Here is a 57,671-nt window from a genome sequence, read left to right as displayed (position 1 = left end):
GGGACCGACCTTGACGCCTATGTCGGTGCCGCGCTCGGTGGGGTGACCATGGCGGAGGCGCGGCACCAGCTCGACGCGCTGTACGACGCCCACATGATCGACGAACATCCGGGAAGCCGGTACCGGCTTCATGATCTGTTACGTGATTTCGCCCGTGGTCTCGCCGACGAGGGAGACAGCAGTATGGAGCAGACCCAGGCCGTTCAGCGAGTGTGCCTCTACTACCTGGCCGCTCTCGCCGCCGCGAACCGGCACCTCGTCCGAAGAGGCGCGGTCGCACCGACACGGCCCGACGAAGCCGCTTCGGTGGAGACCCCGCGCATGGAGTCCCGTGCGGCGGCCCTCGGCTGGCTGGAGAACGAGCGGGCCAACGTCCTCGCCTGCATTCGGCGCGCGAGCGGTCTCGCCCTGCACGAGCTCGTCATCCGCATGGCCGCCGCCATGGCCCCGTTCCTGCGGCAGGCCGGCCCGTGGGACCAGGCCGTCGGGCTCCATCGGACAGCCGCCGACGCCGCCCGGCATACCGGCGACCGTAAGGCCCGCGCCGGGGCGCTCGCCGAGCTTGGAGTCGTACGGCGCTTCATGGCCGCCTACCCCGAGGCGGTCGAGGCGCTCAACGAGGCGGTGGAGGAGTACGAGGCCGCGGGCGACCGGCGCGGCAAGGCCGACGCGCTGAACCAGGCCGGCATCGTCTGGCTCATGACCGCCGACAACGAGGCTTCCGCACGTGCCCAGACCGAGGCTCTCGCTCTCTACCGCGAGGTGGGCGACCGGCTCGGGCAAGCCAACGCGCTCGCGGATCTCGGCATGGTGCGCCGGCAGACCGGACGGTTCGACGCCGCCGTGGAGGCCCAAAGCGAGGCGCTGTCGATCTACCGGGAGCTCCACGACCGGTACGGGGAGGCGAATTCCCTCAGGGACCTCGGCGTCGTGCACCGACTCACGGGCGAGTACGAGCAGGCGGAGCGCCGACACCGAGAGGCGTACGACATCTACGTGGAGCTCGACGACCGGACCCACCAGGCGTACGCGCTCAACGAGCTGGGCGTCGTGAGGAGGCTGACGGGCGACGTCGTCGGCGCCCGGGAGGCGCACGACCAGGCGCTGGAGCGCTTCACCGAACTCGGGGAGCGGTTCGGACGCGCGAACAGCATCCGCAACCTGGGGGCGCTGGAGCGCGTGTCAGGGAGCGCCACGGAAGCGGTCCGGGTACTGGAGGAGGCTCTGAGCGCGTTCCGCGATCTCGGCAGCCGCGGTGGGGAGGCCGCCTCCCTGAGCGAGCTGGGTGCCGCCCGATGGATGCTCGGCGAGTGGGATGAAGCCATTGAGGCGTTCCGGCGCAGTCTGGACCTCCACCGGGAGCTGGGGGACCGGTGCGGCGAGGCCGAGGTACTGAACCACTGGGGGCCCTTGGTACGCGCCTCAGGGGAGGCGGAAATTGCGCGGGAGTACTTCGAGGAGGCCCTCGTCCTGGCTCGAGACATCCGCTCTCCGCTGGAGGAGGCGCGGGCCCTGGAAGGGATCGGCCGCTGCGACTTGATCACGGCCGGGGTGACGCGGGCCGAAGGCTATCTGCGGAACGCGGCCGCCCTCTACCGGCGGCTTGGAGCCGGCGCGGCGGCGCAGGAGCTCGAAGAGCTGCTCGCCCCACGAGCCGGATAGCCCGGTCGTCACCTGGCCGGAATCCGTATGCCGCCGACGACAACAGCACTGCTACGGTGCCGAGTCGGTCTGTCGCTTCAACCGCCGTCGCACGGTGCCGGTCCGCTATGGGCACCACCACCCCGAGGAGCGTTGAATGTCGTCACGTACGCCTGTGCTCGCGCCGCCCACCTGCCCTGACTCCATCCACGGCAACGCTGTCCTGGAACGGATCGCCGCCCGCGTACAGCAGCGACTCGACGAGGAAAAGTCCGAGGCGGACGGCTTCGCCGAAGGGCCTCACGCGGCGTCTCTCATCTGGCCCTGGTGGTTCTGAGCATCGACTCTCGATGACCTCGCTCGAAGAGACCGCCCCTTTTCGGACCTTCATCCTCAAGGTCGCGAACCGCTGCAACATCGACTGCGACTACTGCTACGTATTCAACTCCAAGGACCAGTCGTGGCGGCACCTGCCCGTCCGGTTCGGCGTGGACGTGGCGAGGGAGGCAGGCTGGCGCATCGGCGAGCACGCCACGGCGCACGGCCTGCCGGCCGTCCATGTCGTCCTGCACGGTGGGGAGCCGATGCTGGCCGGCCGCCGCCACGTGACCGAGCTCATCGACGCCGTACGCGAAGGCGTCCCGGCGGAAGTGAAGGTCCGCTTCGAGCTTCAGACCAATGGAACGCTCCTCACGAAGGCGTGGCTCGACCTGTTCGAGAAGTACGGGGTGGTCGTCGGCGTGAGCCTCGACGGGCCCCCGACCGCTAATGACCGGCACCGACTGACCCACACCGGTCGGTCCAGCTCGGCGGCCGCCGTGCGCGGCATCGAGCTGCTGCGGGAGCGGCCGCACCTCTTCGCTGGTCTCCTCGCAGTCGTGGACCTGGCCAACGACCCTGTCGAAATCCACGACTACCTGGCGTCCTTCGAGCCGCCGGTCATCGACTTCGGTCTACCGCACGCCACCCACGACGACCCGCCGCACCGCGACAACCTCGACGTGCCCGAGTACGGGCTCTGGATGAGCCGGGTGTACGACGCCTGGCTCTCCCGGCCCGAGCACCGGCACAGCATCCGGATGCTGGAGGACATCGTGGCGCTCAGCTCCGGCGTGCGCGGTGCGGTGGAGACACTCGGCCTGGCCCCGCCGACGAGTGTCGTGATCGAGTCCGACGGAACGATGGAAGCCGTGGACACCCTGCGCTCCGTCGAAGAGGGCGCCTCCCGGCTCGAGCTCGACGTCTTCCAGCACTCCTTCGACGAGGCGTCGCGTCACCCGAAGCTCCTGCACCGGGCAGACGGCAGGGCTGCGCTCGCCGAGAAGTGCCAGAGCTGCCCTCTGGTGGAGGTCTGCGGAGGCGGCTACCTCCCGCACCGCTTCAGCGCTGCCCACGGCTATCGGAACCCCTCTGTCTACTGCGCGGACTTGGAGTACCTGATCCGCCATGTCCAGGACTCGCTGCGCGCGAGCGGGTGGGACGCGTACGCGCCGACCGCGCAGTCTCCATGAGACGGCGGGCCGTAGCGCCGCTGAGGCGTCGAGCGTTGGAGCAGGTGAGCGAAGTGAACGACGATCGAGGAGTTGTACATGACGGTGACGATCCGACCTGCCGAGCAGCGGGACGTCCACGCGGTGGCCGAACTGATCGAGGAGATCGAGCGGTTCTACGGATCGACCGAGATCCAGCCCTTCGAGGAGCGGCGCGCGCAGGTGGAGGAGGCGCTGTTCGGCGCCCCGCCGCTGGCCTCCGCCCTCCTGGTCGAGGACGAGGCCGGGGACATCGTGGGGCTCGCCGCATACTCCTTCCTGTGGCCGGCGGCCGGCTCCACTCACTCCCTGTTCCTCAAGGAGCTGTACGTTCGCGACACCCTGCGCCGCCAGGGCATCGGTGCCCAGCTCATGGACGAACTCCGGGCCCTGGCTGCCGCGCGCCCGGGGTGCGGCCGTGTCGAGTGGATGACGGACCGCGACAACCCCGTCGCCCGCGCGTTCTACAAGTCGCTCGGGTTCGCCGAGTTCGATGGGAAGATCGTCTACCGGATCGAGACGACCGGCACGGCGTAAGGGGACGCGGGGCTGTGAAGGAAGAACTCTGCGAACGATGCGAGCTCATCGTGGGACTGGGCTGCTGCTGCCCGGCGAACGGCGCCGCGCCCAGGGCGGAGCGGCCCGCGTCGCCGATTCGGCGGGAATGGCGGGGCTTCCCTGCGGACACCATCCTGATCTCGCCCACGCGGTACGCGCACCTGCCAGGGGCTTGTACTCACCTGGAGGACGAGTACATCAAGGCACCTCGGTGGGGATGGATTCCGGACCCGCCGTCCGGGCTCTGGGACCGGCTGAACGTCACCCATCCGGCGACCGCGACAGCGGGCAACACCGGCCGGCAGGCTGTACAGAGGTGCAGCTCATGCGAGACGGCGGTGTCGTAGCGGCTCCGCCGTGGACGGTCACCGGGTTCGACTCTGTCGCTGATCTTGTAATGGCCCCTGGATCCTGCACGATCACGCTGGGTACGTTGTCGCCATGCTCCCCGAACCGCGAAGCCGTGAAGAGCTGGTCACCTTCCTGCGTGACCTGCACGAAGAGTTCCGTGCCCGTGGCCACGAGTGGGAGAACAACACTCTTGACGACTTCCTCGAAGCACTCGCAGCGTGGGTGAACGACTCCCCAGGTGCGTACCGCCAAGGGGGAGAGCAGATCCCCCTGACGGAGACTGGACCTTCATCGCCCGAGCCCTCCACGCAGCCACCAGCTACGAGTAGAGCGGGGCTCCGCGGCTCTCCAGCGTCGCTCAGGGCCTGGTGGCGATAACCACCTCGGTCCGGATCACCTCGTCGAACCGTCCGGACGGGGCGAAGTCGAGGAGGGCCACGCGCAGGTCCCGCTCGAAGGCGTCCTTCTTCTCGCCGAGTTGGGCGGGGCTGGAGTAGGAGAGGCTGAAGACCCAGCCGATGACCTCGCCCACGGTGCGGGTCAGGGTGTGGTCCCAGCGCGTGGTGTCGACCCGGGAGAACGGGCTGCGGGCAAGGACGTCCTGGTGGCGTTCCTTGGGGTGGGAGTAGGTGCCGGAGCCGGCGCGGCGCTCGGGGCCGAGGTAGCGCGTGCGGACCTCATCAATGACCTGTCGCCAGGGGGCGGGTTCGAGGTCGCCGGGGGCGCCGCCGGAGGCGAGGACGATCGCTCCGCCGGGCTCGATGATCCGGTCGAGGTCCCGGGCGACCCGGTCGCGGTCCATCCAGTGATACGCCGCGCCCATGACGGTGAGGAGAACGGGCCCGATATCCATCGTCGGGAGGGTGGTGGAGTCGCCCTCGCGCCAGGTGATGTTGGTGATACCGCGCTCGGCGGCCAGACGGCGGCCCTCTTCAAACATGCCCTTCTCGGGGTCGACGGCGATGGCCTCGCCGACGAGCGGAGCGAGTTCGAGGGCGATGATGCCGGGGCCGGCACCGAGGTCGAGCACGCGCTGGGTGCCGTTGAGGCCGAAGCGCTTGGCGAGCAGGTTGTAGAGCTCGGGCGCGTAGCGAGGCCGGAAGGCAGCGTAGTACGGCGCGGTGGACGCGAACAGCTCTTCGGGCGTGTAGGAGGGGGTGGAGGAGGTCACGGGTCCAGTCTCTCGCGGGGGTGCGGTCAGGGGCGGGTGATCAGTCAACGAGCCGGGGAGGCGCTCAGGTGCTCCCACCAGTCGGCGACGGGGCGGGCGCCGGAGCCCTCGCGGGCGACGGAGCCATCAGGGTTTCGGTCGCGGGTGCCGAGGAGCTGCCGCTCGACGGCATTCAGGTCCGGCCGGTCGAGAAGCCCGGGGGCGGAGTCGTCGACCGCGTTGAGCCACCGGTAGCCGTACTGCATCATGACGGCCAGCCGGTCGTGTCCGGAGCGGTTGAGGCCGCCGGCGTGCCAGGTGCGGTTCTCGAAGAGCACCACGTCATACGGGCCGATATCCGGAGTGATCGCGCCGGGCGGGTCGATGTCCCCCTCGGGGACGGTGACGGGTCCGGTGCGGCTGTGGCTGCCGGGCACGAACATCGTGAGCCCGGCGTCCGGGCCGGGGTCGGTGAGGAAGTACGCCACCTTGATCGCCAGGCGGGGCGTGTGCTCGACGCCGAGGTCGGCCACGGTGGAGGACATGTCGCGGTGCCATCCGTGCCGAGACGGCACGCGGATGGTGCGCTGCTCGTCGGACAGGGACGGCATGGCGATCAGGTTGCCCGACATCAGGTGGATGTTCGGGCTGAGCAGGCCGACGAGGGTGGGCAGCACGGCCGGGTTGGCGACGAGCGGCAGGAAGGCGTCGTCCAGGGCGACGACGCCGCGGAAGCCGTCCTTGCCGTCGACCGAGCGGTCCCGGCCCACAGTGCGGTCGGTGGCCAGGAGCTGTACGGCGGCCTCGGCCGCGCGGTCGCGGACCTCGGGGGCGAGGGCGCCGCGCAGGATGAGCAGGCCGTCGCGGTCGAAGGTGGCCAGCTGCTCCGGGTTGGGTGCGAGCGGGGTGGTCATCGCGGCTCCTTGAGCATCGAGAACGCCTGGGCCGTGAGCGCGGTGGCGGACATGCCGCAGAGCTCCAGCAGGTCGGCGGACGACAGGGGGCGGCCGGGGTCGAGGTAGCCGACCACCCGGACCCGGGCGGCTTCGCCGCGGGCGGCAAGCAGGGCCCGTACGGCGGGTGCCTGCGTGACGGTGGCCAGCAGTACGGGAACGCCGGCCGGGAACAGGCGGGCGAAGGCGCCGTCGGGCAGCGCGGCGGGCCAGGTGTCGGGTGTGCCGAGGACGGTGAGGTCGTTGATGTGCACGTACTGGATGCGCGTGTCCGGGCGGGCGGCGGCGATCTGGTCGGCGGCGGCGGACAGCTCGCGCGCCGCGACATCGCCGGCGGAAGCCAGGACGAGATCCGGGCCTCCCGGACATGAGCTGCTGAGGTGTGGCCAGATCGCGGCGCCGTTCGTCATCTCCTCGCGGAAAGTATCCGGCGGGAACGTAAGCGTGTGGTGCTTGTCGGCGATCAGGAAGTTCGCCCGGTCGCGTCCGGTGAGCATGGCCGTGAGGGTCGCGGCCGCGCGGGTGGCGTCGGCCGGGGTGTAGACGTGCACGGTGGGGTTCTCGGTCTCCAGCATCGCGGAGACGAGCCCAGGGTTCTGGTGGGTGTAGGTGTTGCGCCAGCCCAGCGAAGTGATCAGGTAGTTGATGTTCGGCAGCCCGCCCATGCCGGACGCGGTCCGCGTGCTGCGGTGCTTGAGATGCTGGACGAGCAGGCTGGTGTTGACCGCGGCGAACGCTTCGTACGTGGCCAGCAGCGCGTCGCGGCCGGTCTCGGTGTAGCCCTGGAGCCAGGCGTGGCACATTTCCTCGTTGAGGATCTCGCTCGCCCATTCCGGCATCCCGCCGTCCCCAGCGTCGGCCAGGCAGAGTCGGTTGGAGGCGGCCTCGTCCGGGCTGAACAGCCGGAACGAGCCAGCGGCGGCGCGCTCGCGGATCACGGCGCTGACCAGCGGCCACGCCTGTTCTCCGCGGACAGTGAGCGGCTCTACCGGTGAGGCGGGGCGGGGCCGGAGCGGCGGGTGTGGCAGGGCCTGCCGTACGAGGTCGGACGGCTGCCCGCGGTCGGTGAACAGTTCGGCCGGCTCGTACGAGGCCAGCCAGGAGGCGAGGGCGTCGAACTCCTCCTGGTTGCGGGCGGGGTCCTTCAGCGGGGTCTTGTGGACGGCCGGGGCTCCGGCGATCTGGCGGCCCGCGACCTGCTCGGGGCCGGTCGCGCCCTTGGGTATGGTCAGGACGATGACCGGCTGCGGCCGGGCGACACCGAGCGGCCGCAGCCTGGCGAACACCTCGGCCAGGACCGTCCGGAAGCCGGCCATGTCGGAGCCGTCGTGGAGGAACGGCTCGTACCCCAGGCCGGTGAAGTACGCGCGCAGCTCGTCCTCGTCGAGCCCGGCCAGCACCGACGGGCCGCCCATCCGCAGGCCGTTGGCCAGCACGACGGGCAGCACCGCGCCGTGCAGCCCGGACCCGAGCAACGCGCGTCGGGCCGTCCACGCCGCAGCGGCGGCGCCGGTCTCCAGCTCCCCGTCGCCGAGCAGCGCGACCACCAGGCGGCGCGGGGCGTCCAGGACCATGCCCTGCGCGACGGCGAGTGCCGGCCCGAGCTGGCCGCCGGTGTAGCGCACGCCGGGGATCAGCGGAGTGATCTCCCCGCCGTAGGCCCGGGTGTGCGGGAAGCCCGAGGCCAGCGCGCGCATGTCGGCCGCCGACCAGCCCGGGCCGTTGCCGGTCAGGGTGAGGGTCTTGGTCAGGTACGCGTGAGCCAGCGCCGACGGCCCGGCGTGCCCGGCGCCGTGGACGACCAGGACCTCGCTGCCCGGGGGCCGTCCGGCGGTGAGCGGCCCCAGGTGCGCGAGCATGAAGTTCACCGGTGGGCACACCCCCCAGTGTCCGCTCGGCGCCTCCTTCACGTCCTCCACTCGGAGCGGCCGGGCGGGAAGCACGTTGTCGTTCAGGTACAGCTGTGCGGCGCACAGGTAGTTCAGCGCCCGCCACGCGGCCGTCACGGCCGCGTCCGGCACACGGGCCACGGCGTGCGCGGCGGCCTGGCTCCAGTCGGGGAAGTCGCCCGGGCCCGTCACGGCGGCGGGCCCGGGGAGCAGGGCGGTCTTGGTCACCGTGCCGCCCCCTTCCGGGCGGCGACCGCGTCCACGGCAGCGGTGACCCGCCCGGCCCGGATCTCCTCCGTGCCGGCCTCGGTGATCAGGTGGAGGATCTGCGCCTGCTCGTGAGCGGGCACCGCGCTCCAGTCCAGCCCGGTCCGCTCCAGGGCAGCGGCCAGGTCCTCAGGCACGCTGCGCGGGGTGCGGTCCCGCACGCCTCGCACCGTCAGCGGCACTCCGGTCACGCCGTCGGTGAGGGCCGCGTACGGCACCGCGGCCTGGCCGCGCAGCGCGTAGGCGACGACGGTCTTGGAGCTGCCGGTGGGGAAGGTGACGCGCAGCTGGGCACCGCGCTGGCCGACCGGCCCCCGACAGGGCAGCAGCAGGAAGTCCCGGCCGCCGATCCGCTCCGGCCGGGCCACGACACGCACGACGTCGGACGCGGCCGGCAGCGGGAGCAGGACCATCGGATCAGACCCCGCCTGGTCGGACTCGGACAGGAGGGGCGGTCGGGTGACGGCGATGATGCCGCCCTGGCCGCCCCCGGCTCGCCGCGCCGCCTTGTGCGTGAACAGCGTCCGGTCCACCGCCGCGAGCAGGGCGTCGGTGAAGGCGTGCTTCCAGCTCCGTTCCCGCTCGGCGGGCAGGTCGTCGGCGGTGACGTACATCAGGGCGAAGGAGACCGTCACCGGCAGTACGGCGCCGAGCCGGTCCCGCAGCACCCCGAGGGCTTGGTGGAACTGGGTGGCGTCGTCCACGACCGCGGCGAGGATCACCTCGTCGCCGCCGAAGGTCGCCGCACATCCGGAGTCGAAGGGCTGCTCGCGGAACCACGCGCGGGTCGTGGCCCCCACGGTCGCCATGACCTCGTTGCCGGCCAGGTGCCCGTAGGAGGTCGGGTTGGTGGAGTTCGTCCGCTCCACGTGGTCCTTCAGCCCGTCGACGTCCCCGATCGCCAGCGCCACCAGCCGTCCCTCGTCCAGGGCGGCGGTCAGGCAGCGCGGGATATGGCTGTGGAAGTCGGGGAACGCGACGAGGCCGGTGACCGCGTCCTCGCGGCTGCCCTCGCACCAGGTGCGCAGCGGCATCTGACTGGGGTCGAACAGCGGCACGGACGAGGTCAGCGGATCGTGGACAGGCGGTGCTGCCGGGTGGGGCGTACGGGACGGCTCCATTAGCCGGCCACCTCCGATGTGATCGTTTCCGCCGCAGCCCGGGCGGGCAGCAGCAGCGGGAGGGTGTTGAGGGAGTGCAGGCGCGGCGTGGACGCGGCTGGCATCTGTGGGCCAGTCATGTGCTGCCGGTCCAACCAGGCCGTGTGCCAGCTGGCCGCCGTGGCCCCGCGTACGTCGGCGCTCATCGAGTCGCCGACGTGCAGCAGTTCCTCCGGCCGCAGCCCGCTGGCGTGCTCGACAGCGGCGAACGCCTCGGGCTCCGGCTTGATCGCGCCGGTGCGCGCCGAGTAGAAGATGCCGTCCAGCAGCTCGCGGAACGCGGGAGGATCCTGCTCGGGCACTGAGGAACCGAGCGCGTTGGTCATGGCGTACAGGGCATAGCCCCTCACCCGCAGCTCGGCGAGCATGTCCGGCACGTCCGGGTACAGCTGCGGCTCCTCAGCCCGGCGCCGGGCCCGCTCCAGCACCTCGGTGAGCGGGCCGGTGAGCCCGGGCCGCCCGAAGTCGGCCGCGATCTCGTGGGCGAGGTCCCACGGGGTGACCAGGCGCCGCTTGGCTCCCTTGCCCATCAGGGCGCGGGCCTCCTCCAAGGAGATGCCGAGGACCTCGGCGACCTGGCCGGTCGTCGCCACCGGCTCCGGGCGCACCAGCGTGCCGCCCAGGTCGAAGCAGACCGCCCGCACCCCGGACCACATCACCCGGCCGTTCACGACCCGATCTCCCACGTCGGGAGCGGCGAGGAGGTGACCGGCAGCGGGGCGAGCCCGGCCCCGGGGCTCGACGGCAGCAGCCCCGCCTCCACGACGGCGGCCTCAGCGAACACCTGCTGCCGCAGCGGCTCCAGCGTCAGATGCCACTCCACCGCCGGAATCTTGTCCCGGCAGCACGCCCCGGCCAGCGCAAGCGCCGCCCACAGCCGGTCGCCGTGCGGGAACGTCGCCATCCCCAGATCGGCGGCGACCTCGGTGGTGTGCAGGGAGCGGGCCAGCCCGCCCGACCAGCCCGGGTCGGTCTGCCACACGTCCACCGACCCGCCCGTCAGCAGCCGCATCTGCTCGTGCTCGTCGACCGCGTGCTCACCGGCCGCCATCGCCACCCCGGCCCCGGCCGCCCGCAGCCGGGCCCAGGCGAAGCCGCCCGACTCCAGCAGCTCCTCGGCGAACGCGACATCCAGGTCGGCCAGCACGGACATCAGGGCCAGCGCCTCGTCCAGCCGGCATCGGCGCAGCCCGTCGACCATGAACCGGCCGTCGCCCGCCGCCTCCCGCAGCGCCCCCAGCACCCGGCCGACGACCCGCGGCCCCTGGCGCAGCAACTCCTTGGTGAGCGGCCACTTCTGCCCCCAGAACCCCTGCTCGGCGATCCACGCCGCCGCTTTCACCGCCTCCGGACGGCTCGGGTCCAGGCCGAGCGCGGACGCGTACACCGGCACCCGCTCCCGTACCGTGCCGCCCAGCAGCTCCGGCACCGACCGGCCCGAGGCCCTCGACGCCAGATCCCAGCACGCCAGCTCAACCGCCGACACGGCCTGACGGGCATGCGCACCCTGCTGGTGCCGACCCGCCCGCGGCCGGTAGACGAGCTTGCGCGGCGCCGCCGCATCGTGCCCGACGAGCACGTCGGCGAGGGTGTCCACGACGAGCCGCGCCACGCCCTCCCCGACGGGCGCGTGCCAGCCCGAGACCCCGTCGCCGACCACCTCGATCGCGAACCGCGTCCGGTGCTCCGGCCACGACGGACCCGCCGGCGCCACCGCCACCGCGGCCACCGCGTCCGACAATCCCTCCGGCAGACCGGCCGGCTGCCCGGCCACCGGCCACACCCGCACCGCCCGCACCACCGTCACGGCCCCGCCGTCCCGCCCGGCCATCAGATCCGCGCCCCGGTCAACTGCTCACCGGCGAACGTGTACGCCCACGGCGAGCGGTAGTTCTGCCACCACTGCGGCCGCAGCCTCGTCTCCGCGAACAGCTCCTCGACCGCGCGGCGCATCGTCAGGTTCCACTCGATCGTCTCCGACCCCGGCGTGCGGTAGACGTCCATGTACGGGTTGTGGGCCTGGTACGTCTGGAACCGCGGGAACGTCGTGGTCACTGGCACCAGCCGCTTCAAGTTCTCCACGGCCTCCTCGATCGGGTCCAGGCCCACGATGTACGTGAAGTCCGTGGTGATGCCCCGCTCCTTCGCCGCCCCGAGCGTGGCGACCATCTGGTCGATCGTCAGCACGGCCTTGGACTGCTTGAGGATGTTCGCCCTGTTGGTGAAGCACTCCACCGTCAGCGTCAGGTGGAACGGGCCGAGCTCGGCGGCCCGGTCCAGGCCCGCCTCGCTGGTGAGGACCGACGACAGGAAGTGCAGCGTGCCCTCGCAGCCGGTGCTGCGCATCGCGGCCCGCACGCCCTCCAGGTGCTCCAGGGCCAGGTGCTCGTAGAGGAAGCAGCCGGTGCACACCGTGACGGTCTCGACCCCCGACAGGTCCGCCATGCCGGAGTTCGCCGCGAGTGTGGCGAAGTAGCCAGGCAGGTCGAGCTCGCGGATCGCCGGGTCCGAGGCCCCCTCCAGGGTGTTCGGACAGAACGTGCACCCCACGCACTGGGAGCGCTGGTTGGAGTTCAGGGTGAGCATCTTGGTGCCGTTGCGCCAGTAGCCCAGCACGGCGTCGTCGTCCTCGATGCCCGTAACCGCGCCGACCCGCTCGCCGTGCAGCCGCAGCTCGCGCTCGTCGATCTCGAACGGCGAGTCCTCGCGGCCCAGGGAGAGGATCAGGTACGACGGGTCGGCCGGCCGCGAGTCCAAGGCCAGCTGGAACCGCATCCGCGGCTTGTCCAGCGGCGAGCGTGCCCCGCAGCTGTTCAGCGCGAGGAGCAGTACGTCCTCACGGTTGATCTTCCGCTCATGGGCCACCTCTTCCAGGTGGCTAACGGATTCGAGCATCGGCTTCCCTCTCTGGTGTCTGGTGTCTGGTGCTGCGATCCCACCCGCCGTGACGGTCGTCATGCCATGACCTCCGGCGTCGCCGTGTGCCGCGCCTGACCGCGGAGGAAGATCTGCAGGAGGAGGCGGCGCTCGTCCTCGGGTACGTCCTCCTGGCCGCCGCCGAGGGCCTCGCGGCCGTGGCAGCACAGGTGCTGGTTGGCGATGAGCAGGTCGCCTCGCCCGAGCAGGAACCGGCGCTTCCCGGTGATCAGTTCGCGTTCCAGGGCCCGGGCCGCCTTGATGTACGGGTCGGCGGGATCGGTGTCCGCGAGCATCTTGGCCGTGAACCGGACGAAGCCCTCCGACGGCGGCAGGCCGTCGAGGATCGGGAGCGGCTGCCGCTCATCCCCGACGCCCGTGAGCTCGAAGAACGACCCGTCGACGTACTGGGGGTGGGTCAGCAGCTCGGCGTCTGCATAGCCGAGCCGGTCTACGGCGCGGCGGATCTGCGAGACCAGGCTGTGGCCCTGGCCTCTGGGATCGGGGCGGACGCACAGCTGGGCGATGTAGTCCGACGGGAGGGTGGAGTTCACGACGTCGATGTGCATCGGGTCGATGGCGGGGTTGGTGCCGAGCGGCTGCCACAGCGGCCAGTGGTCGAAGGCCCGCAGCGGCGTCGCGATCAAGGAGAGCAGCGCGGTCACTGCCCGCAGGCCGGCCTCCTCGGACTCAGCCGCGTCGAGCAGCTCGGCCAGCTCTAGGACCGCGAAGCCGTCGCCGTCGGGGGCGCCGAGCAGCTGGTGGCAGGTCGTGGTGAACTCGGCGATGCGGGGCAGGCCAGCCAGCACCCCGTGGTACCGCGCGGCGGTCTCGGGCGAGAGCAGCCCGTCGTTGCCAAGCCGCCACTCGGGGAGGCCGGTGGCCTGCCGGGCAAGGTCGGCGACGAGCTCCTTGGGCAGGGTCACCCGGTACTCGGGCACGGAACGGGAAGTCATGGAGCACTCCTCGTGGGAATCAGCGGGTGGGCTACGGATACGGGAGGTCGGTGCGGGCGACGGCGACCCAGATGATCAGCAGGACCGGCACGAAAAGGACCGCGAACTGGAACCAGCCGAAGCCGTAGCGGCGGAGCAGCCGGACGGGGTGACGAAAGGCCCAGCGCGACCGGGCGAACGGCCGACGGGGGATCGTGGCTCTGGGCGCCGAAATCACCGCGTCTGCGCTTCGATCCGTGTACACGACGACCCGGGTGCCTGGCGAGACTCGCGACGGTGGGTTCTCAAACGACTCGCTCATGCCGCCCGGCCCCCGTTCATCGGGGAGGTCTCCCGCGTGATCGGAAAGACGCACCAGGCGACCGTGCCGTCGTCGGCGAACCCCCAGCTGCCGCCGAGCTCCGCCACGAGCGCGTCCACCAGCCATAGGCCGCGCCCCTGCTCCGCCTCGGCCCTGGCCTGCCGGGGTCTCGGTACCTCGGACGGCGAACCGTCGTCGACCTCCAGCCGGACTTCGTCGCCCACGCGGCGCATGCGCAGGCCCACGGCCTCGCTCGTCCCGTGGACGACCGCGTTGCCGACCAGTTCCGAGATCACCACCTCGGCGGAGTCGACCCGCGCCTGCGGCACCTGGCACAGGGCGCGCAGCCAGGCCGTTCCGATGCGCCGCGCCTGCGAGACCCGCGAGGCGTCGCTGACGAAGGAGACGTCCACGGGCGACGGCGCTATGCGCGCGCTGCTGCCGGCCGTGGGGACGCCACGGCAGCCCGTGAGGCTCGCACTGATGATCGAGGTGGCAACCGAGGACGCCATCGCCCAACCCTTCCGCATGTCCGATCCTGGTGGCGAGACGTGGCCGGGAGGCCGCGCCGTCGCAGTCCCCGAACGATGACGGCGGGCCGACGGACTTTCCTACGGCCCCGATCTCGTCGTTCTGGCCCCCGGTTGGTCCTGCCGTGGTCTTCTGGGACTCGAGTGCGTCCTGCCGGGCCGAAAGGTGGGCAGGTGATCGACAATCGCCGCGTACAGGCGAAGGGGCCTGACGGCGTCCATGCGAAGGGGGCACGGTGGGCGACAGACAGCTGACGGTGTTCGGCGGACTCCTACGGGAACGCGGCTGGGGATACGCGCGGTTCAGCCGCGAGTTCCGGAAGGTCTGCTCCGACCTGCGTCTGGACGACGTCACGCCACAGCGCAAGCAGTACGACCGGTGGCGTACGGGGCAGATCAAGGGCGTGCCGCGCGCCGAAGCGTGCGAGGCACTCGAGGGCATGTTCCCGGGCTGGACGGCCGAGAAGCTGCTCGCCTTAACGGACTCCTCGCCGCTGGTCGCTGCCGACGACGCCACACCGACACGCACCGAGCAAGAACCGGAGCGCGCCGCCGAGGCAGGGGCGAACGTGCTCCTGGAGGAGGACGAGATGAAACGGCGAACCCTGATTCGCGGGCTTGTCGTCGGAACGACCCTCGGCATCACCGAGGCGGCCCTGGAGGTCATGGCCGCCGCACGGCAGCGCATGGACCTCGCGCTCGAATCGTCGGCCGTCGGGCCAGCGACTCTGGAACGCTGGGAGACCACGGCCTTCGAGTACGCGCATGCCTACCAGACGGTGCCACCGCACCGGCTTCTCGCCGATGTCCTCGCCGACTTCACCGAGGTGGAGCGACTGCTGGAACAGCGGCAGCCCATCCGCTACCGCCAACGCCTCTGCCGGGTCGCGGCCCAACTCGCGGCCCTGGCCGGGATCTTCACCTCCGCCCTCGGGGCCCACCGCGAGGCCCGAGGCTGGTTCCACACCGGACGCCTCGCCGCCTCAGAGGCGGGGGACAACCAGCTTGAAGGCGCGCTGACCGTACGCTCGGCCATCGTCTCCCTCTACTACGGCACCCCCGCCTCTGCCCACGAACAGGCCGCCCGCGCACGCCACATCCTGGGCGACACCATCGGCCCCGCCACCACTCGCGGCCTCCTCGTCGAGGCCCGGGCACTCGCCCGCATGGGACGTGGGGATGCTGCTGCGCCAGGCAGAGGACGCGTTCGGCCGGCTGACCGCCGAGGACCGCGACGACCCCGCATTCGGCCACACCGAGCGGCAGTTCCTCTGGCACCTCGGCAACGCGTGGACGCACCTGGGACGCAACGAGGACGCCTGGCAGGTCCAGCGCCGCGCCCTCGACCTCTACCCGCCCACCGAGTACCTCGACCCGACCCTGATCCGCCTGGACCGCGCGACCTGTCTCGCCCGCGGAGGTGAGCCGGAGGAGGCGTACCGCACCGCCGCACAGGCCCTGACGGTGCTGCCGGACGAACATCGCACCGGCATGGTCATGAAGTACGCGACCGACTTCAGCCGCGCGGCTGGACACGCCCAGCTGCCCGCCGGCAAGGAGTTCGCCGAGCTGCTGCGAGCCTGAGCCGAGCTACCGGCCGATAACAGGATTGGCGAGGGAGCCGATCCCGGAAACGTGCACCGCAACCTCGTCGCCGGGGACGACCGGGCCCACCCCGGCCGGCGTGCCGGTCAGGAGCACATCACCCGGTTCCAGCGTGACCGCCGCCGTGATGTACGCCAGTAGGGATGCGACCGGATGCAGCATGGTGTCCGTACCGGCCGACTGCCGCTCCTCGCCGTTCACCTCGCAGCGCACGACGAGCTTCGTCGCGTCGAGGTTGGTGGTGATCCACGGACCGAGCGGGCAGAACGTGTCGAACGCCTTCGCCCAGGATGGCTGCCCGTCCTCCCGTTGGATGTCCCTGGCGGTCACGTCGTTGGCGCAGGTGTAGCCGAAGACGTACTCCAGCGCCTGCTCGGCGGGGACATCGCGGGCCGTACGGCCGATGACCACGGCGAGCTCGGCCTCGTAGTGCACCTCGTGTGACTGGTCCGGGTAGCGGATCGGCTCCCCGGGGCCGATCACGGCGGACGGCGGCTTGAAGAAGAGCCGGGGGGCAGCTGGCGTGTCCAGACTCAACTCGGCGATGTGATCGGCGTAGTTACGACCGACCGCCACGATCTTCCCGGGGCTGACCGGGGCGAGCAGCCGTACGTCGTGGAGCGGGACGCGGCGGCCGGTGGGCTTCGCCGTTCCCCTCGCCGGATCGGCGCTCAGCACCTCCAGGACGTCGCCCCCGTCCTCGGCGATGAGGCGCCCGTGAAGGACGTCGCCCTTCCACTCGAACCTGGCCAGCCGCTGCGATTCACCCGTCAGCTTCATGCCTGAACCGTACCTTCGCGCCCGGGTATGGCAGCCTTTCTCGGACAGGCCCGGGGGGCCATCAGCCCGGTCGCGGTCAGAAAGCGCGGAGGTACACCCGGGCTTGCTCGGAGTCCAGGTTCTCGATGTAGATCTCCATCCACGCGACGTCGCGACGTCGGTAGTCCTTGACACACGGCGGGCAGACACCCGCCCAGAGGGCGTCTTTGAGCGTTTTCGGCTCTGCGAGTCCAAGGTGCTCGAAGAGTTCGGACTCTTGTACCGACTTGATGCCCCATGGCGCCAGCGGCTCTTCCGAGTGCAGGTCCTTGGCGACCTGGGCTGCGGTGGCCTTGCCGGTACGGAAGGAGAGGATGTACTCGTCTTCGCGGGGGTTGACCTGCACGGCACCCTTCACGTCCGTGGCGCCCTTGGGGATCTGAATCTTCATGAACGCGGCCGCTTCGGTGGCGCCGGCACCCTTCTCCCAGTACGGATAGGTGCTCTCGCGCGTAGCGCTGCCGGGGGTCCCGGTCGAGCAGGACGTGAGAACCAGCGCGGAGATCAGCGCGACGAAGAGGCTTCCGCGCGTCTTGTGTCGCATGTTCACCGGTTCTCCTCGTCGCCCCGCGAGACGTCCCCGCGGCCGCCCGATCGGCCAGGGTCGGCAGGGTTCACTGTAGGGCTCGCGTCGCCGTTCAAGTCGTGGGTGAACGTCGAGCTGCTACCGCGCATGTCGAACTCCTGGGCGATACCGACGGTGTGCAGATGGCCCATATCGGCATCCTTGATGGAGATCCCTCCATAGAACGGAGTTTGCTTATCCTTGTCCCAGTTGTACCGGTCCCATACGTTGACCTGGTAATCCAGTGACACCTCAGGCTTGCCACCCTCGCCCGGCCTTACTGTGACCATGCCTGAGATGGTCTGTTGGTGTGACCCCAGGGCGTGGTACCAGTCGGTGTCCTTGGTGAACGTACCGCCGTACTGATGGCTCTCCACTGGAATGGTGACGGGTTTGTCGCCCCCGGCCTTCTCGAATTCGGCCAGCGCCCTCCTGCGCCACTCTTCCTGGTTTCGCGCGATATGGATCTCTTCGATGTCGGACCGGAACTTGGAGTCCTCGTGCAACATGCGGTTCACGTCGACGTCCAGGGTTTCACCGGTGCCGCGCAGGTAGTGCAGCATGTTCCGGGATGCTCCGGTTTCGCCGGTGATGTCGCCAACCGTAGCGAGGCCGAGGGCCAAGGCATGGAAATTCACGTCGCGTGGTGTGGGGTCTTCCACGTTGAAGGGGCCGGAGCCCGGGTCGGCGGCATGCCACTGGTACTGCGGGTCCATGATTCCGGCCGCTCGCAGTTCGTCGCCCTTCTCCTTCAGCAGGATGCCGCGGGTGACAGGGTCGAGGCTGCGCCACCAGTCGGGGATGTCCTTGCGGTCCTTGGGCATGTTGGCGGCCTTGCCGGCCTCCTCCAGGGACGGGTAGGGGCTGGCCTGGGGGTTCCGGTTGAAGCCGTTGAAGGTGCCGTCCATGGGGTCGGAATCGAGGACGACGGCATCGAGGGCCACGCGGATGCCGTCGTCGGCGTCGGTGACCGCCTTGACCGCTTGAACGAGCCTTTCGGCCCACTCGTTCGCCCGGGTACGGGCGGTCTGCTGGAAGTCGGGGTCATGGACGTAGGCCGTGCGCTCGGCCTGGGCGAGCCGCTCCATGTCGAAGGCAACCGTGCCCTGGTCGGAGACACGCATGCCCGCCTTGACGGCGTCGTCACGGATCGCCTTGAGCCGGTTGCGCAGGTCGGTGAGCTGGGTGTGCGCGTCACGCAGGATGCGTGCGACTGCCTTCGCCTCCTTCTGCGCTCCTTGGAGTTCCTTGAGCGTGACGGTGAACCTGGTGTTCGCGGCGTTCGCGCTCAGCCCGATCCAGGACTCGCCGAGCGAGACGCCGTGGACGTCCTTCTCGTACTGGCCCTCGAGCGTCTTGAACTTGGCGGCCATCTCCTCCCACTTGCCCGCGGCGGCGGTCAGCGTGGACAGGTCGGTGCTCATGGCTTCGTGATAGGTCGGCATGACTCCCCCGAGACCGGTCTGCCGGCCCGTCAGATGCCTTGGATCCGCGACTGGCGGGCCAGTCGCGCGGCGATGTCGAGTTCGTTGTTCTGCATGCTGATGCCGGTCGCGCTGAGGGCCTGCTTCTCCGAGGACAGGCGACCGAGCAGCATCTTGACCTGCTTCTCCCACGTCTCGTGGGCTCTCTTCAGCGCACCGGAGGTGTCCCAGCCGTGGCCATCCTTCGCCCCGAACGCCTTGACCGCTGCATTCGTGGTCTCGGCCGCGTGCTTGCCGTCCCTCGTGACCCCCGGCTCCAGGCCGTCGTCGATCGCCTTCGCCGCCGCCTTCTTAGCCGCGGGGTTGGAGGCCAGGTCTGGCTTGCCGGCACCGCCACCTCCCGCAGTCGGCGCGAGCTGGTTCAGTCGCATCGGCGTGGACTGCCGGGCTGCCGTGTTCGCCTTGATCTGCTCCCATTCGTCCCAAGCCATGCATCTCTCCCGTTGATAGTCCCTCAAGTAACTTACGGAACGGGGACCGCGTACAGAAAGTCAGATCGGGTCAGAGGGCGTTGGAGTGGCTGAATCGCGCTGCGGCTGGCGCACGCTCCTGAAACTGTGCGGGTCGCGGGGACAGGACCGAGTTGAAGTTTCCCCGTGATCTTGGACGCTCGACGGTTATGCCGCAAGGGTGTGTTGGTGCCGCCGCCTGGTCCCGTCCGGCGTGAGGTAGCGGAAGATTTCGTGCTTGCGCAGGCGGCGGCGGTTTAGAAGGTCTCGATGAAGGTGAAGACCTCGGCACGGGCGGTGGCCCGGTCGGGCCAGGTTCGGGTTCCGATTTCCTCCTTGAGCAGGGCCCAGAAGCTCTCCGCGGCAGCATTGCCGAAACACGATCCGGTGCGTTCACCGTTCTGCCGCAACCCCAACTCCCGTAACTGATTACTGAATTCGGTGAACGTGTACTCGCTTCCGCGATCACCGTACGTCACAACCCGGCTCGTGTGCCATGTCGAGACCGTCGACGACGAGTTCGGCGCGGTGGCGGTCCGGCCATGGTGTAGCCGACGACCTCGCGGGTGGCCAGGTCGAGCCAGCAGGCGAGGTAGAGCCAGCCCTCGGCGGTGGGCAGGTAGGTGATGTCACCGACCAGCTTGGTGCCGGGGCGCTCGGCGTGGAAGTCGCGGCCGATCAGGTCCGGGGCCGGCCTCGCCTTCGCATCCGGCCGGGTCAGCGAGCGGTGCTTGCGTCGGGTGACACCGCGGATGCCGCGCTCACGCATGACGCACGCAATGCGCTTGCGGTTCACCCGCTGCCCCAGACGCCGCAGCTCGGCGTGGATGCGCGGGACGCCGTAGGTCTTGCGGGAGGCGCTGTGAGCACGGTGATCTCGTGCCCGAGTGCGTCATCGGCCGGCCAGCGGGCGCCCTCGCCCTCGCCCTCACACCAGGCGTAGTAGGAGGAGCGGGCCACGTGCAACACCCGGCACAGCAAGGCGATCGGGTAGTCCGCCTTCTCCACATGGATCAACCGACACAACTCGTTCACCGGTCATTCTCCTTCACGAAGAAGGCGGTCGCTTTCTTCAGGATCTCGATCGTCTGCTGCTCTCGGTTCTCCCGCCGCAGCCGCTTGAGCTCCTCGCGCTCAGCACTGCCCAATTCGCCGGGAGTGCCCTCGCCCCGGTTCCGCCCACCGCTCCAGGAAGGTCCGCGACTGGCTCGCCGCCCACCCCGACGCCATCGAGTTGCACTTCCTGCCGCCGTGCTCGCCTACACACGCCAAGATAACCCCGTCACGCTTCACCGTCATTCACAACCCCGGATAAACACACTGGATCCAGCTCCAAGGAATTGACGATCGCTAAGAAGACCACCCGACACCACGGAGAAATCGGCAACAATCACACTCGACCGAAGTCCCACACTCGGTCACGCATGGAAGTCGACGAAGACTTCACCCTCTCAATTTCAGCTTAAATATGCACATTTCGCCCATCCCCTTGTCACGGGGGCTTCACGGGATCTAGCCTTGCATCGCTCACTGCGGGCCTCCCCACGCGGCCACTGTGGCCAGCAAGGATGCCGCTGCACCTTCGAGCCGACGCTGCAATCACGCAGCCCCGCGCGTAGCCGTCCGCGTCCGCACGCGGTGCGCAGCTCCTACTTCACACTCATCGAACATGATGTCGCCCCTGACGCTTCAGGGCGAAGGAGTTACCGCACACCATGCAGGCGTCCGAATCCCACTTGCTTGATGTCATAACGGCCGTACGTGAGTTGTCACAGCGCAGTCTGGACGTCTATCGAGCCGATCCCCGGCACGTACTGGAACATGCGAACCTGGAACGCGATATCTCCAGAGGTGGTTACAGTGACCGGCAGATCTACGAACTCGTTCAGAACGGCGCCGATGAAATCCAGAGTGACGGCGAAGGACGCATCCAGGTCGTCTTGACTGACACCCATCTTTATTGTGCCAATACCGGTTCCCCCGTTTCCCCTCACGGGGTCGACACGATTCTGCACATGAGTTCTTCGGCCAAGCGTGGTGGGAAGATCGGGCGTTTCGGCGTGGGCGTGAAGTCCGTGCTCAGTGTCTGTCACACCCCTCGCTTCTTCAGTTCCACCGGAAGCTTCGGTTTCGACAAGGACTGGTCTTCCCAACTGATCCGGAGCACCGTGCCGGTTCCGGAGGATCAGGAGACACCGGTCCTTCGCATGGCCCAAGTGCTGGACGAAGTCGCGGAACGGAAGGCGGACCACCGACTCGACTCTTTGTTGGAGTGGGCCTCCACTGTGGTGGTGCTTCGTCTGAAGCCGGGTGCGGCTGACCGACTCGGTGGGGACCTCCACAATTTCCCGGTCCACTTCCAGTTGTTCTCCCCTCACGTGGGCACCGTGATCCTCGAGGACGCGCGAACCGGCCGTCATCGCCTACGCGTCATCGGCCAGGAGGCCTCCGATGACGTACACACCATCCGCGAGCAGTTGGACGGGAAGCAGGTACGCACGGAGCAGTGGCGCGTGTTCTCCCGCGATCACTCGCCCTCGCCGGAAGCGTTGGAGGCCGCGGGCGACCAGCACGGCAGGCCGACGATCCGCATCTCCTGGGCGGTTCCCGGGAAAGGCGTGAAGAACCGCTCCGAACGCGGCGAGTTCTGGGCCTACTTCCCCACCCACTACAACACGACCCTCACCGGCGTGCTGAACGCGGCCTGGCAGACGAACCCCGACCGTCAGAACCTTCAAACGAGCCCTTTCAACACCGAACTGATCCGAGCGGCGGCGGAGCTGATCCTCGATTCGGTGTCCAAGCTGGTCGAGGCGGACGATCCCGGTTCGTACCTCACACTGCTCACCGCACGCGGACGCGAAGCCGCCCAGTGGGCCGATCGGCAGCTCAGCACGGACGTGTTGGACGCCGCGGTAGCGCGTGCATCCGTACCGGACCAGTCGGGTGTCGTGCGCAAGCCGAAGGAACTGCGCCTCCACCCTGAGAATCTGCAACCGGAGTGGTTGCGGCTGTGGTCCGAACACCCCGGTCGCCCGACGAACTGGGTGCATCACAGCATCGAGACCCGTGAGCGTCGCTCCAGGGCACGCGACATCATGGAACGGGCGGACAGGCCCGTCGAGTCCGTCAAGAGCTGGCTCGAGGCGCTGGTGTCGGACGCCAGCCCCGGGGCGAGCGCCCTCGCTCTGCAGATCGCCGCCGACATGAAGTCCAGGGGTTCCGCACACGCCGCCGAGGCGGTGCGGGCAAGAATCCTGCTGACCGAGGAGGGCGAGCTTCACGAACCCCGTCCGGGAAGCGTGTATCGGCGCGTCACGTCGTCCGGCGTGCTCCACGACGGTCAGAGGTACGTGCATCCCGAGGTCGTCCTCGACCCTGAGGCCGCTAAAGCCATGTCCGTCCTGGGCATCACCGAGGCCAGCGCCGTGGGCCGCCTCGAGGCCGTCCTGGACATCGGATTCGAGCGGTACAAGGACGGTGACTGGGCCGAGTTCTGGGAGCTGTCGCGCCAGGCCGGTGGCGCCCCGTCGGTGACGGCGATCCAAGCCCGGTGCCCGGAGTACCGAAGGACGATCAGGGTTCGTTGCTGCGATGGTCGCTTTCGTCCTCTGAACGCGTGCCTCCTCCCCGGTCGTATCGTCCCCTCGGACCTGTCGCGTGACGCCCACGTGGCAATCGATCCGCGATTCCACGGCCCCGACATGACGGTGCTCGGGGACCTGGGGGCAGCGGAGATACCTGCGCTGGCACAGGTCGACCAGGAGGCAGCGTGGTTCGCCGACTACTTCGAATATGCGCTCGGTGAGTTCAACCGCTCTCTTCCCACTGGTGCCAAACACGTCGGCGCCAAGGCGATCAAGGTCGACGGCTCCGACACCGCGGGGCCGTTGGAATTGCTGCTGGGTCTGTCCGAAGAGGGGCGCGCCTCCTACGTCCACGCCCTCCCCCGCCACGGGGTCCCGCATCACTGGACCGTGCGCCGCCCCAACACGGGCGCGCAGGTCACCGTCGACTCACCCATCGTGTGGCTGATCCGGGAACGAGTACACCTCCCCACCGGTCAGGGGCTGCGCCGCGTCACCGAGTCCGTCGCCCCCGGGCTTCACTCACACGGCGACCTGCTTCCCGTCGCCGAGATCGATTCGGAGCTCGCCACGGCGCTGGGTCTGGCCTCGAAGGTCCACGACGTCCCGGCCGGTGCCTGGCACACCCTCTTCGAACGCCTCGAATCCAGTGACGACGACAGTGTCGTCGGCCGTGCCTATGCCCTCCTTGCGGAGGCCGCGGAGGGAGACGCCGAGATTCCCTGGCCGAGTCACGAGGACACGCGGTGCCGGGTAGGTGAGGAGTGGGCATCTCGGCCGGACGGCGGCATCTTCGTGACCCACGATTCGGCCAAGTACCGCACTCTTAGGGCTCACCGACTGCCCGCGCTGCTGGTGCCGACTGCTGCGGACGCCGAGCGCATGCGTGGTCTGTGGTCGATGCAGGACGCCGAGCTCGCCATCAAGGAGGAGATCGAGCACGTACCCGCCGGTGACCCGACACCTCTCTTCGACGTCTATCCGCGGCTGAAGCAGCGTCTTCCACACGACACGGACCTGCGGTTGGTCCACTGTTCGTCACTCGCGCGGGTGCTCACCACGAGAGGCCATGGTCGTGAGGAAGAGCCGCTGGCCCAAACGCGCTCAGGGTCCGACATCCTCCTGTGCGGCCCCGACGACGAGTTGTCGGTGCTCATGGCCGTGGTCTCCGCGCTGGGTCTTCGACTCGACGAGTCCGCGTGTCGAGCCCTGTTGGCGCAGCAGGCCAAGGACCGGGAGAACGAGAAATTCGTCGCGGTACGCCGGGAGCCCGACGTCGCCCGGAAGCTGCTTCTGGCCGTCGGAGTCGACCGGTTGCGGGACCGGCTCCCCGCAGGCCTCCTTCTGACCGACGAGACAGTGCGAGGAGTCCAGGCCGACGACCTTCGCATCGCGCGCCTGGTGATGGCGTCCTACGGGGACGACGTCCTGCGCACCCTCGCCCCGGCCTTCCGCGAGGCGGGATTCGACGACACACCGACCCAGTGGGTCGGCGGGTCCATGACTCGTTCGTTCCTGAGGAGTTACGGCTTTCCCGCCGCCTGGGCCGGCGACCCGGACGATGTGCCACCACCCACGAGCTTCACCGTCATGGGTCCTCGAGCCCTCGCCGACCTGCACGAGTACCAGACCAAGGTCGTTTCCAACATGTACCGGCTCCTGGTCCAGGACACCCCGCAGCGGGCTATGCTCAGCCTGCCTACGGGAGCCGGCAAAACCCGTGTCGCGGCGGAGGCGACCATGCGCGCCATGCGGGACGGCCATTTGGTCGGGCCGATTCTCTGGATCGCGCAGAGCGAGGAGTTGTGCGAACAGGCGATCGCGACGTGGGAGTTCCTATGGCCGCACCTCGGTGACGCGTCGCGACTGCACATCAGCCGCATGCGGCAGGGGCACTATCCGGAGCCGTTCAACGATGGCCACCATCTGGTGGTGGCCATCGATGACACACTCGTACGGCGACTTGCCGACGATCGGTACTCGTGGCTTCGCTACGCCGCGGCAGTCATCATCGACGAGGCCCATTTCGCCGTTCCCAAGACCTACACCAGGATCCTGGACTTGCTGGGCATCGATCAGCACCAGGTGTCCCGCCCTCTCGTAGGTCTCACCGCGACCGCCTATCGCGGCAAGAACGACGAGGAGACCCGACGTCTGGTGAAGCGCTTCGGTGAGCGTCGTCTCGACTTCGGCGCATTCGACGGGGACGACGAGAACGCGGCGCATCGACACCTGCAGGACCTCGGAGTGCTGTCGAGGGTCGAGCAGCGCGAGCTTCCCGGACGCAGTATCACCTTGTCGCCACTCGAACTCCAAAGAGTCCTGCAGAACAACAGCATGCGGATCCCCGACACCGTCGTGAAGGAACTCGCCGACGACGCGTCTCGCACTCGGCGCATCATCGAGGAGATCGAGAGGCTCGATGAGGACTGGCCCGTCCTCGTCTTCGCAACCTCCGTGGAGCACTCCAAGGTGATCGCCGCGCTCTTGAACGACCGCGGTGTTCCGTCCGCCTTCATCGATTCGAAGACCAGGGCCAGCATCCGAGCCCGAAGGATCGAGGACTTCCGCGCCGGCAGGATCCGCGTCCTGACGAACTACGGAGTCCTCACTCAGGGGTTCGACGCACCCAAGGTCCGTGCGGTGGTCGTGGCGCGGCCCACCTACAGTCCTAACACCTACGTGCAGATGATCGGTCGTGGACTGCGCGGCCCCGCCAACGGCGGTGAGCCCGAGTGCCTGATCCTCAACGTCCGCGACAACATCGACAACTTCGGACGCGATCTGGCGTACACGGAGTTCGAATACCTGTGGAAGAAGGCGTACTGATGGAAGTGCGTGGGGCGGACAACCCTCTCACCACAGAACAGACGGCCGTCGTGGAACAGCCCGCCGACTCGTTGGTCCTGGTCACGGCCGGGGCCGGGGCCGGAAAAACCTATACGCTCGTACGGCGCCTCGACCGTCTCCTCCAGGACGAAGGACTGAACACTGGAGAAGTGCTGGTGCTCACCTTCTCCCGGGCAGCCGTGCGGGAACTCAGAGGGCGGATCCTCTCCCAGGGAGGCGAGGACGCCCGGCAGATCAGGGTCATGACCTTCGACTCCTGGGCGCTCGACGTGCTCACCTTGATCGATCCCGCGACCGATTGGCGGAGCCTCTCGTTCGACGAACGCATCGAGCAGGCCGCCGTCGCCATCGCGGCCGGCCGGGCGGACGCCCTGTTCGAGGAAGGTCTTCGGCACGTCGTCATCGACGAGGTTCAGGACCTGACGGGAGAACGCAGCGCACTGGTCGAGAACCTGCTGGAGCGCTACGACTGTGGGTTCACGGTCGTCGGCGATCCCGCCCAAGCCATCTACGCCTTCTCGGTCAGTGGCCAGAAGAACCTGGCCCTTGAGCCAGGACGCTTCTTCCGATCCCTGCAGACCCTCTTCGGTGAAGACCTCCTTCATCTCACTCTCAGTCGTAACTTCCGTGCCCGCACGGACGACGCGCGTACGGCTCTTCGGTTCGAAACCCGTGTGCGCGACAGCGGTGACCTCGACGCGACCGGCGTTGAGACCCTCCACGCGGAACTCCGCGATGAGTTGCTGGCGGCCAACGACTTCGGCGACCTCGACGAGCCCTACTTCCGCGACCTGCTGGGTGACCGGGATCGTTCCACCGCACTTCTGTGTCGCACCAATGGTCAGGCACTGCTGGTGTCCGAGCAGCTGCACACCCTCGGGATCGACCATCAGTTGCGGCGGGCCGCCCGGGACCGTTCCGCTCCCGCATGGTTGGAGACCCTGCTACGGGAAGTCGAGGGTGCCTCGCTGTCCCGTCGGGTGTTCGACGATCTTCAGCACGCCGGGCACGTGTTTCCCACGACACAGGACGGTGACCGTCTGTGGCGGCTGTTGCGTGGGCGCTTCGGTGACCCGACCGGGCGCACCGTCGCCCTCGACCGTCTACGGGACGCACTGGCCGGCGAGCGGCTCCCGGACGAGTTGACGGCTCAGCCGGAGCATCATCTGCTGGTGTCCACCTTCCACCGCGCGAAGGGACTGGAGTTCGACCGCGTACTCGTCGTCGATCCCGGACCGCTGGACGCATCACGTTTCGACTCCCTCACCCTCGCCTCGGAGGAGGTTCGAACGCTGTACGTCGCTATGACCCGGCCTCGTGAGGAGCTCTACCGCCACCCCTCACCCGATGTCCTCCACGTGCGTCGCTGCCCTGCGACCCGGCGGTGGGGTCGCTACGACTGGACGAAATGGAAACGCAGAGGCATCGAGGTGAAGGGCGGTGACGTGCACGTCACCCATCCCGCGGGCACGACCGGATTCACCGGTGACGTGATGGACCTACAACGCCTCTTCCGGGAGGGACTACTCTCAGGCACCCCTGTCACCCTGGAGAGGATCGACGCCCCGCTCCGTACCGGTGATGAGAACGCTTCCGGTTTCATGTCGCCCTCCTACCTGATACGTACCGACGACCGTCCGATCGGTCTCGTGTCGGACTCCTTCCGCAAAGACCTCTATCGCTACCAGCGGCGTGGGCCGAAGCACCACCCCTCCGCGTGGCCTGCCAGGATCACCGGGGTCCGCGTCGAGTCCGTCGAGACGGTGACCGGCAGCACCGCCGCCGGCATCGCCGCGGGACTGGGTGATCACGGCGTCTGGCTCGCCCCGCGCCTGGGCGGACTGAGCCGCTTCCACTACGACAACACGGACGGCGTGTCGGAGGGCAGCCATGATTGACCATCGCGAGCACTATCGGTTCCGGGAGGAGCTCGTCGAACGGTTGCGTCGCGATCTCCTCGGTCCCACGGGGTCGGACGCCGAATCGACGGAGACCATTCGCGACTGGCCCGCGACCAGTTACGCCCTCGCTGTGCTCTTCCCGCGTACGCGGGACACCGACGACCTCACAGCCGCGACCCGTGAACTCGACCACGACGACGCCGACTCCACCCTGACCGTGGACGAGGTCCCCGACACCGGTGTGACCTTGGCGAGAGTTCGCAAACCCTCGGCCCTGGGGCTCACCTTCGCGGTCGACCCCACGGTCTGCCGGAACATCGTCGTCACGGCCACCGCCGCCGTGTACGACCCGATCGACGAAGCCGGCGTCCCGACCACGGCCGAGCGTGCGGAACGGCGGACGACCGATGAACAGGGTCTCCACTGGCGGCGGCGTCCTCTCCCCCTCCCACCCGTACAAGTGGACGTCACCGAGCTCCACCAGGAGCCACGCAACCTCGCCCCCGGCCTCGTACTGCGTGTCAGAGTGCGCCGTCCCAGCGGCCCCCGCGGCGTGGTGGCCGTGACCACGACCCTGGTCAACACCCACGAGATCGGAAAGGGGCAGATCCAGGACACCTTCTGCTTCTTCCAGGCGGGAATCCGTGTCGATGTCGCCGACGGCTCCCCCGCTCTGGTCGAACGGCCCGCGCCGTCGAGTACGGACGACGAGGTGGTCTTGAGTCGACTGCTCCACCGGCACGCACCCAACTTCGCCACGGGACACGGCTGTGCGGCGGACTGGGAATGGCTGCCCCCCAGGCCACGCGACCTACGCCCGGAGGACTGTGCGCCGGCCGCGACGTCAGCGGTGTGGAGCGAATTCGCCCCCTCCTACGAGGTGTTGTTGGCTGACTCCAACCGGGACATCGATGAGGCGTCGCTCGGAATGCGGCGACTGGCCGACTCCGACGACACCGAGGTCGTCAGGTCCTTGCGGGATCTGGCCAGTGCCTACGGCGGCTGGATCGCGGATCGCCGTGTCGACGCCTCGACGCTGCGCACCCACCATCGTGCGGACAGCGAGTTCGCCCGGACCCTCGACCGACAACTGGCACTGTGCGACCGGGCCCGCGCACGCATGGACTCGGGTATCGATCTCCTGGAACGCGATCCCCAGGCCATGCAGGCCTTCCGCATGGCGAACCGCGCCATGGCCGCGCAGCGCGCCCGGACGTCTTGGATCAAGAAGGGGGGAGCAGGCGAGCCGGTCGAGGACGGAGCCTGGCGTCCCTTCCAGATCGGATTCCTTCTGCTGTGTCTCAACGGCATCGCGAACCCCGACCACCCCGACAGGGAGACCGCGGACCTGCTCTGGTTCCCCACAGGCGGTGGCAAGACCGAGGCGTACCTCGGTCTCATCGCCTTCACCACCTTCCTGCGTCGCCTACGCCTAGGTGACCGTGGTGCAGGCGTGACCGTACTCATGCGTTACACGCTCCGCCTGCTCACCCTGCAGCAGTTCGAGCGTGCCTCAGCCCTCATCTGCGTCATGGAGAAGATGCGCCGTGAGGAGCCCGAAGCACTCGGAACGGAGCCGATCTCCATCGGCATGTGGGTGGGCAAAGCCGCCACCCCCAACTACCTGAACGCCAAGACGGACAAGGAGAAGTCCGCGGAGACGGGTCTGCGCAGGTTGGCCGAGGGAAAACCGCTGCACGAGGCCAACCCCGTGCAGCTCAGGTCCTGCTCCTGGTGTGGGACCGCATTGGACCACCACGCCTACAAGGTGGAAGCGGAGGACCGACGCCTGGAGATCCGCTGCCCGAACGCCGACTGCGAGTACCGCACAGGCCTCCCCGTGCACCTGGTGGACGAAGCGGTCTACCACCACCATCCCACCCTGGTGATCGCGACCGCCGACAAGTTCGCTCAGATCGCCTGGCGCGAACAGGTGGCGGCGATCTTCAACCGAGACCTCGAAGACCTCGGTGTCCCGTCACCCGAACTGATCGTCCAGGACGAACTGCATCTGATCTCCGGTCCGCTCGGGACCCTCGCCGGACTCTACGAAGCGGCGATCGACCTGGCCTGTGACCGCCCGAAGATCATCGCGTCGACGGCGACCATCCGTCGTGCACAGGACCAGGGGAAGGCCCTCTTCGACCGCACGGAGGTAGCCCAGTTCCCGCCCGCGGGCATCGACGCCCGGGACTCCTGGTTCGCCGTCGAGGCGTCCGCGGACAGGAAGGCGACCCGCCGCTACGTGGGGCTTCTCGCCCCCGGCACGTCTCAGGCGACACTGCTGGTGCGCGCCTACGCGGCGCTGCTGCACCACGCGAGCCTCATCGAGGGGAGTGAGGAGACACGTGACGCCTACTGGACCCTCGTGGGCTACTTCAACAGCCTTCGGCTCCTCGCCGCCGCCGAGCTGCAGGTACGAGACGACGTGCATCAACGTCTGGAGCTCTTGGCCGGGAACGACGACCTGCCGGACCGTCGTGCGCGAGAGGTGGAGCAGCTGACCGAGTTGACTAGCCGTGTACCGTCCAGCCGCATCCCAGACAAGCTGAAGGAGTTGGAGGCCGGTCTACCGAAGGCCGCCTCCGACGTCGTCCTGGCCACGAACATGATCTCCGTGGGGGTGGACGTCGACCGCCTGGGCCTCATGGCGGTGCTGGGACAGCCACAGACCACTGCGGAATACATCCAGGCGACCAGTCGGGTGGGGCGTCTCCACCCCGGTCTCGTCGTCACCCTCTTCAACTCGGCTCGGTCCCGGGACCGCTCACACTACGAGGGGTTCATCCCCTATCACTCGGCTTTGTACCGACAGGTCGAGTCCACCAGCGTCACGCCGTTCTCACCACGAGCGCGCGACCGTGCCCTACACGCCGCGTTCATCGGACTCGCCCGCCTCACCATCCCCGACGCCCGTCCCAACGCCTCCGCCGGGAGCGTCAAGCGGTACGCCGACCGACTCCGCGGTCTGAGGACCGCGCTCGTCGCCAGGGCTCGGAACATCGATCCGGTCGAGGCGGACCACGTCGCACAGGAGATCGATTGGATCATCGAGGACTGGTGCGCATACGCCGCCGACAATCCGTGCCTGGTCTACGAGGCGCCCCGACGCAGACGCCCCGGTGAGAAACGCGACGCGGACACCGCACTGCTCCGCGCGCACAATGACGACGACCTGACCGAAGCCATTGACACCATGTGGAGTTTCCGCGACGTGGACGTAGAATCCGACCTGTACCTGGAGGCCTGAGATGGGACTTCGTTCGGGGAGCCGACGACGCCTCGAGCAGGAGGGCCGGGCTCAGCCCCAGGGCCAGGGGGTGCTGGGGCGTCTCGGCGCGGTGCGTCGCGCCCAACAGATCACCACGTACGGCGTCGGCTCGATGGTGGCTATCGGTGACCAGTCGTTCCTGGTGAGCGGACTGGACAGCTGGAAGATCGGCCCGGATTTCGACATCCACGAGCCCAGGCTCGAAAGCGACCTGGGCGTACGGGGTTTCCATCTCCCACCGGCCTCCGACCCACCGGCCGGTGACGGAGTGCGCGTCCGACGCTTCCCGACCACGTACTCATGCCAGGGGTGCGGCGCACTGAGGCCCTACAGCGGTTTCAATTCCCCCAAAGGCCGGGGGCATTGTGGGGAATGTGACCGGGCGGTGACCCCTTCCCGCTTCATCGTGGCCTGCTCGAAGGGACACCTGTCCGAGTTCCCCTACTGGGACTGGGCCCATCGGCGTCACGAACCGACGTCCCCCGGATCGACCGACCGGTGCCGGATGAAGCTCATCTCCACCGGGCGTACCGCGTCCCTTCGCTCCATCGTGATCCAATGCAGCTGCGGCAGGAAGGCCTCACTTGAAGGTGCCTTCAGCCGCAAGGCGATGGACCGACTCGGGATCACCTGCAAGGGCCACCGACCTTGGCTCGGAGCCGAGGCGGCGCAACCGGGCTGTGGGGAACCCCTCCAGGCACTGCAGCGAGGTGCCTCCGCGGCATGGTTCCCCGTGGTCCGCTCCGCACTGACCATTCCGCCGTGGCACAAGACGTTGATGCAGCTCGTGCTGCGGCGCGAGCACCGCAGACACCTCGTCGGCAAGGACGATGCACGCATCGTCGAATACGCCTCGGACGAAGGCTGGCTGGCCGACGACCGCTACACGCCCGCGGACGTCGTCGACGCCGTCCGAACCCTCGAGGCCGCCGAACGCGAGGAGGACTCCGACCCAGAGAACCCGGACGCCCTGGAGCTGGCGGACAGACTGCGCACCGAGGAGTTCCGTCAGCTCAGCTCCACCACCGAGGACACCCCTGAGAACCAGCACTTCGTGTGCGTCCCGGCGGAGACCACGGTCGACTCTCCCACGGTGCCCGGTGTCGAGCAGACGATGCTGGTCAAGCGTCTGCGTGAGGTGCGGGCCCTGAAGGCGTTCACGCGGGTTACCGCCCCGATGCCGTCGGACCCACCGGGTCGGCGTGCCTCGCTACATCTGGGCGGGGTTTCCTGGCTCCCCGCGATCGAGGTGATCGGTGAGGGGGTGTTCGTCCGGCTGGACGTGGACCGACTGCGCGACTGGGAGTCGAAGGTGGAGTCAGGGCCGGGCGGTGCTCGTGTGAAGGGCTTGCGGCAGCGGCACACCGAGGCGCTCCGCGATCGCGGCGACGCACAGCCCCGGTCACCCGTGTCCCCTCGGCTGGTCCTGGTGCACACCCTGGCACACGCACTCATCAACGAGTGGAGTCTGGACTGTGGTTATCCCGCAGCCGCCCTGCGTGAGCGCCTGTACGTCTCGGACGAGATGGCGGCCTTCCTGCTGTACACGGCGACCAGTGACTCGGCCGGCAGTCTCGGTGGCATCATCGCCCAGGGGAAGCCCGACCGGCTCGCCTCCTCGCTCGACTCGGCACTGCGCCGCATCTCGTGGTGCTCGGCCGATCCGCTGTGTATGGAGGCCGACGCGAGCGGCGCGGACGGACTCAACCTCGCCGCATGCCACGCGTGCGTCCTGCTTCCGGAGACCAGCTGCGAGTTGAACAACACCCTGCTCGACCGGGCTCTGCTCGTGGGCTCCCCGGAACTGGGTATCGCCGGCTACTACTCCCACGTGTCCGAGTGATCCGTTCTTCGACGGTGCCTCGGTGACCCGCCCTCGTGCAGCGCTCCCGTCCTGCACGAGGGCGTCCGTCGGTATCGCCGACGCCACGAGCCAGATGGTGATGCGGGGCGACCACCTTCAGCATCCCCGAGGGCTAGCACAGTGCGACCCCGGCCAGAAAAGGATCAAGACTTCATCTCAGGCCCCGTGACACCGGGAGATCCTCACTCGAGGAGGATCTCCTCCGGCCGGCGGTTGGTGACGTCGATCGTCTGCTGGTCGATGACGTGCTCGATGCAGGCTATGAGGTCGCCACCGTGGTCGTCCCGTGCCATGGTGCGGAGTTCACGGACGAGCTCCCGTCCGTTGAGGAGCATGATGGGGTATTGGTCCTCCACCATCTCCAACTGGGCGGCCTCCGAGAAGACACCGGTGGTGACGTATGCCCCGATCCAACCTCGACGCAGGCGTGCGACGACTCTGGCGATCTGTTCGGCGGAGACGCTACTTCCGGGCAGGATGCACATGGCCTGCCCCAGCACGACGAGGCTGGTGCCGGCCAGACCGCTGCCCAGGTCGAGGCGGCCGACGAAGTCGGCTCCCCCGTCGCCGGACCTCCGGGTGAGCCATCCCTCCAGGTAGCCGTGACCATTGCGTCGGAACCTGCGGGCCGCCACGGCGGAGGCGAGACCCTCGAAGTCGTGCTTGCGGCCGTCGAAGTGCCGATGGATGAGCCGGAGGTCTGCCTCCTCCGGGCTTCCCGGCTCCGGTTGTTGTTCCCGGACCTTGGTCACGCGAGCGCGGGCGACTCGTCGTCGAACCCTGGGCAGCGCCGCGTGACCGTGCCTGACTCACTCTCGCCAGGCCTTCGGAGCGAGTTCCAGTGCCTTGTCGTCGGGCGTCCCGGGATCGCGTCGCGCGCTGATCCAGTCCCAGTCGACCCTGTCGTCCTCGACGGTCAGGTCGATCAGCGCGACGTCGTAGACGTAATTGGTGAAGGTGGTCCGCTCTCTTCCGGCCCACTGCACGAGACGTTCGGCGCGCTCGATGATCCCCACACCGCAGAATTCCACATACCCCTTGGGTCTGCCGTTCCGCGAGACCGCGCGGAAGATGAGGAGGGGTACGGCACCGGCGCGGCCCTCGGGGGTGGGCGCCTGATGCCCGTCGAAGGCGTCCAGGAGGGCTGCGTTGCCCCTCGTGCTTCCCGGCGGTCCGCTCAGTCCGACCTTGTGATCACCGAAGTAGCGGACATGGCCGTTGTCGAGGTCGAAGACATCGTGCCAGGGGGTCTGCTCGGTGCCGGCCTTCCAAGGGCTGGAACGGATCAGCACGGCGGGGCGGCGCTCGCCGTCCTCGGTCCGTACGTGGGCCATCGCATTGATACCGGCCTCGAGCAGGGCTCGTCGATGCCCCGGGGTGTGCGTCGCGAAGTAGAAGTTCGGGTAACCGTCCAGGTGTTGCACCGACGGGTCCTTGTCGACGGGGTAACGCAGGACCTCCCCCACACGTAGCGTCCCGCCCATATGGCGCTTTCCTCCGTCTCCCCGCATCCGGTCTGTACAGCCACCCTACGGGGGAGCACTGACAGTGGATCCCCGTGAGGTCCACGCCGGACGTCCGTCGGATATCGCAGAGGCTTCGCCCCGGACCGGATGACCTGCCGGGACGGCGGGCCGGTCCACCCCCGGTCGGCTTGTACCGGACGATGCCACCTATGTCACGCCGCCGGTGGTCAATCGCCGACGGTCTCATCGTCTTGCGCGACGCCCCGTGCCGGCACCGGTCCTCGTATCGCTCGAGTTCGTCCGTTCCTCGAATGGGGTCTTCGGCCAAGGGCTCGGTGAATCCGGCTCTGCCGGAATCAGGCGAACAAACGGACACGTCTCAGGACCTCACCGCCCGTTCAAAGACGGCAGCCCTGGAGGTATTCGTGTATGGCCTTTCCGATGGCCGCGCCGAGGCCGACCGGAACGGCGTTGCCGATCTGCCGGGCGATCTCGATCTTCGAGCCATGCCACTTGAAGGTCTGGGGGAAGCCCTGGATCAGGGCGGCTTCGTAGTGGGTGATGGGCCGGTCCGCCGTGGGATGGAGGTAACGCCCCTTCTCCGGCTTGTAGAACTCGGTGCGGATGGTGACCGAGGGACGGTCGGCGTGCAGCCGCCCCATGACGTCGCCGGAGCCGTTGTCGTGGCGGTCCCAGCTGGGAGTCGACAGGGGGACCTCCTCGCCGTCGATGAGTGCCGTCTTGCCGCGCAGGTCCTTACGATTGCCGCCCCGGGGGATGGCCTTGTATCGAGCCAGGGACAGGTCTCGGGGGCTTCGACCGATGTGCAGCTCGGTCGTGAGATACGGCCCGGGCACACGAACCCCCGCGCTGGTGACGGCCGCGAATTCGATCTCGGGCAGTTCCGTGCCCACGGGGGCCTCGGGGGTCTTGGAGAAGACGGCGTCCTGAACGGAGGTCCAGGCCGGAATCGCGTCGGTGGCGAGTTGGCCCGCGGCACGGCGCATGTGGGTGGCGGCGGGGTGGGTCAAGGGGGCGCCTGTGGGGTGCGAGGCGATGACGTCGTCACGGGTTCCGATGACGATGGCCCGACGTCGGGCCTGGGGTACCCCGTAGTCGGCGGAGTTCAGGACCGCCGCGACGATGCGGTAGTCGCCCAATCGCTTCTTGTCCGCGACGGCCGCCTTAAGGTCCAGGAACTGGGGTGAGCGTAGAAAACGATCGACGTTCTCGATGACGAAGACCTTCGGGCGGATCTCCTCGACCACCCGCAGGTACTGCTTCCACAGCAGGTTCCGCGGGTCGGCGGGGTCCTCCTTGCCCAGTCCGGAGAATCCCTGGCAGGGAGGACCACCGATGATCACGTCGGCTTCACCCTTGTACTCCGAGCCGTCCCACTCCGTGATGTCTGTGTTCGCCACATGATCGCCGAAGTTAGCCGCGTAGGTGGCCGCGGCCGCCGCGTTGAACTCCACCGCGGCGATGCTGCGGAACGGACTGGACCCCTCGCCGGCGGGCTCGTATCCCATCGTCAGCCCGGCGGTGAACCCACCCGCTCCCGAGAAGAGGTCCACGACCGCGATCGTGGATTCATCGGCGACGCGCTCGGCGTCGGACGGGGTTTTCGAGGCATCGATGGGCATGACGCCGGATTCTATGTCGATGACATCGCGCCAGTCGAAACGGGAGGCCCGTCTCGGGAGACACGAGACGATCTTGTCAGCCGAGGGCCGCGATGATGCATCGGCCCAGTTCACGGGCGAGCCGCGGAGGGACCGCCTGGCTCACCTGGCGGTAAGCTGAGGTCTTCTTGCCCCGGATGCCCCACTCTTCGGGGAACCCCTGCAGGAGCGCCACCTGCTCGACGGTGAGCTTCGGGAGTCCGTAGCGGGGTTCCGCGTCGAGGTCGAGCCGAAAGTCCGGTCCAGGTACCTCGTCGCCGATGCTCCCGCCGTACACGCCGTGCCGCGCCCACTGGGCCTTGGCCCGCGAGGGCCCCAGATCGGCTCCGCCCCTGCCGGTGGCGCCCCCGACGATCAACGGTGCCGGGGAGTCCGCCCGCGTCGCCCACTCGGCGGCTTGCGGCCAACCACGGGCGGCCATGGACTCCACCAGGGTGTCGCCGAGGGTCGGAGCAGGTCTGCCCGTGGGTGTCGGCCAGGAGAAGCGACTCATGTCCTCGGGCGTCATCGCGACGACGAAGCCGTGGACACGGGTTTGGGGGATCTCGAAGTCCGTCGCCTGAAGGCTGCCCCAGGCCACGTCGTATCCCAGCGCCTCGGCGGTCTCACGGATGCGCCGTCGGGGCTCCTCGAAACGGGCATCGGTCTGGAAGGTGGGGATGTTCTCCAGCACCAAGACGCGAGGACGCACGGTGAGGGCCATCTCCAGAGCGGCCTCCAGGGCGTCGCGTGGGTCGCTCATGGCCTGCTGCAGGCCTGCCATGGTGTAGGGCGAGCGTGGTAGCCCACAGCACAGTACGTCCACCGCGTCCAACTGCGGGTGCTGCCTGGGGTCCACGTTTCGGATGTCGTCGTGGACCACATGCCAGCCGGGCCGGTTGTGGTGGAGGGTGGCGCAGCTGTCGGCATCGATGTCGACGGCGGCCAGGACGGTGAAGCCGGCCTGCTCCAGCCCGAGAGCCTGCCCGCCGACACCCGCGCACACGTCGACGGCTGTGGGCGCTCTACGCACAGGAAGGTCGACGGCGACTCCCTCGCCACTGCGTCCCGTCGGGCCGATGAACGTCACCCCGCTCCGAGGCCTCGTGGTGATCAGGTCCGGTGAGTCGTTGACGACCTCCTCGTCGGCCCCGTCGCTCTCCACTCTGCTCGTGGTGTGCAGTGTCTCCACGAGGGCGACCCTAAGTTCGTCGTCGAGCTCGTCCGCCGTGAGGGACTCGAAGGAGACGAAGGCGCGCAGGCGCATAAGCCGCATCAGGAACTCACGGAGGAGCTTCCGCTCCTTCACATCCACGGTGGGGATCTCGGCCTCCGCCCAGACCCTGACGATGGCGCGGACGAGATGAGGACTGGCTCCGAGGGAGATGCGGCGGCCGTAGATCTGGTCGAAGGCGGACTCGCTGAGGACGGCGAGGGAGGCGTAGACGTCCTCCCTCGACGCGTCCCCGTCGTGGACGAGGTGGGCTCGCCACCACAGGCGGCCGAAGACGTGGCGGGTGACGTCGACGCCCTGGACGCGCTCGGCGTGCAGTCGGGGGAAGCGCCATGCGGTGACGTCGGGCATGACGATCAAGGAGAGGAAGGCCCACATGTCGCCGACGACGGCTTCGGCGGGGATGATCCCGGAGTCGCGGTGAAGGATCTCGGCGACGGGGACGTCGAAGCGGGATACCTTCCGCCCGAGCGGGGTGTGGGGGAAGCCCTGGTCAATGGCGACGGCGAGGACCGCCTCCCGGATCTCCCTCAGTCGGGCCTCGGGGGCCCTCACCCCGCCCGTGGCCGCGTAGAACTGGGCGGGGTGGGAGTAGCCGGCGCGCTTTCGGAGCTCGTCCAGGGTGCCGTGTCGGGCGGTGCTGGCGATTTCCGCGGCCGCGGCGGGGAGGAGACGGGGGAACAGGTAGGCCATCACGACTCCTTGGCGAAGAGGCCGACGGCGTCCTGGACACGGGTGGACAGCAGTGCGGGGTCGCCGCGTCGCACCGAGCGCAGGGATGCCACGTCGGTCCTCGGGAAGTGGGTTCGAACGACACCTAGCAGGGTGTGACCGAGGGTGTCCGGCTCGAAGACCGAGTCGTCGTCGAGTTCGTCGTGGTCGAGGGCGTGCTCGATCATGAGACGGGTGACGTCCTGACGTAGCGCGGACTGGATCATCCGCTCGGCGGTGGTCGCCTTGTTCGCCTTGCGTAGCGCTTCGATCACGAGGGGTGTCCGACTGTTGACCAGGAGAAGGAGGGAGCCCATCGTGGCGGCCTCCAGGTTCCGCCCGACCTCCAGATGCCAGGGGGCGTCCGCCGGATATCCGGCGTCCAGGAAGTCGACGACGGCCATGGGGAACTGCGAGGCGTTGCCTTGGAGACGTACCTGGGCCCGGGTTCGCCACAGTACGGAACCGGCTCGGCGGGGACCGGTCGGGTCGGGGTTGTCCAGTCGCCGTGCGAGGACGAGCTGGGTGTCGAGGGTCAGGACGCCACCGCTCTCCCGCCCCGGCACGGTGAAGGCGGGCTGGACTGTACGGACGCCGACGCCGTGCAGGGGGATGCGGTGGGCGAGCACGCGGAGTCCCGAGCCGGAGGAGCTCCACACGGTGGTGAGGGCGAGCTCCGCTTCCAGGGGGAGGCCGGAGGTCTCGCGGACTTTGTCGAGGTCGACGTCGATGGAGCACTCGAGCCCGAGATCCGTCTGATAGTCCCAGTCGACGAGTGCAGACGGCAGCGGGACCGCGACGCCCTCGTCCTCGCGGAGGGTCCAGCCGGAGATGGAGACGGCGTCCGGGTGCGGGCGCCGGTACGGATAGGCCCGACGGTTCACTCGGATCCCTCCCACCGGTCCGCGGTCACGAGGACCTCGGTGACGGTGTCGGGGGCGGGTCTGACGAGAAGGGACCACACGACGTCGTCGCCTCCGGCCACCTTGAGACTCTCGGTGCGCAGGACCTCACCGTCTCCGCACCTCCAGCCCAGGACGGTGGGAACGGCCGCGCCCTGAGGGGGCGCTTCCTCGCGGCCCGTGTCGTCGCCGAGGGCGACGGAGAGTCGGCTGCGCACGGTCTGTTCGCCCGTGTCGAGGAGTTGGAAGCGCTGTACCAGCACGGTCCGCCCGTCGAGGACGTCGAGCAGGGGCTCCTCGAGGTAGCGGACCCGGGCGCCTCGTCGGCCACGGACGACCACCCCCGGGAAGCCCCCCGGAACACCGGTTCCGGGGGGTGTCGCGGCGGCCCCCGTGGTGCCGGCGGGGCTCGGGGCGTCCGTTCCCTGGGCGACGTCGAAGACGGCGGAGCCGCCCTCACCGGGAGCCCCCGCCATGAGGCCGGCCATGAGTTGACTCATACCCGCGAGGGAGACCCCCTCCCCGGCATGGTCGACGACGGCGGCGGGTGCCGCCGCCCCCCGCATGGCGTCCGTTATCTGGCGCAAGGCGTGACGGGCCAACCGTCGGTCGTCGCCTTGGAGACGGTCCACCTTCCAGTCGTCGTGGCTGGCTGGCTCGGTGGCCGCGAAGACGCGGTCCATGCCGGGATCCGCGCGGAAGACCGCGGCGTAACCGCCGTGCTCCTCGAAGAAGGGCGGTCCTTCCAGGTAACGCACGACGAGGTCCACGGGACGCATCAGACAAGTGTGGTGGATACGCTCGCCGAGACCGGCCTCGAGGGCGGCCCTGGGCGGAGGTCCGGGTGGAGCGAGGAATCGTCGGACGCCGAGACGCCCGAGGGTACGCCGCATGCCCTTATGGCGCAGCTCACGGTCCATCTGGCCGTGCGCCCAGAGGAAAGGACGCAGGTGCGGCACCTCGGACGGGCGGGGGATTCGAACCTCCGCACCGTCGTGAAGGAGTGAGAACCGCATGGGGGCGTCCCCACCCTCGGGAAGCATCTTGGGCCATAGATGCCACACCATGGAGTCGGCGATCCATCGCATCGCCTCGGAGTCGTCGCGCCCTCCGAAGGCGGGGTCGACGATGGCGACGGTGGTGCCGGTCTCCCCTGGGGGGAACGTCGGCAGCCCGAGGCGACGGGCGACCTCGTCGGCCTCCTCGTCGAGGAGGGGCTCGACGTAGCCGTCCCGTGCACGGCCCCAGTAATGGCGTCCGGTGAAGGTCTTCGGGCCGTCGACGGTCTCGGTGCTGTAGCTCTCGTGGACGGCCCAGCCGATGAGTCGCGTCTCCAGCCGGCCCTCGATCCGGCAGCGGGTGTGGACGAGGACCGTACGCGACGCGGAGACCAGGTGGAAGACGGCCTTGCCGTACCCGTACGTACCGCCGCGGCCGTCGAGGTCCTGGGAGCTGCCGGTCTTGCGGACGAAGGAGACGAAGTCGGCGTCGCCGTCGGTCACGACGTCCGCGCGGGTGGGGCCGCCCAGACCGCGCGTGCCCGTGTCGGTCACGGTGAGGATCCGCGGGACGGGACGGGCCAGGGACGAGCGCAGGGCGAGGTGCTCGGCGGTGGGCGCGTTCTCCGACAGGAGTGCGCGCCACACCGGGGCTTGACCCGGCCCCAGCGTACGCAGCTCGATCCGGTAGTCGACCGGTCCTTCACCGACTCGGGCGTCCCAACTGTTCTGCACGGACTCGCGCACGAGCAGCGTCAGCGGGTCGAGTTCCGTGGCGTCGAGGTTCTTGAGCATCCCCTCCGCGGCACCGCCGCCTCCGGGCCCGTAGGGCTCCGACATCCAGCGCGGCGACGTGGTCACGCGGTCTCCCCCATCCGTGTGAGGTGTTCGTTCACGGCCGTGTCGTCGAGGGGTTCGGTGCGCACTGCGGCCAGGTCGACGGTGTACTCGACGTCGAACACCCCCGGCGGCGGCGCCTGTCCGGCGATGGACGCCGTCGTGAGCCGCGGGAAGTCGTCGTCGACCAGGTGCCATCGACTCTCGACGAGGCGGAGACGCGGATCGTGTCGGTGGTCGTCGCCGGAGGGCCGGTAACCGAGGCCCATGAGCTTGGACAGCAGCGTCAGCTCACTGCCGCACAGCTTCCTCGCCCTCGTGACCAGTTCGGGCAGCGATTCACCCTCGGGGTGTACCTCGAAACGGTGCCAGGCCAGAAGCAGACCGCCGACGGGTGCCTCGAGCTGGTCCAGCCCGTGCACCCGCACTGTACGGCGCTCCGACTCGGTGACAGTGCTCTTGACCTCGACGGCCCGCAGACCGTCGCTGAAGTCGTGACGGCCGCCCTCGGGGCCGCTCCAGTGCCGCACGGCGTCGGGGTCGTCCTCGAGCATACGGACGAGGACGAGCAGTTCGCCGAACAGGCCGGTGATCTGGGCGGGGGTCAGGCCCCGGGGAAGGGGGGCGAACAGCTGCCGCCAACGGTCCACCACCACACGTGCGGTGTGATAGGGACGTGCGGCGTCGGCCTCCAACGCCACGAGGACGTCATGGCACAGGCCGGTGAAGACGTCGTCGAGTTCGCGTCGGCTGCAGGCTATGTCGGCATACCTGGTGTACCCGTCCTCGCTCTGCAGCGGGCGTTCGGAGATGGCGAGAGCGGCACCCACGGGGGTGTCGGCGATGCGCTGTCGTGCACGCAGCGGGACCATCAGGTGACGCATGCCGGTCACGTCCACGGCGGCCAGGACCCGCCCACAGGGGGTGGGGACGGGCAGGGCGGAGGTCCGTAGCACGTCGGCGTGCGGGACGGGTACGGCCTCCAGGTGCTCCCAGTGCTCGTCCAGAACCGTGCGCAGGTCGCTCATCGGCCGTCCTCGAGGAGCATGGCCCTCTCGGCGTCGTCCATGGCGTCGAGTTCGTCCTGCTCCGAGACGACGCCGCTGAGGTCGGCGCTGTACCACTCCACCCTGGCGTCCTCGCCTCGGGGCTGGGGGAAGACGAGACCGACGCCGATGACATGGTCGACGGCGTCGAGCGGTTCGCGTCGCTTGCTCGTGGGTGGTGAGACACCGTCGATCGGGTAGAGGGCCAACAGACCGGTCTCCGGGCACTGGATCTGACGCAACCGCTTCAGCTCCGCCTCGTTGAGCTCACCGGACCCGCTCACGTCGAGGTCGACGCCCGCGTCGCGGGGGCTCATCAGGGTCTTGATGTCCGCGGCCTCGTGGCCCGTCACCTCGAGCTTCGCGCGGTTGACGCGTTCCACCCGGATACCGGGGGCGAACTCGTAGGAGCCATCGGGCGATGCTCCGGGCTTGCCGATGATCGCCACGTTCCAGTTCCTCAGGGGGCCTCCGTGGGCCTTGACACGCCGTTCGATGTACTGGCTCAGCATCGCCGTGTCACATTCGATCGACTTGTCGTGGAAGCGGTAGCGGCCCAGGAACTCCAGGATGAGGTCGTGGGGGACGTCTCGCAGCAGGTGTCGGCCGTGCTCGGTGCGGTCCTCGTGCCGGGCCCCGACGTCGAGCGCCCTGCGGACGAGGTGGCTGGCCGCGTCACGGTTGGCGCGCAGCCATTCCGCGTCCTGTGTGCGGAAGTAGCGCGTCTGCACCCGTTGGCCGCCGTAGGAGGAACTGGCCTTGACCGCGTCGCGCATCTTGGCGGCGGCGGTGATCCGGAGCGCCGGGTGGTTACGCAGCCGGACGGCGAAGGACAGCGGCGTCTTGTCCTCGACCATGTAGACGTCGATGTCTCGACGCATCTCGGCCTCGACCGTCGCGATGTGGCGGAACCAGTCGCGTAGTTCCGAGGTCATCCAGATCCGCGGCAGGTCGGCGTAGCCGTCGCGGAAGCCGAACCAGCGCCCCATCTGCAGCAAGGTGTCGTACGTGGAGGCGCCACGGACGAAGTAGCTGACGGTGAGGCCCTCAAGTGTGAGGCCGCGCGAGAGGGTGTTACCACCGACGGCGATGGCCACGATCGGGCCGGACTCGTAGTCGAGGCGTTCGACGCTCTTGGAGTTGTCGAGGATGATGCGGCAGTCCTCGATGACTCCGGCGAGCTCGCTCAGGAGGTCGTCGAAGGGCACCCTCTCCTCGCCGAGGGGAGGCTCGGAACCGGGGACGCGCGCGGCCTCGGCGTCCCACAACGTCCGGAGCTCGTCGAGGAGATCCCGGTCGCCGGTGCCGACGAGGTCGACGACGTTCTTACGGAAGTCCTCGAGGGGCTCTTTGAAGCTCTCGTGGACGACCGTGCTCACGCTCGTGTGGATCAGCATGGTGGAGTGGGCGATCCCACGTCCGCGGACCCGGCGAGCCGCCGTTGCGAGCCAGAAGTAGAGAACGGAGGTCCGCAGGGATCCCTCGATCTCGGGGAGGAAGTCGTCCAGCTCGTCGCGGCCGGGGCGGACGAGGTCCACCTCCCACGGGGGGATGACACGGATCATGTCGTAGCCGTCCGGCACGTCCTGCGGGTCCTCGCCGTCGATCGGCTCCCGGCCGAAGAGGACCTCGGTTCCGAAGTGTCCGTCGGGCTTGGGCAGGTTGACGATGAAATCCCGCGGGTAGAGGTCGTCCGCGGTCGGGTCGATGAGGAGGTTGGCGAACGGGGTCGCCGTGTAGCCGACGTAACCACCGCGCGGGAAGAGGTCGATGATCTCGCGAATCAGTGGGTTCGTACGCTTCGAGGCGACGCTCGCCTGGTCGGCCTCGTCGTCGATGATCAGAGTGGGACAGTTCCTGAGGTTCTCCGGGGTGGCTTTCTCCAGCCACTCCTTCAACTTGTTCAGTCTCGGCACGTTCTTCTTCACGACGCACAGCACATGCTGATCGCTTCTGTGGGTGAAGAAGGCGGCCGGACTGCCGGGAGGCGCCTCGAAGTCGCCGTCCGGGCCGGTGAGCGGGTGCCACTGATCCGGGACGGGGTTCACCAACTGCTTCTCCAGGCGCAGCTGCGTCTGCCTACGCAGGCCGTTGTGGATGCCCGCCAGGACGATGAAGAACTTGTACCCGGCGTCCGCGGCCTTGGCGATGAGGGCCGTGAAGTTCGTGGTCTTGCCGGACTGCACGTAGCCGACGACGAGCCCGCGGGTGGAGAACCCACGCTCCATGGGGTGGTCGAGCATCGAGACGACCTTGGTGGACGCCTCGTCGAGGGACTGCAGGGCGGCTTTGCCCCAGTGCCCCTTCCTCAGCAGGTCCTGGAGCGCGGGCCAACAGCGGTCACCCTGCTGAGGACCGACGTACCACGTCTCCCGGTTGTTGCGGACGACCGAACCGGGTTGGCGCATCTCGCGGACCTTGATGGTCTCCCGCTGATGCCGCTCGGCGATGCGCTTGGCTATGGCCGCGTCCATGCCGAAGAGCTTGATCGTGTTCAGAGCCTGCTCGGGCGTCTGAGTCTTGATCATGTTCTTGAAGGCTTCGTACTGCGCGTCGAACTCGTCCATGACCCCCCTCGGGTCTCCGCCCCGGTCATCCAGGAGAAGCCCCGACCAGGAAAGCTGTGACACGAGGGTACAGAAATTACCGAAGCCCACGGCGGGCGGGCCAACGAAGCCGCTCGCCCCTCAGACGTCTCCCTGACCGCGGTGAGTGAGCCACTCGGCGTGGGTGCGGGCCTCACCGAGAGGACATAACCTCATATGCGGATAGGAATAGGCCCATCGATCGACTGAGTCCATCGGCGATCCGAGGACACTCCCTCGCCGCTCTCCATGGTCACCGCGAGAAGAGCCCGCCGATGCGAGCGTCGGCTAACCTCGGCGCCCACGTTCGTCACGCTCCGTATCGCGGTTTCGGGTGTTCATGATCGTGGGACGACGACCGCGGCCCGCTCAGCCGGTGAAAATGGTGCGGGACCGAGTCAATCGGTTTCGTCCGGTTCGTCGACGGCGCGGCCAAGACCTCCGGGGCTTGTTCGGGAGGCCCGCGAACGACGACGGACGCTCCGCCGCCACACACCGAAGAAGGAAAGGGGTGCCGCTCCGGATGGAGTCCAGCAGCGAGCCACGAGGGACGCGGGATCGCTCCTGGAAGCCACGCCCCGGACGCAGTCGGGCCCAGATCTCGAGGGAACAAGATCGCGCGGCCGGCGGAGCCGCCCTGCGGCTGGTGGACGCCGGCGACGGAAATTTCACGCGTGCGAGCGTCGTCCTCGACAGTCCGATGCGCACCGGTCGGGTGCGCGCGACTCTTCGGTGGCGGGAAAGCGGTCGGACCTCGTCCGTGCGGCTGGGCGAGGTGGACCTGGCGACACGGTCGGAGAACCTACGGGAGGGCTGGCGTCTGGCCCGCGAGGCCGGACTACTGCCCTCGGAGCTCCCGAAGGGCTCCTGGGCCCAGTCCGCCGCCACCCGTGCGTCGATGCAGGCCAACAAGGGCAAGAACACCGGACCGGAGATGCGCCTTCGTTCCGTCCTCCACCGAGCGGGACTGCGCTACCGGGTGTCCAAGCGACCGATTCCGTCTCTTCGCCGGACGGCGGACGTGGTGTTCACGGCGGCCCGGGTGGCGGTCTTCGTGGACGGCTGCTTCTGGCACGGATGCCCGGAGCACGGCACCATGCCTGCGAGCAACCGGGACTTCTGGGCCACGAAGATCGCGGGGAACAAGGCTCGGGACGCCGAGACGACGAAGCTGTTGGAGCAGGCGGGCTGGACGGTCGTGCGCGTCTGGGAGCACACCTCCCCCGAAGCAGCGGCGAACACCGTCATCGCGGCCGTCGCGGCCGCACGCGCATCCGCCCGTCCGGTCAAAGAGGACGGCCGTTGAGCAGGTCGTCAATGGCGTCGGCCTCGCGGCGGAGGACGATCCTCCCATCACCGTCGCTGTAGGCGAGGATCCTCGATCCGATGTGCATACCGGCCTCCACCAGAATGCCCATGGGGAGCTCCACCGTCCCGCCCTCGCCGATCACGATCTCCGCTGGTTCTCTGATCACGGCTCCAGGATGCCAGTCGACGACTTGGCGCCTCTGACCGGCCGCCCGAATGCACAGGCGATCGCGAACCCGGAGCCGGACACCACGGCACCCGCCCCGGGAGGCTGACACTGCTCGATCTTCGACTTCTGGTGATGCCCACGGCCGCCAACTGCACGCCTACGACCTTCGTTGCGACACCTCGGCAAACGTCGCCGAGGCCAGCCGGACCCCCCGAGCCGCCGCGGCGCTCCCACCCGGGGCCGAACCTTCTTCTCCCACAGCGCGACTACCTGGCCGTCCCGTTCGACGACCGGGCGGGCCGCGCTGCTGCCACGACCAGCCGTGGCGCTGGAACAGTGCCCAGGCCCCTCGACGGTGTAGCCGACGTGGAACTGCCGGTCGATCAACGTCCTCACTCGGGCGAGCGTCCGGCGCCAGCCCTCCCAGCCATGAACGAGTGGCCCGCACTCCAACTCGAACGCTGGTCTCGCGATCCGCCTCTCGCTGAGCCTCTGGCAACCAGGCGCCCCCTTGAAGGGGCCACCCCACCTCGCCGCGTTCACTCCACTGCCGACGCCATCGTTCCGCCGACCGATCGCTCAGCCGGAGCGCGACGGCGATCTCCCGGTTCTTCTCCTGCGCGCGCCCCTCTCGGCTTCGGTCAACCCGCCGCTTTGCGCGTATCTCACAGCCAGGGCCGCCCAGCAGCCGTCAGGCAGACGGCTCCGACATCACGCTCTCAGGTTCAGCGGCAACCCCAACCGTCCTCATCGCACCGCTCGAGCGACGAACCCACGTCCGCGGATGGTCACCGACACCGCCTGACCGCACCCGTGCGCCCCGGCGATCGGACGGCGATAATTTTCGCCAATGCTGCGCACACGCAAAGCCCACCCTTCTGGGTCTGACCTGACAACTCGTCAGGAAAGTCAGCATGAACTCAGCATCAGTACCGCACAGAACCGCCTCCCACCGCCGCGAACCGCCAAGATCGATAACTCGCCCTACCCACTCTGACCTGCGAAAACCCTGCTCAGTGGCTTAGCTGTTACTCTCACCAGGAGGTATCCATGAGGATGCTCATCGACATCACAGACGTCATCGCAGATGCACCCGGCCCGGAAGATGTACCGCCCGATCCGGCACACCTTCACGACGGCCGCCGACCTCGTCGACGGCGCCGGCCTCTACGCCGAGCGCTCCTACCAGGCGGAGGCGCCGACGTGTTGACCATCGCCCTGGAGGGCCCCTCCTACGCGGGTAAGTCCACGGCGATACGCCCCCTCCGCCGCACCGCCCTCGGCACGCGCGCGTTCATCTCCGACTGCTACGTGCCGTCTGGAAGGTCTGTTCGAGGCCGTCGGCGCTGGCGGGCAGGGCGGTGGGCGGGGCGGCGAGGGCGCTGGCCGGAAGGGCGATGACCAGGGCGAGCGCGCCGGTGAGGGTGAGGGCGCCCCTCGTGACGTACGCCGGTGTCTTCACTGCGTCCCCCTTGGGTCGGAGGCAGGGTGTGGGGATCCCCTCTTGGCATGCACAGCTCATTCGCGTGGCCGACTGCGCCCACCACCGGCCACCCTGCGCGGCCTACCGCGCGGAGGCCTCCTCGCGGAGCTCCTCCAGCCATCCCCGCACGCGCGCGGCCTGCTCGAGGACCTCCGCGGCCGCTCCGGACGGTTCGCCACCGAACCTGCGTGCCACGGCGGCGCACTCGTCGAGGGCGTCGAGGGCTTCGTCATGACGTCCCAGATCACCCAGGAGCACGGCGAGGTTGTTGAGGCTCACCGCGAAGTCCCTCCAGACCCGTCGCGCCCGGTCGGACGGCAAGGAGTCATAGACCTGGACCGCCTCGGTGACGGCCCGCAGCGCTTCGTGGCTCCGTCCCAGCTCGCCGAGCCGGGTCCCGAGGTTCGTCAGGCTCATCGCGAGGCCGTCGTCGCGGCCGGACGGGCCCCGCGCGGTCACCCTCCGGTCGATCGCGACGGCCTCCTCGACGGCCTGGAGCGCCTCCTCCCCCCGTGCCGCCTCGGCCAGGCGGTGGGAGAGGTTGTTCAGGACCATCGCATGACCCCAGCCGTAGACGGAGAAGTCCTGCCGCGTCAACTCCCGGTACAGGGAATCCGCTTCGGTGACCGCGGCGAGAGCGTAGCTCTCCCTGCCGGCCTCGCCCAGGCCCACGGACAGGTTGCTGAGGGCGCCGGCCAGCTCGGAGAGGTGGGACTCGCCCTCCGCGACGACCAGCTCCCGGTACACGCGTACGGCTTCCTCCGCGGCGTCGAGAGACTCCTGTCGACGCCCGAGGGATGCCAACCGGTTCGCGTACGTCGTGAGGAGGCGGCCGAACTCGACGCCGTAGACCCTCAGGTTCTCGCCGGCGAGCAGGCGCAGCTGGTGGACGTCCTCGGTGATCGCCACGAGGGAATCCGCCGGCGCTCGGCCGGCCCCCCCGCCGCCGGACGCGGTGGCGAACGCCTCGGCCAGGTCGGCGGCGGACGGCCGGAGGGCGGGGTCGCGCTGCAGACAGCGCCACAGCGTCCGGACGAGCTCCGGATCGACGCCGGGCGTCGCCAGTGGGCCCCGTTCCATGTCCTCGGCCCTCGGGTCGCCCCACTCTCCCGCCAGGAAGGCGAGGAGCAGAGCGCCCGCCGCGTGGACATCGCTCCGGGGAGTGAGCGCGGGACCATCGTCGTCCGCGTTGAGGTACTCCTGGTTTGTGGGGAGCTCGTCGCGGTACGGGCTGTCGGTGCCGTCCAGGGTCGCCGTCGCCCATCCGACCAGCCGAACGTCGTGGTCGGAGACGAGCACGGACCGGGGGGCGAGCGAGCCGTGCACGATGCCGAGCCCGTGGGCCCGGGCAAGCGCCTGGGACAGCCCGAGGCCGATCCGCAGGAAGAGTTCCTCCGGGACCGTTCCCCCGTACTCGTCGAGGACGGCCCGCAGGTTGGGAGCGGGACCCGACGACACGTCGCCCGTCCTGCGGTGGACGCAGGTCGCCGCGAGCCAGGGCGGCTGACCGACGGCGCGGGCCCCCACGTCGACGAGCGAGGGAGCGTACGTGCCCGCCATCCTGAGCAGGCACTCGGCTTCCGTACGGACGAGGGACAGCGCGGCCGCCGGATCGGCGACGTGCAGCTCCGAGCCCATCCGGATCATGACGGGCGTGTCGTCCTCGTCCCTGGCCAGGAACATCACGACGTGCTGCCACCCGCTCGCACTTCGCGCCCAGAGCCGGAACCGGCCGATCCGCACCGGGTCCTCCGGCAGGAGCGCAACCCAGCCGGCCGGCGGCGTCTCCCCCGGCTCGTCGTCGGACGGCTCGAACTCGTACTCGTACAGCGACGGCACCTCGGCCCGGCCTCGGCGCGTGCCGTCGCGGTCCGCCGCCGACAGCAGCGGGCCGGCGTCCGCGGGCGGGATGCCGAGCCGCGCCATCAGTTGGTCCCGGAGCCAGCCGAAGGAGCGTCCCGTATCCCCGACCCGGGCCGTGCCGTCCGGGTGTCCGACCCAGGCAGGGAAGACCGGGGCGCGGCCGACGGCGGCCTCGATCCGCCGGGTGACGGCATCCGTGGTGCGCAGGAGCTCCTTCGCGGGCACGGCGCTGAGCAGCAGGCGGCGGGCCTCGTCGGAGAAGTCGAAGCGCCGGTGGTGGGGCAGCCGTTCGGGCTCGTCCGCCCCCACCTCGTGCATCAGGCCTCCCAGGAACACCTCCATGAGGTGTCCGGGGTCCGTGGGGGATCCGAGGGCCGCCTGCACGAGGCGCATGACGGGTGGTGTGACGGGCGAGACGGCGGCCACGTGCGCCGCGAGCCGGTACGCCTCGGGGGTCGCGGCCTCCCGGAAGCGCAGGACCGCGCCCGCGTCGTCGCTCCGGCGGGTGGCGGCCGCGTCGGCCGGGCGGTCGGCGGGCGAGGCGGCGTCCCAGAGCGGGAGCAGCGCGGTGCCGCCCGGAGCGGCGATGAGCCGGGCCCAGTCGGCGACGGCCGCGGGAGTCGGTTCGAGGACCGGGACGGGTACGGGGTCGTAGCGGACGAGGTCGGGCGGCAGGTCCGGGTCGGTCACGTGCCAGTCGTGCGTCGGCCCGCCGCGGCGACGGGTGGTGACCCGCCAGGGCCGGGCGGCGATCCCCGTGCTCGCCCAGAGCCGGGAGGGCAGGGCCTGGACGATCGCGGTGGGGCCGCACCGGGCCCACTGCTCGGTCACCCCGCGCATCCCGCCGTCCCACCAGGCGTCGCCGACGCCGTCGCTGACGACGACCACGAGGGTGTTCCCGGTCGGGTCGCACAGTGTCCTCGGCGACCGGGGGCGTCCTCGGTGCCGGTACGGGCTGGTGCGCAAGCCGGGCGTGGCGGCGCGCGTGTCGAGTCCGTACACGCGGACGTCGCGGAAGGCGCCCGCGCGTTCCATGAGTTCCCTGATCTCGGCGGCGAGGCGCTGCCAGAGGACCATGGAGACGCCGTCGTCGACGACGAGGGCGAGGGACAACCAGCGGGTGCGCGCCGGGCGGGTGACGGTCTCGGGAAGTCCGGTGTCGGCCATGGCCGCGACGGTCCGCGCGAGGTCGAGTTCCCGGCGGCCGGGGTCAGGGAAGCGCTGCCGCAGCGGTCGGAGGGCCTTGCCGAGGCGGAGCCGCTCCGCTCCGAAGGGGCGGGTGTCGGGGGCTCGGACGGGCATCGCGGGGGACGGTGCGTCCCCTGTGTCCGGCTCCGCGTCCCCGGGTGCGGGTCGCCGTTCCGCCGCCAGGAGCGGGCGGGCGGGCGCGGAGCCCGTGGGGGTGGTGGCGGGCGGTTCGACGGCGGTCGCGTCGGACGCCGCGTCGTCGGTCGGCGGTGACGGCGGGCGCTCCTGGTGCGGTGCTCCGGCCGACGGTGGGGGTGCGTCGGGGACGCCGGCGGCGCGGGCCAGCGGTGCGGAGGCGGCCCGCGGGAGCTTCCCGGCGAGCCACAGGGCGTCGAGGAGTTCCTCCTGGGACAGTTCGGCGCCGCTGTCCGCCAGAATCTTCGTCACGCGCTCGATCACGGGGTCACACGGCTTCGCCGAGCTGGTGCAGGACGGCCTTGAGGAGGGAGCCGGCGTCGAGGTCGACGCCGCCCTTGCGGAGGAAGACGGCGTTGAGCAGCTGGTCGGTGGCGAGTTCGCCGGTGGCGCGGCGGCCGAGGAACTCGCGCAGCAGGTCGTCCGCGTCGTCCAGGGCGGCGGGGCCGAGGTGGGCGGCGACGATCTCGCGCAGGCGCCGCTCGTCGGGCTCGGGAAGGTCGAGGCGGACGCAGCGGCGGAGGAAGGCGGGCGGGAAGTCCCGTTCGCCGTTGCTGGTGATGATCACGACCGGGAACTCGCAGCAGCGCACCCAGCCGCGCGTGATGGGGGCGGGGGCGTCCGGTTCGTCGGTCTGGACGAGGACCGGGGCGTGGTCCTCGGGGAGGCGGGTGAGTTCGGGGATGGTGAACTCGCCCTCCTCGAAGATGGTCAGCAGGTCGTTGGGCAGGTCGATGTCACCCTTGTCCAGTTCGTCGACGAGCAGCACCCGGGGGCGGTCCCGGGGGACGAGCGCGTTGCCGAGCGGGCCGAGCCTGATGTATTGACCGATGTCGGGTTCCGTGCCGTCCGCGTCACGGCGGAGGGTGGCCTCGCGCAGCCAGCCGACGGCGTCGTACTGGTAGAGGGCGTCCTGCAGGGTCGAGCGGCTGTTCACGGGCCACTGGAGGACGGCGCCGAGTGCGAGTTCGTGGGCGACGGCGTGGGCCAGCGAGGACTTGCCGGTGCCGGGCTGGCCGGTGACGAGGAGGGGGCGGCGGAGGTGGAGCGCCGCGTTCACGACGTCGGCCTCGTCTGGGCCGATGAGGTACGGCCTCGGGCGCGGGGCCACGACTGCGTTCGGCGACTCCGGCCGGTCGAACCGGCGCCACGGCGGTGCGGAGGGGAACGGGACCTCGCGGCGTTCGCCGTCCCCCTGGAAGAGCCGCCAGTCGTCGGGCCCGTCGGCGGAGGGCAGGCGTCGGGGGTCAGGGCCGGCCAGGGGCTCCGAGGTCGTCATGACGCGTGCGTTCCTCTCCAGGGGTCTCTCAGGTGCAGCGGTTCGGGCGTGGGGTGGCGTCCGTCGGCCTCCCAGACGAGCGAGGGGCGGGCCCGCCGCTCCTCGGGGTGGGCGGCGGAGTGGCTCCGGAACTCCCGGACCCGCTCGGGGAGGGCGTCGAGCCCGCCGTCCGGTGCGAGACCGCCGAGCCTGTCGGCGTCCTCGTAGCCGTCGGCGTCGCGGTCCCAAAGCACGACGGGGACGCCCAGGGCGAGACAGATCATGAGCGAGGACTTCCGCTGGTCGGCGGGGCCGTGCAGGACGACCCGCGCGGTGTCGCGGTGTTCGGTCCCCAGCAGCATCCGCAGGTGTCCCCCGTGACCGTGGGTGCGGCTGGTGGTGAGCGTCGACGAGCGGCCCAGCTTCCAGCGGCGTTTCTGGTCGAGCTCGCGAACGGTTCTGTCGGCGACGAGGTCGGGGCAGCTGAGGGAGACGTGGTACTCGGTGCCGATGGGCCAGGCGGCCAGGATGTCGTCCGGTCCTTCGGGCCTCCACTCGTCGACGGCCAGGTCGAGTCCCGAGCGGTCGACCACGACGGTCACCCAGGGCACGTGGTCGCCCTGACCGGGCTCCTGGCGGGCGGTGGCGACCGCCTCGCCGAGGGCGCGCGCCGCCTCCCCCGGGGTCTTCGAGACCGTCTCCGACTCCTTGAGGACTCTGTACGAGCCGTCCTCGCGGGCGAGCAGGATCCGGCACCGGTAGCGTTCCTCCGCGGTCGCGGTGTCGCGTTCCACTTCCATCACCACCCGCGTCACCGGCGAACTCCGGCGCTTGGCCCAGCGGTTGGCGTCGTCGCGCCGCTCGCCCAGGGCTCCGGCGTGGACGCCGAGCCGGTCCGCGACCGCGCTCGACCACGCGCGCAGCTCGTCGCCGAGCGGGTGCGCCGCGGAGGCGGCCACGTACTCGACGAGCCGCAGCAGCGCCGGGACCGGCGGGGTGCCCTCGGGGACGCTCTCGCTGTCGGACAGCTCCTCCAGCCCGTGAATCGCGGCACGCAGGTCGTCCTCGCCGAGGTGCGGACGGGTGAGGCTCTCGGGCAGGACGGCGTACGGCAGCGCCTCGGGGGCCGCCCGGGGCAGGAGCCTCGGCTGCTCCTCGTGGACCCGGCACAGCAGGTCGAGCAGGGACCCGTACTCGTCGGTGGAGAGCAGGGAGCCGGGGGCGAGGACGCGGGCCCTCGCGAAGAGCTGCGTCCACGCGGTCCTGACCGGCCCCGTCGCGCTCCTCGCCGGGGCCGCGCCGAGCGACGCGAGGGCGCGGGGGTGGGCCTTCAGGAGGGCCACGAGGTCGGCGGTGGTGGGCTCGTAGCCGTCGGTCTCGTACTCCAGCTCCCGTGCCAGATCCCGGGCGTGGCCGATGCGGGAGGCGCGGTCCGGGAACAACGTGTCGAGCATCCCGGCGAGTTCGCGCTCGGCGGGGGTGCGCTCGGCGGCGGGTGGCGCGCTCGGCAGGGGTGCCCCGACCGTGCCCAGTTCGGGGGGTGTGCCGGCGTGCTCGACGAGGTGGGACACGAAGTCGTCGTCCTGCGCGAAGGTGCGCGCCGGCAGGGCGATCAGGCGGCGGGCTCCGTAGGAGTGCACCTCCTGGGTCACGACGCCGACGAGGCGGTCGCCGCAGAAAATGGCGGCACCGGAGGCGCCGCCCCAGGCGTTCTTCTCGTCGGCACGGGGTACGGGCGAGGGGCCCTGGTCCAGGACGAAGCGGTCCGCGGCGCCGGAGAGGGGCGGCAGTTCCCCGCGCAGGTTCTCGGGGTCGCGGGTGTCGCCCTTGGCCGACAGGGGGTAGCCGAGCCCCCGGTAGGACAGCGGGGCGGTACCGACGGGGCGGCCCCAGCGGACGGTTCCGGACAGGTCGACGTCCCGGTCGATGCGGAGCAGGGCGACGTCCCGTCCGTCCGGGTGCTGCCAGAGCAGTTCCGCCGACGCGGCGGTCGTCTCTCCGTAGCCGTGATGGCCAATGCGCACGCGGAACGCCGGCCACGGCAGTCCGGTGGCGCGGTCCTCCAGCACATGACGTGCGGTCAGGACCAGCCGGGGGGTGATCAGATAGCCGGAGCCCACGCGGTGGGGCCGATCGTCGGTTCCGCTGCGGATCAGCGCCAGTCTGCGCGGATCCACGTCACTCCTCGTCCCACGACCCGGTCTCGTCGTCGCCGATCTCGGGACCGGCTCCGCCGGTGGCGCGGTCCTTGACGGAGAGCCTGAGCGTCAGCTTGTGGGTGCGGACCGTGGCGTGCTCGCCGCTCGCGCCGGCGGTGACCACGCCGAAAGAGAGTTTGCCGTCCCCCTTCACGGACTTGCGCAGTTCGAGCTGGAGCTCCAGCTCCGCTTCCTCGACACCGAACGCGAACTGCTCGCCGACGCCGAGCCGCTGCGCCTCGTACAGCTCCTGCCGCAGCTCGTCGATGGCCGCGGCCAGACCGATCGTCGACATCCTCGCCCGCCCCCGGATCAAGAAGAACTTGTGGTCCCCGCTACGTTACAGCGCTTGTGGTCCCCGCTACGTTACAGCGCTCCCGGGACAGCTCCCACCCCGGTCGTGGACAATCGGAGGATCGGTCACGGAAGGAGGCGGCACCCTCGTGCCACCGCGTGAGAAGGACCCCACCGGGCAACGGGAGCGCATCGGCGCCGCCGCCGTCGAGGCGGTCCACGACGTCATGTGGAAGGCGGCGGACGTCCTTCGTGGTCCCGTCGACGCGACTGAGTACAAGGATTTCGTCCTCGGGTTGCTCTTCGTCAGGTACCTCTCCGACGCCTTCGCGGAGCGCCGGGCCGAGCTCGACGAAGAACTCGCCGCCGAGGGCGTCCCCGAGGAACTGCGGAACTCCCTCCTCGAAGACCGCGACGAGTACGACTCCCACGGGATCCTCTGGGTTCCGGAGGCGGCCCGCTGGTCCCGCATCACCGCCGACTTGAGCCGACCCGACGCGGGCTACCGCCTCGCCTCCGCCGTGGACGCGCTCATGCGCGAGAACATCGCCCTCCGGGACATGTTTCCGCCGGCCCTCCTCCGCGTCGACCTCGACTCACGGCGCCTGGCCGCCCTCGTCGACCTCATCGGGGACCCTCGCTTCATCTCCCGCGGACGCATGACCGCGCGGGACACGCTGAGCCAGGTGTATGCGTACTTCCTCGCCTCCTTCGCGCGCGACGAGGGCAAGCGGGGCGCCGAGTCCCACACCCCGCAGTCGCTGGCGCAGCTGATCGTGGAGGTCCTGGAGCCGTACGGCGGCCGGGCGTACGACCCGGCGTGCGGTGTGGGTGACATGCTCGTCGAGGCGGCCCTGTTCGCCGAGACGCATGCCTCACGGAAAGCCGTCGGCTTCCTCTCGGTCCATGGCCAGGAGACGAACGAGCGGGCCTGGCGTCTTGCCAGGATGAACCTCGCGATCCACGAAGTCGACACCGTCGGCGACCTCGGGGCCGCGCCCGCCGACACCTTCGCCGACGATCAACACCCCGATCTCAGGGCCGACTTGGTGATGGCCCACCCGCCCTTCAACGTCTCGGACTGGGCCCGGGATGCGGGCGATTCCCGCTGGACGTACGGCGTTCCCCCGAGGCAGAACGCCAACTATGCGTGGCTCCAGCACGCGTTGGCGAAGCTGGCGCGCGGCGGGACGGCCGGGGTCGTCCTCGCCAACGGGTCGATGAGCTCGACGTCCCGCGCCGAGCGGGACATTCGCCGGGGGCTGGTGGAGGCGGATCGCGTCGCGTGCCTGATCGCGCTGCCGAGCCGACTGTTCCGTACGACGTCGATCCCGGCCTGCCTCTGGATCCTGACCGAGGACAAGTCCTCCCAGGGTGCGAAGGACCTGACGGATCGCCGGGGGCAGATCCTGTTCGTCGACGCCCGTCGGACGGGCACCATGGCGGACCGCACGGAACGTGTGCTCACCTTGGACGACATCGACAGGATCGCCACCAGCTACCACGCATGGCGGGGCACGCCCTCGGCGCGGGACGCCGGTCTCGTGTACCGGGACGAGCCCGGTTTCCGCCGCTCGGTGGATCTGGCCGCGGTACGCGAGCAGGGCTACGCGCTCGTCCCGGGGCGGTACGTCGGAACCGCCTCGCAGGTGCCGCCGCCCCGCCCCCGCGAGCGACCGGCGTCCCTGATGAGGAACCTGTACGCGATCTTCGACTGACGGGCCGTCGCGACAGCGGCGGCGCGTCCGGGATCGGGATCCGAATCGGGATCGGGGTCGGGGTCGGGATCGGGGTCGGTCAGCAGACCTCGAGCTCGTAGATCCGCGCGGCCTGATTGGTCGTCTGGGTCGGGGTGGTCACCTCGACCCGGGGTGCGAAGAACTCCACCGCCGCCACCTACCTGTCCGACGTCGTGGCCCACGGCGGACGCCTGGTGACCGACTGCCACGCCGAGACCGTCCTCGTACGGGACGGGGCCGCGTACGGCGTCACCGCCCGGATCACCGACGCTAATGACGCCGACCACCGGATCACCGTGCGCTCCCTCCACGTGGTCGTCGCTGCCGGTGCCCCGTCTTCTTCCCGCCGTCCTCGGGAACTCCGGGAACGCGACCGGCGCCGCCCGTGCCACTGAGGAGGGAAGCCCTGGCCGGCGGTGGCGTACGTCCGAGCCAGGAGAGAACCTGCCCAAGACGCGACGGCATACCCGTCGACGCAACCCCACTCGCAGGAGAGGTGCCTCCCCGGCGCCTGCCCCCTTCGCGGCCGGAGCTGTACGGGAACCCCTACCGCTCACGCGGCAGTGCGCGGCCCTGCCGCTGCGCCGATAATTGCTCCGTCACACACAGAAGCAAAGCGCCGACCGACTCAACCTCCCCTGACGCCCTGTCAGAGAAGTCAGCAACGAGTCAGCACCAGTACCGTCGAGGACCGCCCTGGAGCGCCACGGACCGCCAAGATCGAAAATCCGCCTCACCCTATCTGACCTGCGAAAACCCTGCTCTCCCGCCTGCCTGCTAGTCTCATCAGGAGGTATCCATGAAGATGCTCAATCTTTGTGCTTCGAACGGCGCGGGGACCAGGTAGCGCATGCCACCGGATCCGCACAGGTAGCCGCGCGCGCCCGTGACGGCGGCGAGGTCTGCGAGCCGCTCCGAGCGCTCCACCCGGGCTGGCAGCCGGCTGCTCCGCAGAATGCACCCCTTCCACCCCAGCAACCTGAGCAAGAGCCTCGTGGACTCCTCAGCGACATCGGCCACGCTCCCGCTCCCAATGCGGTCGAGCACCGAATCCAGCCCACCTCGGAGCATCGGCCAGTCGGGACTCTTCGCGTAGAACTGCGTCAGCATGTGGGTGACACGCCGACGAGCCAGATTCGAGTCGACCACCACTGCGTCCTTGATGAGGGTGGCCCGGCCGTGGGGCAGGTGCGTGGGAATCGAAGGCCACTGGAGCCGGGACGGGCTGGACATGCTCCCGAGGCGGGCGCGGTGCTGGAAGTCCCGGCGGGCGAACTGGACGTCGTCGAGGACGATCCAGCAGTCCGCCGCGAAGAGCTTTGCGAGGGTGCTCAGCCGGGGAAGAGGTTGGGCTGGTGGATCGCCACCAATCCCCCCGGTGCTGCTTCACGCGCCGATGAGCCTGCTGGTGAAGTCGGCGCGGATGAGGTCTACGTATGCGGCATGCACGTTCTCCGGGACGTCCTGCTCGATCGCGAAGCCCTGCTTCGGATACTCGATGATGCGCTGGAGGTCGCCGACGAGCATGTCGATGACGAGTTTCTCGTCGCCGATGCTCTTCAGGTAGTCGTCGAACTCCATCGGTTCAGAGGCGCACAGCATTTCGACCTCGGGCCACAGCTTGCGGACGGTGGCGAAGGAGCGCCGCTCCATGTACGGCTTGGAGACCGACTTCGGGGTGAGGCCGGCAGAGGCGAGGAGCTCTCGGGACAGCTCGATGTTCTGCCCCGTGTTGCCGGCGTTCGGTTCCACCAGGATCGCACTGTCAGGCACGCCGCATGGCGGGCCGTCGTGCGCCGCTCGCCTATCCGGCGAGTGTGAGGTTGTGCATCCGTGCGATGCCTAAGACATCGTTTCCTTTGGCGGTTTGACTCGTTGTGCTGGGCATGGCGAGTCTCGCTGAACGGCTGGTGCCGGATGAGTTGTTTGAGTTGTTCCGC

Annotated in this window: 47 protein-coding genes and 2 pseudogenes (1 of these 49 running past the window's edge); 14 read left to right on the top strand and 35 right to left on the bottom strand. The window is 69.4% G+C overall.

The genetic code is table 11. The annotated features are described in order from the left end of the window. The 5 genes from haaT to ACZ4XX_RS28580 form a co-directional block, all read left to right on the top strand. Positions 1 to 1,662, top strand: partial view of a cyclophane-containing RiPP biosynthesis TPR protein HaaT gene (gene haaT, locus ACZ4XX_RS28600; RefSeq protein WP_468510749.1) — the 3' portion only. It extends 1,110 nt beyond the left edge of the window; only the last 1,662 of its 2,772 coding nucleotides appear in the window; the start codon falls outside the window, past its left edge; its stop codon occupies positions 1,660 to 1,662. A gap of 136 nt (positions 1,663 to 1,798) precedes the next feature. After that, positions 1,799 to 1,978: a HaaA family cyclophane-containing RiPP peptide gene (gene haaA / locus ACZ4XX_RS28595; RefSeq protein ID WP_026058169.1), complete on the top strand. Its 180-nt coding sequence runs from the start codon at positions 1,799 to 1,801 to the stop codon at positions 1,976 to 1,978. 13 nt (positions 1,979 to 1,991) lie between these two features. After that, positions 1,992 to 3,152 carry an FxsB family cyclophane-forming radical SAM/SPASM peptide maturase gene (locus ACZ4XX_RS28590; protein ID WP_468510748.1) on the top strand — a complete coding sequence of 387 codons (1,161 nt, stop codon included), beginning with the start codon at positions 1,992 to 1,994 and terminating at the stop codon, positions 3,150 to 3,152. A gap of 78 nt (positions 3,153 to 3,230) precedes the next feature. Beyond that, entirely contained in the window at positions 3,231 to 3,707 is a 477-nt protein-coding gene (haaN, locus tag ACZ4XX_RS28585; RefSeq protein WP_468510747.1) for a cyclophane-containing RiPP N-acetyltransferase HaaN, read from the top strand. Between the two features lie 462 nt (positions 3,708 to 4,169). Then, positions 4,170 to 4,457, top strand: a complete 288-nt coding sequence (locus ACZ4XX_RS28580) for a DUF7660 family protein (RefSeq protein ID WP_468510746.1) — start codon at positions 4,170 to 4,172, stop codon at positions 4,455 to 4,457. On the opposite strand, the gene ACZ4XX_RS28575 is transcribed toward ACZ4XX_RS28580, so the two are convergent. From ACZ4XX_RS28575 to ACZ4XX_RS28525, 11 genes are all read right to left on the bottom strand, one after another. Further along, positions 4,438 to 5,250 carry a class I SAM-dependent methyltransferase gene (locus tag ACZ4XX_RS28575; protein ID WP_468510745.1) on the bottom strand — a complete coding sequence of 271 codons (813 nt, stop codon included), beginning with the start codon at positions 5,248 to 5,250 and terminating at the stop codon, positions 4,438 to 4,440. The two genes, ACZ4XX_RS28580 and ACZ4XX_RS28575, sit on opposite strands and share 20 nt — an antisense overlap. 44 nt (positions 5,251 to 5,294) lie before the next feature. After that, positions 5,295 to 6,143, bottom strand: a complete 849-nt coding sequence (locus ACZ4XX_RS28570) for a phytanoyl-CoA dioxygenase family protein (RefSeq protein WP_468510744.1) — start codon at positions 6,141 to 6,143, stop codon at positions 5,295 to 5,297. After that, positions 6,140 to 8,299, bottom strand: coding sequence for a phosphoketolase family protein (locus ACZ4XX_RS28565; RefSeq protein WP_468510743.1), 2,160 nt, complete (start codon positions 8,297 to 8,299; stop codon positions 6,140 to 6,142). The genes ACZ4XX_RS28570 and ACZ4XX_RS28565 overlap by 4 nt, the downstream gene beginning before the upstream one ends. Further along, on the bottom strand, positions 8,296 to 9,459 hold the full coding sequence (locus ACZ4XX_RS28560; RefSeq protein WP_468510742.1) for a nucleotidyl cyclase domain-containing protein: 1,164 nt from the start codon (positions 9,457 to 9,459) through the stop codon (positions 8,296 to 8,298). Before ACZ4XX_RS28560 ends, ACZ4XX_RS28565 begins: the two co-directional genes overlap by 4 nt. Continuing rightward, positions 9,459 to 10,169: an HAD family hydrolase gene (locus tag ACZ4XX_RS28555; RefSeq protein ID WP_468510741.1), complete on the bottom strand. Its 711-nt coding sequence runs from the start codon at positions 10,167 to 10,169 to the stop codon at positions 9,459 to 9,461. Before ACZ4XX_RS28555 ends, ACZ4XX_RS28560 begins: the two co-directional genes overlap by 1 nt. Beyond that, positions 10,166 to 11,329, bottom strand: a complete 1,164-nt coding sequence (locus ACZ4XX_RS28550) for an enolase C-terminal domain-like protein (protein WP_468510740.1) — start codon at positions 11,327 to 11,329, stop codon at positions 10,166 to 10,168. Before ACZ4XX_RS28550 ends, ACZ4XX_RS28555 begins: the two co-directional genes overlap by 4 nt. Then, positions 11,329 to 12,393 carry a radical SAM family protein gene (locus tag ACZ4XX_RS28545; RefSeq protein WP_468510739.1) on the bottom strand — a complete coding sequence of 355 codons (1,065 nt, stop codon included), beginning with the start codon at positions 12,391 to 12,393 and terminating at the stop codon, positions 11,329 to 11,331. Before ACZ4XX_RS28545 ends, ACZ4XX_RS28550 begins: the two co-directional genes overlap by 1 nt. Before the next feature lie 59 nt (positions 12,394 to 12,452). After that, positions 12,453 to 13,370: a TauD/TfdA family dioxygenase gene (locus tag ACZ4XX_RS28540; RefSeq protein ID WP_468510738.1), complete on the bottom strand. Its 918-nt coding sequence runs from the start codon at positions 13,368 to 13,370 to the stop codon at positions 12,453 to 12,455. Between the two features lie 31 nt (positions 13,371 to 13,401). After that, positions 13,402 to 13,614, bottom strand: coding sequence for a hypothetical protein (locus tag ACZ4XX_RS28535; protein ID WP_468510737.1), 213 nt, complete (start codon positions 13,612 to 13,614; stop codon positions 13,402 to 13,404). 53 nt (positions 13,615 to 13,667) lie between these two features. Then, on the bottom strand, positions 13,668 to 14,183 hold the full coding sequence (locus tag ACZ4XX_RS28530; RefSeq protein WP_468510736.1) for an ATP-binding protein: 516 nt from the start codon (positions 14,181 to 14,183) through the stop codon (positions 13,668 to 13,670). Positions 14,184 to 14,677: 494 nt separating this feature from the next. Further along, the gene (locus tag ACZ4XX_RS28525) at positions 14,678 to 15,166 is read right to left on the bottom strand and encodes a hypothetical protein (protein WP_468510735.1); all 489 of its coding nucleotides are present in this window, start codon (positions 15,164 to 15,166) and stop codon (positions 14,678 to 14,680) included. A 214-nt stretch (positions 15,167 to 15,380) separates the two neighbouring features. On the opposite strand from ACZ4XX_RS28525, the gene ACZ4XX_RS28520 reads away from it, so the two are divergent. Further along, complete coding sequence (locus ACZ4XX_RS28520; protein ID WP_468510734.1) at positions 15,381 to 15,785, top strand: hypothetical protein; 405 nt, start codon at positions 15,381 to 15,383, stop codon at positions 15,783 to 15,785. Between the two features lie 6 nt (positions 15,786 to 15,791). On the opposite strand, the gene ACZ4XX_RS28515 is transcribed toward ACZ4XX_RS28520, so the two are convergent. The 7 genes from ACZ4XX_RS28515 to ACZ4XX_RS28485 form a co-directional block, all read right to left on the bottom strand. Next, on the bottom strand, positions 15,792 to 16,586 hold the full coding sequence (locus ACZ4XX_RS28515) for a fumarylacetoacetate hydrolase family protein (RefSeq protein ID WP_468510733.1): 795 nt from the start codon (positions 16,584 to 16,586) through the stop codon (positions 15,792 to 15,794). Positions 16,587 to 16,662: 76 nt separating this feature from the next. Next, complete coding sequence (locus ACZ4XX_RS28510) at positions 16,663 to 17,169, bottom strand: hypothetical protein (protein ID WP_468510732.1); 507 nt, start codon at positions 17,167 to 17,169, stop codon at positions 16,663 to 16,665. A gap of 2 nt (positions 17,170 to 17,171) precedes the next feature. After that, positions 17,172 to 18,614 (bottom strand): hypothetical protein, encoded by a 1,443-nt coding sequence (locus tag ACZ4XX_RS28505; protein WP_468510731.1) that lies wholly within the window; start codon positions 18,612 to 18,614, stop codon positions 17,172 to 17,174. 50 nt (positions 18,615 to 18,664) lie between these two features. Then, positions 18,665 to 19,105, bottom strand: a complete 441-nt coding sequence (locus ACZ4XX_RS28500; protein ID WP_468510730.1) for a hypothetical protein — start codon at positions 19,103 to 19,105, stop codon at positions 18,665 to 18,667. 275 nt (positions 19,106 to 19,380) lie between these two features. Beyond that, positions 19,381 to 19,602, bottom strand: coding sequence for a hypothetical protein (locus ACZ4XX_RS28495; protein WP_468510729.1), 222 nt, complete (start codon positions 19,600 to 19,602; stop codon positions 19,381 to 19,383). Next, entirely contained in the window at positions 19,599 to 19,940 is a 342-nt protein-coding gene (locus tag ACZ4XX_RS28490) for a hypothetical protein (protein WP_468510762.1), read from the bottom strand. The genes ACZ4XX_RS28495 and ACZ4XX_RS28490 overlap by 4 nt, the downstream gene beginning before the upstream one ends. Then, the gene (locus tag ACZ4XX_RS28485) at positions 19,916 to 20,158 is read right to left on the bottom strand and encodes a hypothetical protein (RefSeq protein ID WP_468510728.1); all 243 of its coding nucleotides are present in this window, start codon (positions 20,156 to 20,158) and stop codon (positions 19,916 to 19,918) included. Before ACZ4XX_RS28485 ends, ACZ4XX_RS28490 begins: the two co-directional genes overlap by 25 nt. A 680-nt stretch (positions 20,159 to 20,838) precedes the next feature. Here ACZ4XX_RS28485 and ACZ4XX_RS28480 point away from each other — a divergent pair. From ACZ4XX_RS28480 to drmB, 4 genes are read left to right on the top strand one after another with little or no spacing between them, the layout of a single operon-like run. Further along, complete coding sequence (locus ACZ4XX_RS28480; RefSeq protein WP_468510727.1) at positions 20,839 to 25,539, top strand: DEAD/DEAH box helicase; 4,701 nt, start codon at positions 20,839 to 20,841, stop codon at positions 25,537 to 25,539. Next, positions 25,521 to 27,458 carry a UvrD-helicase domain-containing protein gene (locus ACZ4XX_RS28475; RefSeq protein WP_468510726.1) on the top strand — a complete coding sequence of 646 codons (1,938 nt, stop codon included), beginning with the start codon at positions 25,521 to 25,523 and terminating at the stop codon, positions 27,456 to 27,458. The genes ACZ4XX_RS28480 and ACZ4XX_RS28475 overlap by 19 nt, the downstream gene beginning before the upstream one ends. Then, on the top strand, positions 27,451 to 30,711 hold the full coding sequence (locus tag ACZ4XX_RS28470; RefSeq protein WP_468510725.1) for a helicase-related protein: 3,261 nt from the start codon (positions 27,451 to 27,453) through the stop codon (positions 30,709 to 30,711). The genes ACZ4XX_RS28475 and ACZ4XX_RS28470 overlap by 8 nt, the downstream gene beginning before the upstream one ends. Position 30,712: 1 nt before the next feature. Further along, complete coding sequence (drmB, locus tag ACZ4XX_RS28465; protein ID WP_468510724.1) at positions 30,713 to 32,575, top strand: DrmB family protein; 1,863 nt, start codon at positions 30,713 to 30,715, stop codon at positions 32,573 to 32,575. Positions 32,576 to 32,778: 203 nt separating this feature from the next. Here drmB and ACZ4XX_RS28460 read toward each other — a convergent pair whose 3' ends face one another. The 8 genes from ACZ4XX_RS28460 to ACZ4XX_RS28425 all read right to left on the bottom strand — a co-directional run bounded on the left by ACZ4XX_RS28460 (position 32,779) and on the right by ACZ4XX_RS28425 (position 44,018). Beyond that, positions 32,779 to 33,348: a restriction endonuclease gene (locus tag ACZ4XX_RS28460; protein WP_468510723.1), complete on the bottom strand. Its 570-nt coding sequence runs from the start codon at positions 33,346 to 33,348 to the stop codon at positions 32,779 to 32,781. A gap of 57 nt (positions 33,349 to 33,405) precedes the next feature. Beyond that, positions 33,406 to 34,020, bottom strand: coding sequence for a hypothetical protein (locus tag ACZ4XX_RS28455; RefSeq protein ID WP_468510722.1), 615 nt, complete (start codon positions 34,018 to 34,020; stop codon positions 33,406 to 33,408). Positions 34,021 to 34,460: 440 nt separating this feature from the next. Further along, entirely contained in the window at positions 34,461 to 35,705 is a 1,245-nt protein-coding gene (locus ACZ4XX_RS28450) for a DNA cytosine methyltransferase (protein ID WP_468510721.1), read from the bottom strand. Between the two features lie 76 nt (positions 35,706 to 35,781). Then, entirely contained in the window at positions 35,782 to 37,650 is a 1,869-nt protein-coding gene (locus ACZ4XX_RS28445) for a DUF6339 family protein (protein ID WP_468510720.1), read from the bottom strand. Next, positions 37,650 to 38,552, bottom strand: a complete 903-nt coding sequence (locus tag ACZ4XX_RS28440) for a hypothetical protein (RefSeq protein ID WP_468510719.1) — start codon at positions 38,550 to 38,552, stop codon at positions 37,650 to 37,652. Before ACZ4XX_RS28440 ends, ACZ4XX_RS28445 begins: the two co-directional genes overlap by 1 nt. Beyond that, positions 38,549 to 40,429 (bottom strand): hypothetical protein, encoded by a 1,881-nt coding sequence (locus ACZ4XX_RS28435; protein WP_468510718.1) that lies wholly within the window; start codon positions 40,427 to 40,429, stop codon positions 38,549 to 38,551. The genes ACZ4XX_RS28440 and ACZ4XX_RS28435 overlap by 4 nt, the downstream gene beginning before the upstream one ends. Further along, positions 40,426 to 41,433: a PD-(D/E)XK motif protein gene (locus ACZ4XX_RS28430; protein ID WP_468510717.1), complete on the bottom strand. Its 1,008-nt coding sequence runs from the start codon at positions 41,431 to 41,433 to the stop codon at positions 40,426 to 40,428. The genes ACZ4XX_RS28435 and ACZ4XX_RS28430 overlap by 4 nt, the downstream gene beginning before the upstream one ends. Further along, positions 41,430 to 44,018, bottom strand: coding sequence for a Z1 domain-containing protein (locus ACZ4XX_RS28425; RefSeq protein WP_468510716.1), 2,589 nt, complete (start codon positions 44,016 to 44,018; stop codon positions 41,430 to 41,432). Before ACZ4XX_RS28425 ends, ACZ4XX_RS28430 begins: the two co-directional genes overlap by 4 nt. A gap of 778 nt (positions 44,019 to 44,796) precedes the next feature. Between ACZ4XX_RS28425 and ACZ4XX_RS28420 the strand changes: the two genes are divergently transcribed. After that, complete coding sequence (locus ACZ4XX_RS28420; RefSeq protein ID WP_468510715.1) at positions 44,797 to 45,342, top strand: very short patch repair endonuclease; 546 nt, start codon at positions 44,797 to 44,799, stop codon at positions 45,340 to 45,342. On the opposite strand, the gene ACZ4XX_RS28415 is transcribed toward ACZ4XX_RS28420, so the two are convergent. After that, a complete protein-coding gene (locus tag ACZ4XX_RS28415) occupies positions 45,323 to 45,511 on the bottom strand; it encodes a hypothetical protein (protein WP_468510714.1) in 189 nt (62 codons plus the stop codon). The two genes, ACZ4XX_RS28420 and ACZ4XX_RS28415, sit on opposite strands and share 20 nt — an antisense overlap. A 216-nt stretch (positions 45,512 to 45,727) precedes the next feature. After that, positions 45,728 to 46,182 (bottom strand): annotated as a pseudogene (locus ACZ4XX_RS28410) (winged helix-turn-helix domain-containing protein); the annotation flags it as partial. A 418-nt stretch (positions 46,183 to 46,600) separates the two neighbouring features. Between ACZ4XX_RS28410 and ACZ4XX_RS28405 the strand changes: the two are divergent. Continuing rightward, entirely contained in the window at positions 46,601 to 46,723 is a 123-nt protein-coding gene (locus tag ACZ4XX_RS28405; protein ID WP_468510713.1) for a hypothetical protein, read from the top strand. A gap of 84 nt (positions 46,724 to 46,807) precedes the next feature. Here ACZ4XX_RS28405 and ACZ4XX_RS28400 read toward each other — a convergent pair whose 3' ends face one another. The 5 genes from ACZ4XX_RS28400 to ACZ4XX_RS28380 all read right to left on the bottom strand — a co-directional run bounded on the left by ACZ4XX_RS28400 (position 46,808) and on the right by ACZ4XX_RS28380 (position 53,993). Further along, positions 46,808 to 46,975, bottom strand: a complete 168-nt coding sequence (locus tag ACZ4XX_RS28400; protein WP_389576167.1) for a hypothetical protein — start codon at positions 46,973 to 46,975, stop codon at positions 46,808 to 46,810. A 102-nt stretch (positions 46,976 to 47,077) separates the two neighbouring features. Beyond that, positions 47,078 to 50,494, bottom strand: coding sequence for an SAV_2336 N-terminal domain-related protein (locus ACZ4XX_RS28395; protein ID WP_468510712.1), 3,417 nt, complete (start codon positions 50,492 to 50,494; stop codon positions 47,078 to 47,080). A gap of 16 nt (positions 50,495 to 50,510) precedes the next feature. Then, entirely contained in the window at positions 50,511 to 51,521 is a 1,011-nt protein-coding gene (locus ACZ4XX_RS28390) for an AAA family ATPase (RefSeq protein WP_468510711.1), read from the bottom strand. Then, positions 51,518 to 53,677 (bottom strand): VMAP-C domain-containing protein, encoded by a 2,160-nt coding sequence (locus ACZ4XX_RS28385; protein ID WP_468510710.1) that lies wholly within the window; start codon positions 53,675 to 53,677, stop codon positions 51,518 to 51,520. Before ACZ4XX_RS28385 ends, ACZ4XX_RS28390 begins: the two co-directional genes overlap by 4 nt. Position 53,678: 1 nt before the next feature. Continuing rightward, entirely contained in the window at positions 53,679 to 53,993 is a 315-nt protein-coding gene (locus tag ACZ4XX_RS28380; RefSeq protein WP_389576171.1) for a trypco2 family protein, read from the bottom strand. A 148-nt stretch (positions 53,994 to 54,141) separates the two neighbouring features. Here ACZ4XX_RS28380 and ACZ4XX_RS28375 point away from each other — a divergent pair, with 148 nt between their 5' ends. Together ACZ4XX_RS28375 and ACZ4XX_RS28370 are read left to right on the top strand one after the other, a co-directional pair. Next, on the top strand, positions 54,142 to 55,710 hold the full coding sequence (locus ACZ4XX_RS28375) for a type I restriction-modification system subunit M (RefSeq protein ID WP_468510709.1): 1,569 nt from the start codon (positions 54,142 to 54,144) through the stop codon (positions 55,708 to 55,710). A gap of 134 nt (positions 55,711 to 55,844) precedes the next feature. Further along, positions 55,845 to 56,126, top strand: a complete 282-nt coding sequence (locus ACZ4XX_RS28370) for a GMC family oxidoreductase N-terminal domain-containing protein (protein ID WP_468510708.1) — start codon at positions 55,845 to 55,847, stop codon at positions 56,124 to 56,126. A 391-nt stretch (positions 56,127 to 56,517) separates the two neighbouring features. Here the strand turns inward: ACZ4XX_RS28370 and ACZ4XX_RS28365 are convergent, their stop codons facing one another. Together ACZ4XX_RS28365 and ACZ4XX_RS28360 are read right to left on the bottom strand one after the other, a co-directional pair. Beyond that, positions 56,518 to 57,027, bottom strand: a complete 510-nt coding sequence (locus ACZ4XX_RS28365; RefSeq protein ID WP_468510761.1) for a WbqC family protein — start codon at positions 57,025 to 57,027, stop codon at positions 56,518 to 56,520. A 90-nt stretch (positions 57,028 to 57,117) separates the two neighbouring features. Next, a pseudogene (locus ACZ4XX_RS28360) lies at positions 57,118 to 57,507 on the bottom strand (YdcF family protein); the annotation flags it as partial. Positions 57,508 to 57,671: the final 164 nt, after the last annotated feature.

This window comes from Streptomyces sp. NPDC029956, assembly GCF_055574655.1.
The sequence above is the reverse complement of the archived record's forward strand: the minus strand, read 5'-3'. Positions and strand labels throughout refer to the sequence as shown.

Excerpts from the sequence above, each read along its gene's own strand:
- haaA (WP_026058169.1), top strand. The coding sequence starts at position 1,799 with ATGTCGTCACGTACGCCTGTGCTCGCGCCGCCCACCTGCCCTGACTCC.
- ACZ4XX_RS28590 (WP_468510748.1), top strand. The coding sequence starts at position 1,992 with ATGACCTCGCTCGAAGAGACCGCCCCTTTTCGGACCTTCATCCTCAAG.
- haaN (WP_468510747.1), top strand. The coding sequence starts at position 3,231 with ATGACGGTGACGATCCGACCTGCCGAGCAGCGGGACGTCCACGCGGTG.
- ACZ4XX_RS28580 (WP_468510746.1), top strand. The coding sequence starts at position 4,170 with ATGCTCCCCGAACCGCGAAGCCGTGAAGAGCTGGTCACCTTCCTGCGT.
- ACZ4XX_RS28570 (WP_468510744.1), bottom strand. The coding sequence starts at position 6,143 with ATGACCACCCCGCTCGCACCCAACCCGGAGCAGCTGGCCACCTTCGAC.
- ACZ4XX_RS28560 (WP_468510742.1), bottom strand. The coding sequence starts at position 9,459 with ATGGAGCCGTCCCGTACGCCCCACCCGGCAGCACCGCCTGTCCACGAT.
- ACZ4XX_RS28550 (WP_468510740.1), bottom strand. The coding sequence starts at position 11,329 with ATGGCCGGGCGGGACGGCGGGGCCGTGACGGTGGTGCGGGCGGTGCGG.
- ACZ4XX_RS28545 (WP_468510739.1), bottom strand. The coding sequence starts at position 12,393 with ATGCTCGAATCCGTTAGCCACCTGGAAGAGGTGGCCCATGAGCGGAAG.
- ACZ4XX_RS28540 (WP_468510738.1), bottom strand. The coding sequence starts at position 13,370 with ATGACTTCCCGTTCCGTGCCCGAGTACCGGGTGACCCTGCCCAAGGAG.
- ACZ4XX_RS28530 (WP_468510736.1), bottom strand. The coding sequence starts at position 14,183 with ATGGCGTCCTCGGTTGCCACCTCGATCATCAGTGCGAGCCTCACGGGC.
- ACZ4XX_RS28520 (WP_468510734.1), top strand. The coding sequence starts at position 15,381 with ATGCTGCTGCGCCAGGCAGAGGACGCGTTCGGCCGGCTGACCGCCGAG.
- ACZ4XX_RS28515 (WP_468510733.1), bottom strand. The coding sequence starts at position 16,586 with ATGAAGCTGACGGGTGAATCGCAGCGGCTGGCCAGGTTCGAGTGGAAG.
- ACZ4XX_RS28510 (WP_468510732.1), bottom strand. The coding sequence starts at position 17,169 with ATGCGACACAAGACGCGCGGAAGCCTCTTCGTCGCGCTGATCTCCGCG.
- ACZ4XX_RS28505 (WP_468510731.1), bottom strand. The coding sequence starts at position 18,614 with ATGAGCACCGACCTGTCCACGCTGACCGCCGCCGCGGGCAAGTGGGAG.
- ACZ4XX_RS28500 (WP_468510730.1), bottom strand. The coding sequence starts at position 19,105 with ATGGCTTGGGACGAATGGGAGCAGATCAAGGCGAACACGGCAGCCCGG.
- ACZ4XX_RS28480 (WP_468510727.1), top strand. The coding sequence starts at position 20,839 with ATGCAGGCGTCCGAATCCCACTTGCTTGATGTCATAACGGCCGTACGT.
- ACZ4XX_RS28470 (WP_468510725.1), top strand. The coding sequence starts at position 27,451 with ATGATTGACCATCGCGAGCACTATCGGTTCCGGGAGGAGCTCGTCGAA.
- drmB (WP_468510724.1), top strand. The coding sequence starts at position 30,713 with ATGGGACTTCGTTCGGGGAGCCGACGACGCCTCGAGCAGGAGGGCCGG.
- ACZ4XX_RS28450 (WP_468510721.1), bottom strand. The coding sequence starts at position 35,705 with ATGCCCATCGATGCCTCGAAAACCCCGTCCGACGCCGAGCGCGTCGCC.
- ACZ4XX_RS28445 (WP_468510720.1), bottom strand. The coding sequence starts at position 37,650 with ATGGCCTACCTGTTCCCCCGTCTCCTCCCCGCCGCGGCCGCGGAAATC.
- ACZ4XX_RS28430 (WP_468510717.1), bottom strand. The coding sequence starts at position 41,433 with ATGAGCGACCTGCGCACGGTTCTGGACGAGCACTGGGAGCACCTGGAG.
- ACZ4XX_RS28425 (WP_468510716.1), bottom strand. The coding sequence starts at position 44,018 with ATGGACGAGTTCGACGCGCAGTACGAAGCCTTCAAGAACATGATCAAG.
- ACZ4XX_RS28405 (WP_468510713.1), top strand. The coding sequence starts at position 46,601 with ATGCACCCGGCCCGGAAGATGTACCGCCCGATCCGGCACACCTTCACG.
- ACZ4XX_RS28390 (WP_468510711.1), bottom strand. The coding sequence starts at position 51,521 with ATGACGACCTCGGAGCCCCTGGCCGGCCCTGACCCCCGACGCCTGCCC.
- ACZ4XX_RS28380 (WP_389576171.1), bottom strand. The coding sequence starts at position 53,993 with ATGTCGACGATCGGTCTGGCCGCGGCCATCGACGAGCTGCGGCAGGAG.